The sequence below is a fragment of the Bifidobacterium sp. ESL1130 genome, from assembly GCF_058507935.1.
The window spans coordinates 57,672-115,342 of record NZ_CP196379.1 but is presented as its reverse complement, the minus strand read 5'-3'; the positions used below and the strand labels follow the sequence as shown (position 1 = coordinate 115,342).

The window sequence follows — 57,671 nt, the reverse complement described above, 5'->3', positions numbered from 1 at the left end:
CAACATCAATGGTCTTGGTGCCGTAATTTGAGCACCACCCATTCTGCTGACAGTCCAAACCTCCGTGCAATTGCTTTGAACGAGACATAGTCCCCACCACAAGCGAAGACTCTTTTTGCACTGCAGAGACCGTGACAACACCATCCAGCATGGCCGGGGTAATCCATCCTTTACCAGCGCTACCGGCACGATTCTCCATGCTGCCTTCGGATTTGCCCATGACCTTGCTCAGGGTCGTAGGTACCTCAGACTCATCTGGTTTCACACCGCGGTCACGCGGAGTAAGCAGAGATCGTGTGTTGGGTTTGATATTGTCAAGATCATATCCGCTATTGCCCGCAGATACGACATTCACCACACCCTGATTTTTTGCAAAATCAACAGCACGTTGTTCTGCAATGACTTCGCTATACGCGTCTATCTCAGTATCCGGATACATGGGAGACGTGCTGCCAAGACTCGCATTCGTCACATCAACATGCGCCTGACCAGCCCACATATACCCGCACACTTCCGTGATGAGCGTACCGCGATTCTTATAGAGCACCTTGATGGCAGCCAGCCGCGAGTCCGGCGAAACACCGTCTACACCAGACCCATTATGCGCGCCTGCAATGGTACCGGCGACATGAGTGCCATGAGAACCATTACCGTCTCCTAATTCCTCATTCCGCGGCTCCCACACGTAATGTCCGTCAGATGCCTTGCCTTGCGTAGGTACGCCGTTGGCCACGCACGAAACAGACAGGGAGGGATCAACCTTGCCTTTCAAGTCCGGGTGGTCGGCAGCGATTCCGCTGTCAATCACACCCACCATAGTGGGCCGCTGCGGCACCTGCACACCTTGCGCTTGCCCAGCACCAATGGCATCAATGCCCCAAGCATTGTCTACATTCGTATTGACGTCGACATTTTCCTTAGCTGGGGCAAAGTCCGCACCAGACTGCTGCCACAGCTGCTGAACCGTAGCAGTCTCGGACGGCTGCACATCAGTGTGGCGCAACTCATCGTCACGCAACGAACTAGAGGAAGGCGCCACAGAATTCACCGTCACACCATTCGCGGCAGCCCAACGAGCAAAGTCAGCGCCGAAAGTACCGGTCTGCGCTTGGACGAAGAACACGTTGATCTGCGGGTACTGCATCAAAATGAACGCGCGCTGAGCGCGAGCGCCGGTCACTGCTCTGTCAAACACGTCCTTGCTGCTCGAGGCGTCGAGGTTCACTACATAGTTCTCCGGCGCCTTGTTATCATCTTGCACCTTGGTAGTGGCGGCTACCGTAGGCTTACTAACGCCGATGTAGACCGGGAACCATGCCGTTTTGGAAGTATCTGATTTGAGGGTAACAGTCACCTTCTGCGTGCCTGTTTTGGCAGTGTTGACAGCTGAGAGCGAGTAGCTGGAAGCGGGCAAGGCCTTGACCGCAGCACCCTTGGTGATACCAACGACTTTCAGCCCTTCGGCTTTGAACGCCTGACCAGTGGTGTATTGCTGCTTTGTGGGCGGCGTCTGCACCGCAAGTGACGTGATGTCGGAAACAGCGTACTGCGCGTACAACGTAACCGGTGCGCTCGTGCTCAGCTTGCTGACGTATTGCATGTCGGTATAGCTGGCACCAGTACCGTTTGCCTTGGTGTTCCAGCCAGCAAAATACTTGCCCTGCGGCGCAGCGAACGTGTTAGCTTGCAACGCAGTTCGCTTGTCGTAGGCTATTTGCTGAGACGGCATAGTGCCAGTACCGCCATTGGCATTAAATTGCACCTGATAGCTGTCTGGAACCCACTGAGCATACAGGGATTGATATGCGTAATCTTTGAAACCAGCAGTTGCATAGCCATTGATGACTTGCCCAGGGGAGTAGCTCGTGCCAGTACCATCAGCTTTCGTGTTCCATGAAGCAAAGTGATACCCAGGATTCGTGTACAAATTGGCCTTGACTACAATGCTGTCCCATTTTACCTGTGCATTATTCATTGAGTTTTCAATGGTAGAGTCATTCACATTCCGGTAGTAGGACATCGTACCAGTGACCCACTGTGCATACAGCGTGGTATCCACTGAGAAACTGGTACCGTAAAGAGAATACGAAGTTCCAGAACCATCAGGCTTGGTGTTCCAACTCTCCATGCCCCACACCGGTTTGCGTGTAAACCGTGAAGACCGAAGCCTCTGCCAGCTGTCCTTGGCGAAGTTTTGGTCAGACATAGTGCCCGTACCGCCATTGGCATCGAAATGCACAGTAACTAGTGGCTGATTCGTTACCGTAATAGTGCGCGAAGCCTGCGCTTTGGTACCTCGAGAAGTGGCGACAGTATAAGTTACATAGGTGGAACCAACTTGACTGGTATCCACCTGCTTGTCTGCCTTGATAGACTTAGAAATATCACCGTATACGCCGTCTGTGGCAGTGATGCCTTCGAGCACATTGAACTTGCTGCCAACACTCACTGTGACATCATCCATGCCTGAGAATACAGGCATCGTCCGGTCAATAACGGTAGCAACAAGCTTTGCGCGCAGCAGAGGCGTGGCAGCTACAACGCCAGTAATGCTGACCTTCTCACCATCTTTGAGTCTGTCTGAGCTTTCGTTGTATAACGGCGCGCTAGCCCAAGACACCCTACTTTGCAGTGCGTGACCGTCACTGTAACGAACAGTAACCCGTTCAGGAAGAGGACAATAAAGATAACCATAATCGTTATGGCAATCCAGCGTCACAGTATCGATACTCGAGGGAACGCCAGTGGTCCATTGTGCATACAACGTAACTGAATCAGCGGTATAGGTAAGATCGCCCATCGGCGAGTTAGCTTCTACCGCAGTTCCAGTGCCATCAGCTTTGGTATTCCAGGCTAAGAAGTTCTTGCCTACGCTCGTGAATGCACTCGGACGAGCGTACGTACGGTCGCCAACGCGGTTCTTCTGCGGCAGCATGAACCCAGCACCGCCGTTGGCTTGATAGTTCACAGTGTACGGATGGCCTTCCCATACAGCAGACAAGCTGAGATATCGATTAGTCACCGGCTTGCTAAAGTCGTAATACACAACGGGGCTGCTCCACGGACTTTCGCTCCACCCTTTGAACGTGTATCCTTTGCGAGTCGGGTTGGCTGGCTTGGCGACTGGCTTGCCGATTTCTACATTCACGCATGTGGTATTACCCGAACTTCCATCGTTGGGATAAAAACAGACAGAAGCTGTGTCAGCCTTCGTTGCTGGACCCGCAGGCTTAGCACCATTCTCATCAGACTGACTTTGCTGCTGCTCCTGGAGTGCGGAATCTTGGTTTTCAGTACCTAGCTTCTCGTCATCCTTACCAGTAGGCTGCTGTTCACCCTTCTTGTCTGATTTCTCCTGCGCCGCTTCAGGACTGGCGTCGTTACGCTTATCTGATTCGTCCGCTTCCAGCGGCTCACGCCCAGCCTTCGCATCGCTGACACTCTGCGTCTTGCCTTGGCCCACATCGAAACCAACCTCGAGCACGCAGACAGACTCTCCCGCGCGCGGCCCTTGTGCTATAACCTCGCAAGCCATGCCAGCAACGTCGGCATAACGATTCACCATCGTCAAATACTGGTCGTAGCCCTGCCGCTGCGCACCCTGCGCCGCAGTCAGCTCACGCTCCCATGCGGCAACTGGGCCTTCCTGCGCCGTCACTTCATCAGTACCATCTTGTGCGGCAGAACCATTCTGAGTGGAACCGGCCTGAGCATCATTATTCCCCAGCTCGCCCACATACAGTGCTTCGGGCCCAAACATGTGATTCTTGGTGTAGTCAGGCGACTGCTGCAGGTTCCGCGCGGACTCTTCGGCCCACTGCGGTGCGTCCCGATACATGTCATCGTGGCTGGGGAACTCCTCAGAACCAGTGTTTGAGCTGTTAGCCAATGCGTGCGCCCTCGCCTGCGCCCAGCGCATAAGGTCACTGTTTACTCTCAATTCAACCGCCGGTTTGCCGGAGACATCAGCCTCAGCCACACCTTCTTGGCTCAAGTCAGCGCCAAGATCCTCCTGCTGAGCGCCCACTACCAACTGCGGTGTTAACGTGTCACGCTGCTTTTGGCGCACCTCATTAATCTGCTGTACATACTCGTACGCCGTCTGCTTGTCGGATTGCTCGTCAGGCCGATCTTCCGCAGCTGCAGCAGTCGTACCCACCCCTAGGCACAATGCTGATGCCAGCACCACGCCGAATGCCCCAGTAGAAAATCGCTTCATTGTAGATACAAAATTGCTCATGTCGTTCCCTCTGTCTCTCCACACAGCAGTATTCTGCTGAAGGCATAAGTACAATAATGAGCCTATCGTCACACTCTGACCGCATGACTTGCCATGCACTTAGAATGAATGCGACTACAGTAAGCGGAACGTAGAAATTCAGACTTGTGGGGAGTAAAAGTATGAAGGACAAAGGAACTGTGACGGAAACTAAACAGCCGAGCACCCAAGAGCCGCCAGTTGTACTCTCCGTCGACCACGTCGCCAAATCCTTCAAGCTGCCCACAGAGCAGGCCACCGGCCTCAAGCAGGCGTTCCTCAACTGGACCAAAGGCATCAAGGGATATAAAGAGCAGCAGGTGCTCAAAGACGTCAGCTTTGATGTGCATCAAGGTGATTTCTTCGGCATCGTAGGCCGCAATGGCTCCGGTAAGTCGACGCTGCTGAAAATCATCTCCGGCATCTACGTACCAGAGCAAGGTAACGTCAACGTCGTCGGCAAACTCGTCCCCTTCATCGAGCTGGGCGTCGGCTTCAACCCCGAACTTACCGGGCGCGAGAATGTGTTCCTCAATGGCGCACTGCTGGGCTTCACTCACGAAGAAGTAGAAGCCATGTACGACGACATCGTCGAGTTCGCCGAACTTGAAGAATTCATGGATCAGAAACTGAAGAACTACTCCAGCGGTATGCAGGTTCGCCTCGCCTTCTCCGTAGCCATCAAGGCCCAAGGCGACATTCTTGTGCTCGACGAGGTTCTTGCGGTGGGTGACGAAGCGTTCCAGCGCAAGTGCGACGATTTCTTCACTGAGATTAAAAAGGATTCCACCAAAACGGTCATCCTTGTTACGCACAGCATGGACTCAGTGAAGCGCTACTGCAACAAGGCTATTCTTATCAAAGATGGCGAAATCGAAGTTAACGGCGACACCAACGACGTGGCAAGCCAGTACACTTTGGAAAACCTTAAGGCAGAAGAACCCGACGACGCTGCCGAAGAACAGCAAGATGTGGAGAAGATTTCCGGCCTCAGTGCAGAAGTCCCGATTTTCCGCATTCTTCCCGTCTCGTCGCAGCTACGCACATGCGAAGATAACTTCGAATTTGATGTGGAATACGACTACAGGGGTACACAAAACTTCTGCATACCGATGTCTGTGCTAGACACCAAACGCGGCGGTGTGCCATACGACTGTGGCGTTGCATTCAAATTCAACAAACCGGGGCATCACAAGGTCCACTTCAGCATGCCGCTGAACCTATTCAACGACGGTGACTTCAAAATCATCGCTACAATGCGCATAGTCCCCGACGACAAGGACTTGTCCACATTTACTCAGCTTGCATTTACCAACGACGCGAATTCTTGCAACTTCGTGGTACGAAACAAAGCGACCACCAATTTCGCCGGTCTGCTGAACGATAAGAGCATGAGCATCAATCAAATCGGTTTTGATGACACCACCAGTGCGGCATAGCCTTAATGCCCCTGCCGCCTGTACAGCCGCTCGGTTGGCGCCTTGTCGGCATTCCACCAGCTTTGCTGCTCTGCGTACCATTCTATGGTTTTCTCTAGACCTGCCATGAAGTCCATATACTGCGGCCGCCAGCCAAGCTCTTCCTTGATTTTACGCGCGTCAATCGCATACCGGCGGTCGGCTCCCGGGCGGTCTCGCACATGGTCGAACTCATCCGCGCCGCGGCTCATGCAGCGCAGAATCATAGCCAGTACTTCGCGGTTGCTCAGCTCGCAGTCAGCACCAATCAGATAGGTCTCACCAGCCCGTCCGCGCGTGAGCACGGCCCAGAGCGCCGAACAGTGGTCTTCCACATGAATCCAGTCGCGCACCGCTTCGCCAGTGCCATACAGCTTGGCGCGAGCGCCGGCGAGCAGGTTGGTGACTTGGCGTGGTATGAACTTTTCGACGTGCTGGTAGGGCCCGTAATTGTTGGAACAGTTGGAGATGGTGGCGTTGAGGCCGTAGGTGCGGTACCATGCGCGCACCAGGTGGTCGCTGGCGGCCTTGGAAGCGGAGTACGGGCTGGATGGGCGGTACGGGCTGGTTTCGGTGAATTTTTCTGTGCTGCCTAGGGGAGTGTCACCGTAGACTTCGTCGGTACTCACGTGGTGGAAGCGCAGACCGTACCTGCGCGCAGCTTCAAGCAGCACGTAGGTACCTTGGATGTTGGTGTCCAGGAAGGGCTGGGCGTTGAGGATCGAGTTGTCGTTGTGGGATTCGGCGGCAAAGTTGATGATGGCATCGATGGGGGTGCGGCTTGTGCGGGCGCACAATCGGTCCACTAGCGCTGCGTCGGCGATGCTGCCGTGCACAAAGGTGAGAAAACTGGAAGGTAGGCCGTTCAGGCTTTCGCGCTTGCCTGCGTAGGTCAGGGCATCAAGCACGGTGACGTGCGTTTCGGGGTGGTGGGCGAACACCCAGCGCACAAAGTTCGCTCCAATGAACCCAGCTCCTCCGGTCACCAAGATATGGCGCGGGGCAACGTCCGTTCGGACACCTGTACCTTGCACTGGTTTTGCAACTTCAGCCATGCCTATATCATACGCAGCCTGCCAAAGGAGCCGGCAGCGCTAGTTTTCTGCCTCTATCCAAGCCTGCCTCTCAGCCCAGCCCGCCTTCAGCTGTCTGAACCGCTCAACTCGGCATTAAGCGCCACGCTTGCACATGTCCCGATTTGCTTTTTTAAGCGTCACCTATTTGCTTTTTTAAACGTCACCCATTTGCTTTTTTAAACATCATGCGTTTGCTTTTTTAAACATCGTCATCTATAATCGGCATAATAACGCCATTCCATTTACACTACCAGTTGCCGTAAGGAGTATGTATGTCAGCGCCATCGCAAACGTATCGTTACCGCATTATCGACGACCAACTTACAGAATATCTACAAACGTTCGGCGCAGTGTCCGTAGAAGGACCAAAATGGTGCGGCAAAACAACAACATGTCTCCAACAAGCCAATACCACTGTCGAAGTCACCGACCCTGCCGGCAATTACGCCGTTCGCACACTGGCACGCATCGATCCCAACCAACTGTTTGCAGGAACACCACCCATTCTGCTCGACGAGTGGCAAGCAGCTCCCGGCATCTGGGATGCGGTACGCCATAACGTAGATAGAAACCATGCCCGTGGCAAATTTTTACTCTGCGGCTCAGCTGTCCCCACTCACGGAACAACACACAGTGGTACAGGTAGAATTGCTCGTCTGCGCATGCACACTATGACGCTGTTTGAGTCAGGACTCTCATCCGGTTCGGTCTCATTACAACAGCTCATGAACGGCGCCCCAGCTGTCGGCATGACTCAAGGCGTCCATACACTCGACGATGTCATCGAGGCGATTTGCCGAGGCGGATGGCCTGAAACCATCAACGATCCCCTCAAACGCGCCATGCTCGTACCACGCCAATACGTCGAGTCCGTCTGCAATCGCCCCGCAGATACAACGAATATAGACCTTACTGGCAATGAGAACAACAACTTCGCGACGGAAGCCCACCAAGCAAGCGACAGCCCAACAGAAATCGACGAGAGCAATGTTGACCCCGACCGCATGCGCGCACTGTTTCGGGCGGTGGCACGCAGCACGGCCTCACCAGTCAAGAAAAACACACTGCTCCAGGATACAGACGACAACTATCGTCCCGCCAATAAACGCAATGTGGCAACTTCATACCAAACATTGAACCGTTATTATCAAATCCTGCGCCAGCTCTACCTTATTGACGAACAACCAGCTTGGGCTCCTGCGCTGCGTTCTCCTGTACGCCTGCGTGCAAAACCAAAACTGCATCTGACAGACCCGTCACTGGCAGTGGCATCACTTGGTGCCACACCGCAAACACTGAAGGGCGATTTCAAAACCTTGGGATTGCTCTTCGAATCCATGGTGTACCGCGACCTAAATGTCTACGCATCAAGCTTCGACGCCCGCGTGTACCACTATCTCGACAACTCAGACCTTGAAGCCGATGCCATAGTCGAGCTCGACAACGGAGCCTGGGGAGCCTTCGAAGTCAAACTCAGCCCGGATAAAATCGACACTGCCGCTGAATCACTCAACCGCTTGGAAGCCAAGATGATTGCCAGCGGACAGGAAGGTCCACGGTGCAAATGCGTGATCGTAGGCACTTTCAACACAGCGTATACAAGGCCAGATGGCGTGCGCGTAGTACCAGTAGGCGCACTCCGGCCTTAACTACCGCACCAAGAGCAGAGAAGACAATACTAGCGTCCCACACCTTGCACCAATCCAGCGTTTTCTGCCGTACCAATAACCACACACGCTTTTCGCCGCGCAGGCCTAGACTGAATATCAACGTTTATATACAGGGGATGCCGCGTCAGAGCTGCGTCATCTTGGGACAAGGGGCAACGAGATGAGTTATATCGAAGTGATTGGCGAATCGAAGCGATATAAGACCGGAGACACTGTCATCGCTGCCAACAACGACGTCAATTTTTCGGTGGAGCAGGGCGCACTCGCCATCATTCTGGGTGCTTCTGGTGCCGGCAAGTCCACCATCCTCAACATTTTGGGCGGCATGGACACCTGCGATGAGGGTCAGGTGATCATTGACGGGCACGACATCGCCTCCTACAATGCCAAAGAACTCACCTCGTACCGCCGCACCGACGTGGGGTTCGTCTTCCAGTTCTACAATCTGGTGCCTTCGCTCACCGCGCGCGAGAATGTGGAGCTGGCATCTCAAATCGTGCAGGGTGCGGCAGACCCGGGACAAACGCTGGAAAGCGTGGGGCTGGGTGAACGTATGAACAACTTCCCAGCGCAGCTCTCCGGCGGAGAACAGCAGCGCGTGGCCATTGCCCGTGCCGTGGCTAAACGCCCCAAGATTTTGCTGTGTGACGAGCCTACTGGTGCGCTTGACTATGAGACCGGCAAGCAAGTGCTGCATATTTTACAGGATATGTCGCGTAAGTACGGTGCCACGGTGGTGATCGTGACGCACAATGCCGCCATTGCACCCATCGCGGACCGCGTGATCCACATGCGTGATGCCCGCGTGCAGCGCATCGAAGACAATCCAACCCCCACCGACATCGACGAAATCGAGTGGTGACATGGCCGGAAAGCACACCAAAAAGAGCGTCAACAAACTGCTGCGCACCCAAGCCCAGCAGAACGCCGACAACAACACCGGCAGCAGAGCGAAAACCAACGCAAGCGCCGCTACAACCGCTACAGCCACAGCAGCGGCAGCCGCAACCGCAGCAACCGCAGCAAAAGCCCAGCACCTTTCCAAAGCAATGCTATGGAAGGACATCCGCAAGTCATTCAGCAATTCAAAAGGCCGTTTCATCGCCATTGTCTGCCTGGTGGCACTCGGTTCATTCGCGCTGGTAGGCCTCACCGTTACCGGGCCCGATATGCGCTCTGCCGGCAACGATTACTTCAACGAACATCATCTGGCCGACCTCTCCGTCATCAGCGATTACGGGCTCGACCAGGCCGACCGCAACGCCATCGGTACCACAAAAAGCACCAGTCATGTTGAATACGGCTATCTGAAAGACGTGGTGACCAGCAGCGCCGGCAAGCCCACCGACGAGAGCCTGCGCATCTATTCCACGCCTCAGCAGGTTTCGACCTACGAACTCACACAGGGGCGTATGCCGCACGGGGACAGCGAAATCGCAGTGGACGGCGGCTTGGCAAAGCAGCATCCGGTCGGATCAAACCTGAGTGTGAGCGAACAGGCTGATCAGCTGGGGCGCACCGTGCTGCGCCAGCACACTTTCCGTGTGGTAGGTGTGGTGCAATCGCCAGAAATCATCAGCCGAGTCAACTTGGGTAACTCCACCTCCGGGTCCGGATCGCTCGACTCATTTGGCATCGTCGACCCCAAAGCCTTCAATTCCGACGAATACATGATTGCCAGACTCACCTTCAGCGACCTGGACGCGATGGGTGACCACTATTCCAACGCATACACCAAAGCCTTGCAGCAGCATAAAACCGACTTGAACCGTGCGTTGGCCTCTCGCCCCGATCAGCGGCTGGCCGAGATTCGCGCCAACAAGCAACCCAGCATCGACCAGGCACAGCGGCAGATCGACGACAGTAAAGCCAAGCTCAACGATACGCAAAACCAACTCACCAGCGCCAAACAGCAGCTTGACGATGCGCAGACGAAAATCAACGCCGCACAGGTCCAAATCGACCAGAAGCAGGCGCAGATCGACCAAACCAAAAACACCCCCGTCGCCGCACCCGATCCCAACGCCTCACCGGAAGCCCGAGCCCAACTCGCACAAGCCCAGGCACAAGCACAGGAACAGCTCACCCAAGCACAGACCCAACTGGATCAGGCGAAAACACAGCAGAACCAAGCACGAACCGATCTGCAGAACAAAACCAACGAATACAACACCAACCTCGCGCAATTTAACCAGAGCAAACCGGAAGCCGAGCAAAAAATCAGCGAAGCAGAGGCCAAACTCAGCGAAGCCAAAGCCACCCTAAACGACATGGCCAAGCCCACATATTCGGTCAATTCGCGGCGTGAGGCCCCTGGCGCCGACGGTTACACGGTGTATCACTCGGTCTCGGTAATCGTGGATTCACTGGCGCGCATCTTCCCCTACTTCCTCTACCTCGTGGCAGCTCTGGTCACCTTCTCCACCATGACCCGGTTTGTGGAAGAGGAGCGCATCAACTCCGGCACGCTCAAGGCACTCGGCTATTCCAACCGCGATGTGATGAAGAAATTCGTGGTATACGGCACTGCAGCCTCAGCACTCGGCGCACTCATCGGCATTGCGGCAGGGCATACGCTCATGCCGGCCATCGTGTATGCCGCCTACGGCCACGCGTTCGACATGCCGTTCATCGCCATGAACTTCAACTGGCAGGTCACGCTACTGGCCGTGGTGCTGGCCGCTGTGAGCGCCGTGGTGCCAGCCGCATTGAGCGCACACAACGAATTGCGCGAGCGCCCGGCAAGCCTGTTGCTGCCCAAAGCTCCCTCCAACGGCTCGAAAATCATGCTGGAGCATATTCCGTTCGTCTGGAATCGCCTCAGTTTCACGCACAAAGTCACCGCTCGCAACATCTTCCGATACAAGCAGCGCATGTTTATGACCATCTTTGGCGTGGCTGGCTCGGTGGCGTTGCTTATGGCCGGGTTTGCGGTGCAAGGCTCCATTTCAGGCATCAACGCACACCAGTTCGGGCCGGTGCTCGACTACAGCCTCATTGCCGCACACAACGACCATATCTCGCAGAAACAGCATGATGCCATAGCCAAGCGGCTCAAGCAACACGATGTGGAACGTGCCACCAGCGTGCGCTACGAGAACCTCACCAAAGTGGCCGGCAGCAACGACGACAAGCAAGACATCACGCTGATTGTGCCGGAGCACGCCTCACAATTGGGCGACTATGTAACGCTGCGCACCCGGGACGGCCACAAACCGCTTTCGCTCGGCGGGAGCAACGGGAGCAACGCGACCGGCAACACGGACTCCGCCAGCTCAAGCAACGCAAACGACACCGCCAGCTCGAGCTCAGGCGGCGCTCAAAATTCCGCTGCCAACACCAACGGCGGCGCCATTGTCTCCGAACGATTCGCCAATTTGGTGCACGCCAAAGTCGGCAGTACCATCGACGTGCAGGATGCCGGCGGGCACAGCCACAAAGTGCGTATTTCTGGCATTTGCGAGATGTATATGGGTCACTTCATGTTCATGAGCCCAGAGACCTACGCTTCCGTGTTCGGTACCACGTTTACCTCGAACGCAGACCTGGTCACCCTTCGCGACGGCAGCACCGCCAACGTGAAACACCAGTCCGCCTCGTTCATGCGGCTGGACGGCATCAAGGGCGTGCAGCAGAACACGGCGCTTATGACGCAGATTGACACCGTGGTCTCGTCGCTCAACATCATCATGTGGGTGCTTATCATCGTGGCTACGCTGCTTGGTGTGGTCATTCTCTACAATCTCACCAACCTCAACGTCACCGAACGCATCCGCGAGCTGAGCACCATCAAAGTGCTCGGTTTCTACAATCGCGAGGTGACGATGTACATTTACCGCGAGACCATCCTGCTCTCCGGCATAGGCGTGCTGGCCGGATACCTCTTTGGCGCTTGGCTGCACCGCTACATCATCACCTCGGTACCGCCGGACAACGTCATGTTCGATCCGTCCATCAGTTGGACCGGCTTTGTGGTGCCGCTGGTGCTGGTGGTGGTCATCACCGCTGTGCTGGGCTGGCACGTAAACCGCAAGCTCGCACACATCGACATGCTCGACGCATTGAAGTCCGTGGACTGATCGCAGGTGGTGCTGACGAGAAACCGCCAGCACCACCTCATCTGTAACGCAGCTCAGCTCCGGTGCGTCTGTAAGGCAACAGAAGCAAACAGACTGAGATGCGCCTTAAGTTGGTATGCAAACATCAAATACAGGTAATCGACGCCACCACTAGTCACCTAAACCAGCCAAAAGTTCTACCGATTTAAATAAACTTTTGGCGGAATTTCAACGATTATCGCACCTTCGTCCAGTCATCCGGTCTGGCAATTTAAATAAACGCGGCAGTCATATGTCTCATAACGACACGCCCGAAATGTGGATAACTCCGAGCATTCGACCACATACGCTAACAATCATCTCCCTGCACCATCAAATCCAATACGCTTATCTGCATATATCATAATTGCTTATTTATCCGGAATGGAGGACACATGGAAGATACTTACCCCACACTGGTACAGCTACTTGATTTAGCATCGGAAATCGCTTCCATCGCAGGCGTTATCGGTATTATCGTCGCAGTATTCACCTACCGCAAGGCCGTGCGCGACACTGATAAGGCCGAGCAGATTCAGCTGATGCATAACTCTATAGAAGTCATCAATATCTTCACCGATTCATTTGCTCCGCAAATTCCCAGCTACAGGCAACGCATGAAAATCGAATACACAAAGAAGCGATTACAAATCATCACTACTAACAAGCGAGAGAATCCTTCTTTCACCGTCTCTTCTATTTCTCATACCGTCGATAGAACCCTCAAACAGCAAGCTCAACTGAAGGCAAACGTCGGCAATCTATTCAACAAGCTTGAGCAGATTTGCACATACATCAGGAGTGACCTCATTCTTGACGATATTGTGTACCCTGTTCTGCACTATGAATTCCTTGAATTCATCAATAGCAACGAAGAATCGTTGACACACCTGACCACGCCGTCCAAACCCTATACGGGAATACACTTCACCATAAGCAAGTGGCAAGCTCAGACAAAACACGATACTATGAAACAATACATGTGAATGCGTTTACACAAGATCTATCCGCCCGTGACAATAACACTGCACACGAAGGACCGATGAGATGACTGAACAGAAGCAATACAAATCAATCGAACAAATCAACGCTGAACTGCTAGTGCAGTGTAAAGCAGAACTCGAGGAAATTACCATTGAAGCCGAAAAGCGGGCGCGTAACGCCAACATTTTCTCTGACTACTACAAGGTGACCCATGGGCTACCCACAGATTGGTGACTAGCCCTGACGCAGCCAAAAGTTCTACCAAATTAAATAAACTTTTGGCGGAATTGCAACGGTTATCGCACCTTCGTCCAGTCAACTGGTCTATCGATTTAAATAAACCCGCTGGCCTGAGCAATAACGTTTACTCGCAGGCGATGCCGTCGTGGTCACGGTCGAGGGCGGAGCGGTAGCCGGGCTGTCCGGCGTACAGCGGAGCTTTGCCGGCAGCACGTACAGCCGTGCAGTTTTGGTAGTACACATTGGTGTCCGGTGCAGGCTGGGGTGCCGGGGCAGGAGCAGGAGCGGGCGCTTGCGGCGCGGGAGCCTGTGGCACTGGTGCGGGAGCCGGCTGCGGGGCAGGAGCCGGAGATGATGGGCGCGTATGTTGCGGCGCTTCACCGGCGTTGCTGGGTTCTGTGTTCACATTCGGTTCGACGGGAGCGCCGCCAGCCGAGTTCGCATCGTTGTTCTGCCCAGCAGACGCTGCATCGGAGTCAATCTTGCCGGCTCCATCGCCCTCGGCAAAGGGCCCATTATCCTGTGCCACTTTATGGGCGGGGCAGGCCTTGAGGGTCTTGTTCATCGCTTTTTTCTCAGCAGCGGTGACCCAAAGACCATACTTGTGCTTCACGCCGATCTGCCGCGATACATAATCGCAACGATACTTCTTGTTTTTGGGAAGCCAAGTGGCTGCGTCCCCATCCTTTTTCTTCTGGTTCGACGGGCCGTCAACAGCCAGGAGATTGTACGGATCGTTGGCCAGCTGCTGACGTTGCTCGGCGGAAAGTGCCTGTGCGCCGGTCTGCCATGCATTGGAAAGCGCCACCACATGGTCAATCTGCACTTTGCTGGACGTCTTCTTGCCTTGCTTGAAGTGAATCTTCTTGCCGGTGTACGGATCGGCGAGGTTGCCTGACATCACCTTGCAGTCGTTGGTGCCGGCTTTGAACTTCTTCTTCGTCAAGTCGCGCTTTAACACGTCGTTGCGGGTGTCGCAACCGTTCTTGTCCACATCCGCCCAAGCCTTGCCGAATTCGGAGCGGGAATACCCGGTTTTGGGTGCGCGCCCTTTGACCGGCAGCGTGTTCAGCACGCTTTTCGCACTCTGCGGCTCATCGGCCTGCGCCTGCTCGGGTGCAATGACCACAGCCGCCGGCAACAGCACCGCCACCGCCAGCAACGCCACAAACGCGCGTTTCATGGCATGCATGCCGGAAACTTTGCCGGCCCCCTCAATGTTGTGTTCATGGTTACTTCTACGCCAAAAACCGTTCACCGACTCACACTCTCTCTCGACAGCCGTTGAAAACCCAGCAATATTATAGCGGTTATGGCGTTACCGCACACCGGCAACACGTTCACATTCCACAAAGTTGGCCGAAGTCTGAACATCTCTATACGGGGATACCTCCACGAAAGCCGCTCTACTCGTCACCGTTACCGCTCACATCGGCACCGTCGTCCTCCAACAATTTGAGCGCGCGGCGCAAAGACGAAACAGAACCGAACCCGCACAGCGCACTCACCTCGTTAAGTGTGAGCCCTGGTTGCCGAGCCTCCAGCTTTTGAGCAGCGTGTGCACGAACATTGCGCACCAACGTGGTGAAATTCGTATGATGTTCCTGCAGTTCAAGCTGCAATGTACGAGTGGAAACGCCTTCATACTCCGCCACATCGGACACGCTCAGTTCCGGGTCGGAGAAGTGGGTGGCCACGTATTCCCTGACACGCAGAATCAGCGGTATACGGCTCGTATCCTGCTCAAAGCACAGGACCAGCAACGCTCGCGCCGCCTCATCCACCACATCAGCCAGCACTTCGGCAGTCTCACCGTTCGGCTCATGCAAGTTGCACATAGTTATCACGAACGAGAGCAGCGGGCGCAGTGCCGCTGTGTCAATCTTGTTGTACCGCTGGTCAGCGTTCGGTGCAAGCTGCTCCATCGACACCGCCGACGAAAAAAGACGTTGCGACATGCTCACGCCAACAAGTTCGTTGACTGTACCGGAAGTTCGGTAGGTGACCACACCCTCACCAGGCGGCAGCAAGTACACCCCGGGCTCCCGCGTCACCACGATACCTTCGGATGATTCCACGTGCAGCGAACCTTGCAGCAAAAAGGTGAGTGTGGCCATGCCAGCGGTGGAACGTTCTCGTTTCCAGCACATCGCGGTAGGGCCGAGGGTCATGTGCGAAAGGGTAACCTCGGGAAACACCGCCGCTTTGGATGCCAGCACACCGTTTTTGTGCACCGTGCCGGGGCTGGTGTTGCCGATTGCCACTGGTACATCGTTGCGATCGAACATGACTCGCCTCTTTCCCCTTCAGTGCGCCCTTACGGACGCGTCCCCTCTCGCGCGCCGCCACCGGGGCCTTGGTAGGCACCTGAAGACGCAGCGAAACGCATACCTGACTCATCACGTGCGCCAACCGCACGGTCAGCTTTACTAACATCATCGTCTGTCTTGCCGTTGAGCGCCCGCAGCTCACCGGAGATTCCCTGCAACAGCTCAATCATCTCCGCGTTGGCTTCAGACTGCTTCTTCTCCTCAGCTTCTTCGTCCTCACTGGCGATACCCATTTTTTCGGCCAGCGCCTTAGACATATCGCGAACTTTGTTGATGGGTACGACGATGACGAAGTACACTGCAGCAGCGATGAGTAAGAAGTTGAGCAGAGCGCTGAGAATCCCGCCGAACGAGATGGTGGCATTGTTGAAGGTGAAGTTGAGCAGGTTGTCCATGTTCGGCTTGCCGAAAATCATGGCAATCAGCGGGTTGATCAGGTCTTTGACGATGGCGTTGACCACAGCGGTGACCGCGGAGCCCATGACCACACCAACTGCCATGTCAATCATGTTCCCGCGTGAGATAAACTCCCTGAATCCCTTCAGCATGCCCCCTCCTTGGCCGCTCAGCTTGCTCTTCCCTCCATTCTACCTGAGCAATCTACCAATTCTTGCATAACGAGAACATATACAATTAAATATTGAATATATTGTATTGCCGTTCATGCCGGTGCAACTGCTGCCCGCTGGAGCAACTACACACGCCCACAACACCATCCTGCCTTACGCAGTACGACCGGTCTTCCTTCCGGCCCCAAGCAGGGCACCGCCACCCCTAACCAACTGTTCACATGCCCTCTTCCAAAGCCCCGTCCTTCAGCAGCAGACGCTCAATCTGCCCAGCGGCAAGCGCGGAAAACTCGTTTACCACGTTCCCTTGTTTCATCAACAGAATGCGGTCAGCTGTAGCGGCGACCTGCGGGTCATGAGTCACCAGAAGGCACGTCTTCAAACCACCTTGCATGGCGTTGGCAAGTGCGGCGAGGATATCTTCTCGAGCCTGGGGATCAAGATTGCCGGTCGGTTCATCGGCGAACAGCACATCAGCTCTCATCATGAGCGCGCGAGCGATGGCCACGCGCTGCTGCTGACCTCCAGAAAGCTCTGTGACCGACGCACCGGCAAGGTCTGGGCTGAGGTTGACGGAGGCGAGCGCACGGCGTACTTCAGCATCACGATATTGCTGTTTCGCCAGCCTGAGCGGAAGCGCGACATTTTCGGCAACGCTCAGACTGTCGATGAGCATGTAGTCTTGAAAAATGAATGCAAATTCCGACCGCCGTAGAGCGGCAAGTTGCGTCTCCCGAAGCTTGTCGAGATGCTTGCCGCGGTAAGAGACATGCCCGTTACTGGGTTTTAAAATTCCTGCCAGCAGGCGCAGTGTAGTGGATTTTCCACACCCAGAGGGGCCAATCAGCGCAGTCGTTTCTCCCTCGCGCAGTGTGATGTTCAGCGGTCCTATTTGGTTGATACCGGAGCCGTTGGCTTGCTTGGATCGGTAGGAGAATTCGAGATCTGAGGCAGACAGCACTGGTTCACACTGACGCTTGGTTTCACCGTCGTCAGCGCAGCGATTGCGGGTATTGAGCGTGGCGTGTGCCGTTGTTTGGGGAAGCATGTTCAAACCTTTCGTAGTATTGCAGATTGCGTTTGGGGACGGGGATACTTAAGCGTTCGGCAGACTCTTGCGGTAAGACAAGCCATGCACCACCAGCGCGAGCAGGCCTACGGCGCAGACCATGAGCAGCAAACCGATGATTTGCGGGGTGGGAACGAAGCTTGAGATGCCACCATAGAACACCTGCGATTCGGAACGTAGGCATAGGTTCATGACGAGTACCGATCCGCACGTTCCCAGCAGGGATGCCGAAAGCATGTGCACCAAAACGTACAGAGCACCCGCTGCGGCGTACCGCCATGCACCAAAGACGATGAGCCGTGCCGCTAATGCTTCTTTTTTGCGTTCGGCTATCAGGTCGAACACCACCGATACCGCGCCAATCAAGCAGATAGCCAACACTGGGTACACGATGGGTGCAGCCTCACTCAACCCGTTGCCCCCGTTCACCGACGCAGCCTTCCCGGGAGCCAGATGACGGATCCATTCGGAAGCGGACTCAACGTTAAAATCGGCTGCAGGGAGGGCACGAGCCGACTTGTTGGAAATCAACGCGAGCGCGTTGGAATTCGGTGATGCCACCGCTGCCCGGTCGAGCACGAAATACTCCCCAAGAGCAGCCGGCAGTTTCGCGATGGCAACAACTGGCAGCTCGCGAGTGCCGTCACCGACAGCCACACATATCATGTCGCCGAGCGCGATGGCATCACCGTCATCGTTGACATCTTGCGCAAGCGCCACCACTCCGCCGGTCGCTTCCAGGGAGCCTTGCACAACGGTATCACGCGGAATGAGCGTGGAGATATGACCGCTGGACACGGTGCGAGCATTGTTGGCAACTCCATACTGCTGTATTTGCTGCGCACAACCGGTCTGTGCTGCCCACTTGGAAACGGCGGTGGTTTCGGACAGTATCAGCGCGTTAGAGTCGCTGCGCTGTACCGCTTGCGTAAAGTCGGCACCGCGCAACGTAGCGCCACTGACTACAGATGTGTCACTGCCCATCACCGTGGAGAGCGAAGCTCGGGCATCTGCGTCGGTATACCCGTACACGCTGTACACCGTGCCGAGCAGCACAGAGGCTATGGCTGCCAAGGTGAATAGAGCCGTAGATGTGGCTGTTTCGAGATTGCGGAAGGCCAGGAGCAGCACATTGTTGTTGGTCAATGAGGCCACTCGCGCCGAAGCCTGTTTCAGCACGAATCCAGCACCGCGCACCAGCAACCATCCCCACACAAAGCACAGCAGAAAACCTAACGCTATATTCGAGGAACTGTAGTCGCTTACTGCCGCAAAGCCAGTGCCCACCACCAAAGCAACGGCCAACAGCCCGGTGAACCATGGGCGACGATGCCGTACAGCGGTCACTTTCCCTACTGTCAGGTCGGGTACAGCGCTGACGATGCGCCATGACGACAGGGCAGCGCCCACACTTGTACAGAACGCGGATGCCAGCACAGTGATGCCTGCGGCAGGCAACGCAACACTCAAGCGGAACGCAGGAATATGCATATCTATACCGCGATATATCAGATTGATCGGGGAGACGAGCAGTACACCGCACACGCTGCCAACCACCGCGGAATACACGGAAAGCTTGAGCTGCACCGCAACGACACCGACCATGAGCTTGAGAGGCGAGGCGCCAGTCAAACGCAAACGCATCAGCGGCTTCCACTGTGCGGTAAAAGTGTGGTCAGCAACGATTTTGGTAACTGCCATCGCGCACACCAGGCAGATGATCATGATCCCTGCCGGACTGGAGGAATCACCCTCGGCACTCTGCGCCAGCATCACCTCAGCGATGGTGAACACCAAGACCATCGCCACCGCATTGGCCATAACATTGACGGCTTGGAGCGCACGTTTGTCACGCCATAGCGAATTGACCAAACTAACATATTGCATAAGCCCACCAATCGTGCGTGGGCATCACGCCCAGTACCAGCGTTCGCAAGGCCATTACTCAGCAACGTTCGAACGTCACCCGGTGTAATCGCCTTACACTGCGAGCCTACAAAGTATGGAACGGGAGCGCAGCAGGCAAATGTCACTGCCGGCAGACGATTGTCACTCACTCAGCGCACTCAGTAAAGTCCTCGTCATGTTCGATGGGGTAGATGATGTCGACTTGGGCACCACTAAGGCTGCCATGTGGCGCAATATGCATGCTGCCACCTATTGCGGTGATACGCGAGCGCAGAGAACTCAGGCCGAACCCGGTATGGTTTGCCGGCATGCCGCTTCCATCATCGCTCACGCGCAACGACACGGTGTAGGCATTCACTCGAATCTCAACGACCGCTCGAGTTGCTTTGGCGTGGCGCACCACATTGGTCAGCAACTCTTGCAGCGAGCGGTACAGCACCGTTTTCTCTACTCCCGGCAGCTGAGCCACGTCACCAACCACTACCGCTTGTACGTCAAGTTCTGTGGAATGAAATGAGTCCGCTAGCGCTTGGATTGACCCGTTGGTCAGCTCTTCTCCGAACGCCGCAGGGTTGAGCGCGCGGGCCTGCTGCCGCACTTGTGTGAGTCCGTCGTGGGAAATCTGGAGGATACTGTCAATGGACACACGCAGCGCCTCGTCCTCGGCTGGCACACGGCGTTGCACAGCCTCCGCTTGCAAGTGAACGGCAGAAAATGACTGCCCTATGGAATCGTGCATCTCACTGGCCATCCGGGCGCGTTCGCGGGCTAACGCCAAACTTTCGATCACAACGGTTTGCCGTTCCAAACGCGCATTTTGGCGCAGCAGCTGCCGAATCGAATGCGAATACAGCAGCAGCAACGCGGCCACTAAAGCCGGAATCAGCAGAGTATACAGCGCAGCTCCATAATCGAGCCGCGGGTACGACAGTAATCGGAATGCGGCAAACCCTACGAGTTCACAGCCGACAACCGCTAGCTCGCACTTCTCGGAGCTGGCAAACAGCACGTCAACGCTGACCACAAGCAGCGTGTATATCTGTCCGTCTCGGTTAAAGACAATTTGTGCCGCAGCAACAATGATGAGCACTATGCCAAACAGCAGGCCTGCACGGCGGTCGGGCACCAGCCGGTACAAGCCCCACAACAGCAGAGTTACAAACAACCACCCGAACATGAGTACGGGGGATCCATACGCCGACATGAGCACGGTGATGCCCAGCGCAATGACAAACATGGCGGCTGAGTAGGGGAGGAATGTGCGTGAAGCCCGCATTGCTTGTCTGTCACCCATGGAGCAGCACCGCTAATTCCGTGCGATTACGCACACCAACTTTGGCAAAGACGGCACTCAAATGGTTGCGTACCGTGCCGACCGACATGAACAGTCGCTGCGCTATCTCACGATTGGTGACCCCCTGCGCCGCCATGTCGGCAATGCGCCGATCCTCTTCGCTGAGCTGTGCGAGCACACGCTGCCGCTCACTGCGGGATGGCGCCGCTGTTCTTTCTGCCGACTCTGCGGCCTCTATTGCGGCAGGATGCACTGCTGCAATTTGAGTTTCCGCGGGTTCCCCGTGAGAGGAGTTCAGTACGCCCGACTGCTCACGCCGCTGCCTCTGTGCCAGCAAGCCGGCCATGCGCTCCATCTCGCTGGCGCCGAACGCCATGCCACCGCCAGCCACGGTGCGAATAGCCGCAACGATGTCGTCGCCAGACGCGTCCTTGAGCAGATGCCCGCGCCCACCGGCCTGAATACAGTCAAGCAGGCTGGCGTCCTCGTCGAACGCCGTGAGCATGATGCAACTGATATCCGGATGCGTCTGCGCAAGCCGTGCGATAAATTCAGCGCCACTCATCTCGGGCATGCGCGCATCAACCAGTGCCACGTCAACGTCGTCAAGTCTGTCGTCCTGCAGGGCATCGTTAGGATGAGCCGAGCTGATGACCACACTGCAATCGTCTTCAGCCGCCACGATGGCAGACAACCCCAACCGCACCAACTCTTGATCGTCCACCAAAGCCAGACCAATCGCCCCGTTGTCCGCCATCGCTGCCGCCTTACGCTTCCATTCTTACCGCTAAACCCTCTCCCTCAATTCCAACCGAAGGGCACGACTCCACGATACACACGATCATTATGAGAGTCATAACTGCGGTATGACTCTCACAGCTTTGAAGGAAGCCAAGCGCGACACGGTTATCCACATTCTGACAATAACGGCAAGCATTCGTCCACAATGATCGATTCTGTTTTCCCACCTCACAAATCCATGTCATAGTAGGCCGTACACAACCCACTACAACACAACAAAGAAACAAGGAAGTAGAGACGACACGCCGAGCATGATACAATTTCTCGTACATACAACCAAGGAGATCATCATGCCTATGACTGTTTCGTATAGCAACTTCAGGAAGGATTTGAAATCCTATATGCGCAAAGTTAACGACGAATGCGACACACTGCTCGTCACCAATAAAGACCCGAACGACAACGTCATTGTGATGAGCACCGACGAGTACGACTCCATTATGGAAACCATTTATGTTATGCAGAACCCCAAGCTCTACAACAAAGTCCTTAACGGACTACAAGATGCTCGCGACGGCAAAGTTTATCAGCACGCCCTCATCGACCCAGAGGAGGACTCGTGATTCTATCTTGGACAGAACGAGCTTGGGAAGACTATCAGTACTGGCAGCAGCATGATAGCAAAGTCCTCAAGAGGCTCAATACCATCATCCGTGATACCTTGAGACATCCCTACAGCGGTATCGCCAAACCGGAATCCCTGAAGTGGGAGTTGGAAGGGGCTTGGTCGCGACGCATTGACGTACGGAACCGGCTGATTTACCTCGTTGTGGACGATGAATTAAGAATCATTCAAGCACACGACCACTATTAACGCGTACTGCCCATCACTCGCTGATTTTGGCCTGCTTGGTGGGGTCGGCAAAAGCAATGGACTGGCCTTCGCGCTGGGCACCGTCTGCGGCGGAACCGGTGAATGCGGGGCGACCGCCAGCAGCCTCGTAGGCAGCACGAGCTTCCTCGTCATTCCACTGTTCTCCAACCAAAACGCCATGATTGAGCATGATCTCACGTTGGGCGCAAGAGGCCACCAGCGCATCGTGCGTGACCACGATGATGGTGGTGCCTTGAGCATGCAGCTCCCGGAACAGATCAAGCACAATGTTCTCGTTCTTCTCATCCAAGTTGCCGGTGGGCTCGTCGGCCAGCACCAGCTTTGGATGGTTGATCAGCGCGCGGGCAATGCACACTCTCTGCTGCTCGCCGCCGGAAAGCTCGCTCGGCAAATGCTTGGCACGGTCCTTAAGCCCCACATGGTCAAGCGCTTCCAACGCCTCAGCCTCATCCACCACCGAATGGTAGTACTGCGAAACCATCACGTTCTCCACTGCCGTCAGGTGCGGCACCAAATAGAACTTCTGGAACACCAGGCCGATTACATTCTTACGCACTCCGGCCAGCTGCCGGGCGTTCAGGTCCTCAAGCCGTCGCCCTTCAAGCTCCACAGATCCCTTGGACGGTGTATCCATGCAGCCGATGATGTTCATCAACGTGGTCTTGCCCGAGCCGGACGACCCCACTATGGAGAGCCACTGACCTTGCGGCACAGTGAGACTCAAGTCGTCCACAGCGTGCAGGTCGCCGTATATCTTCGAAATATGGTCCAGTTCCAGCAGCATGAGTTACTCCTTGGCATCGCAGGATAGAAGGGACAAATACGATAGTTGGGACGAATTAAATCGTTGGAACGATTGACCCGACGGCAATCGTGATGTTGAGACAAACGCGGCACATACCGCAGGCATGGTCCTCATGATCATTCCTCCCTGAGCACGACGGCCGGGTCGATGGTTGTAGCTCGACGCACGGGCGGAATCGATGCCAACACGGCCACCACCATGGTGAACACTACCGAACCGACGCCCAACACCCAGCTGAACGCGAGCGCATAATTAAAGATGGAAACGCTGAGCACCCGGGCGAACACATATCCCACAGCGGTACCGATCGCACCGCCGAACAAGCCGTAGAGCGCCGATTCGGCGTAGAATTCAGCACCGATGCCCAACGTTGAGGCACCAAGCGCTTTGCGCAGGCCGATTTCGTTGCGTCGTTGGGAGACGATGGAGGAGATGGTGGTGCCCACTCCCACGAGCGTGAGCACCAATACCACCAGCGAGACAATCCAGAACAGGGTGCGCAGCATGGTGACGATGCGTGCGTTTGACGAGGTGATTTTGGTGGTCTGCTTGGCTTGGGCGCCCAATGAGGAGTCTTTGTTGAGCGACGTGACCAGGCTGGCCAGCTGCGCATCCGAGGCGCTCGACGAGTACTCGACGACGTCTGCACCGCGTGCTGTGCCGGTAAGCTTCGCCACGTCAGCCGCCACTGCGTAGACAATGTCATCCTCGTTGCCGCCGGTGCTTACGATGCCGCCGACGCGGAACTCGATTTTGTTCTCCTGCGGTTTGCTCCATGTGCCGGCACCGGTTTTCGGCGCTTCTCCGGTTTTGAACGTCATGGTGACGAACGATCCGACTTGCAGGCCGAGAGTCGATGCCAGATCTTGCCCTACCATGACGCTGCCGGCGGAGGGCCAATGCCCTTCAACATCCCAGTGGTGATTGAGTGTGCGCACAGCAGCCGGGTCGATGCCGGCGATGGTGTATGGCGTTGAGTTGATGCGCATGGTTTCGTAGCGGTATGCGGCGTGCGGAGCTGGAGCCACCGCGGTGATGCGCTTGGTAAGCGCTGTAATCTGCGTATCGCTCAGGCCTGGCGATTGCTGAGATTGCTGGGGCTCGCTGCTGCCACCTTTGGCCGTACCAGAAGCACCCACATCGCCCGCAGCCGTACTTGACGATGGTGTGACGATGAGGTTGGCTCCGTACGCGCGCATTTCTTCGGTCATGCGCTGCGGCACCACCAAGCACACTGCCGTTAGGCAGAACAACGTGGCTGCACCGATGGCCGCAGCAATCACGGCCATAACGGCGCGCGAGCGCCGGCGAAACACCGCACCAAAAAGCATGGTGGCAAACATACGCCGATTAGAGGTGCCGTAAGGGCGAGATGCCGCGTTTGCATCCCCAGAACCTGCAGGTTCGCGGTGTGTGCGTGTCAGTTTCGGATCAGCGGCCATGAAGCACCTCCGCGGGGCGTACGTGCAGAATCGAGCGAATTGCCGAGAATGAGGCAATCAGTATGGTGACGGCCAGCAACACAAACACCAGCACGAACACCATAGGCCGCATCGTGATGCCTGAGCCAAAGACCACGTGCCCCACCACTTGTGCCAGTGCGGAGCCAAGACCTGCGCCCACAATGGCTCCGGCGAGCGCGATCACCGCCGTTTCGGTGAGCATGAGTCTGGAAACCGCGCCGTCGGTGGCGCCCACGGCTTTCAGCAGGGCCAGCTCGGCGCTACGTTCGTTGATGGAAGAGGCCATAAGGTTCGCCACGGCCACGGCGGCCGCGAACAGGCTCAACACGGTCATCAGTATCATCACGGCTTGGGTTTTGCGCAGCACGTCGCTTTGCAGCGCCGCTACTTGGCGTACTTGCTTGGCTACCACACCGGGGATGGCTTCTTCGATCTGGTAGGCGATGGAGGAGGGGTAGGCGGTGCAATACCAGGTTTCCCACTCTTCCGGAGTCAGACCGGCTGGATTCTTTGCAGCTTTGCGCGCCAAATCGTTCTCGGGGGTGGTGAGCGCTTTTACTTCGATTTTATCGGCTGCATCAGGCAGGTCGGCCAGGCGTTGCACCAGATTTGAGGGTAGGTAGAGGCTGCCGTCGTCGCTGTCTCCCGAGTCATAAATGCCGGTGATGGTCACGTTCTGGCTGGTGTGTTTGCCACTGGCCGTGGTCTTGGTCAGCGTCACCGTACTGCCCACATTCAGGTGATGTTCCTTGGCGAGCGTTTTTCCTGCCATGGCCTGCGCTTTGCCGTCCTTGGCCCATTCGCCGTCTATCTTCCACCATGAGCGCATGCTTTGCACCCCTGCCGTGGTGGATTCGCCGCTAGGTAGGTGGAGTTTTTTGTTGAACCATGTACCTACCAACGGCACGCTGGAACCGGACTGACCCAACTCATCGGCGTTACCGCCCGTACTGTCGCTCAGTGACGCATGCACGTTGAGCTGCGGGGCAAAACCAGTGATGTTGAATGCCCAGAATGTCGTTTTGATTTTCGGAACATCGGATTCCTTAAGGAATGACGTGGGATCGCTCTGCGAGGTGTCATTGCCTCCTGAAGAGCCACCGTCACCATCTTGCCCTCCGTACAAGTCGGAGACCACAGCGGCATCCTTGGGCTGCACCACGATATTCGACCCGTAGGTGGAAAGTTCGGCGTTCACTTTGTCGCCCACATCAAACACGATGCCCAGCATGGAGACCGCCACCGTCGCAGACAGGCATACGGTCACCGCGATCAGCAGCCGTCGTTTGAACTGGCGGCTGAATGATCGGAAAATCATGCGCAGCATGAACATAATGACCGTTCCTTTCTGTTACTTATCTACCGTGTACCCGTCACGCAGGCTTGTCAATGTTGGAAATGCGACGAGAGCGCGTCCAAGTCCCCGGTGTGGATGGTGATGGAACCATGACCGGCGGTGTAGGGGAACGGAATGGGGTTGCACCCGCCCTTGAAACCGATGGTGGCCACATTCATGGTCACGTCGCATCGTTTGCAGATAATCCTGCCGTTCTTCTCGTAATATCCAGCGTCACCGCACGTCTCGCAGGCATCGAGTCCCACACCGTACGCACCGCCATTTTTCTTGATGATAATGAACCGCATCTTGGTGCCGTCTTTGGCAGTGTAGGCAAAGCGGTGAAGGTGCCCGTCTTCCACATGCGAGAACGGTATAGTGGCCACGTCACCCTGCAGCGAGTATGGCTCCGGAGGGGAGAGCGTAGGCTCTTTGTGTACTTGGGCCACTCCTACCGTAAGCGCTACGCTCACACCGATGATGGCAGCCAAACTCCAAGCTCCAGCAGCCAACGCCCGGCGTTTGAAGGCGATATGCTCGCGTCGCACAGCGGGGTTTGGCCCTTCAGGCTTCTGCCGGAACCCGGCCACCAGTGAGGCGAGCGCAGGGATGATAAACACCGCACACTGTGCGATGACCATAATCATATCGTTGTTTGCAGCCACGATAAGTAACCGGAAAGCCGTACCGTGCAGCATGAAAATCATCATCGACATGAGCAACGAGAACAGCTGGGTGAGATGGCGCACCAACAGTATCAGCAGTAACGCCACACAGGCGACCATGAAAGAGCCTTGCACCGCCGTGGTACGCATGGTTCTGAAGATGGCAGCGGCCACCACAGCCACGCCGATACCCAGCACAAAGCCCAGTACGCGCAGCAACATGTCGGATGTAAAGGGGGATTTGCCTTCCTCCACGAAACTGGTGAGCTGCATGATCACGTCCTGCAGCGCAAAGAACGTGGTGAACGCGATGCCGACAGCCGAAACGGCATTGGCAATATGGAGCCGAACCGGGTGTTCATGCCATTGATCGGTGATGCTGCGCGCGCGCAGAGCAATGACGACCATCAGCACGTCAGTAACCACGCATACCACCAATACCGGCAGGTTGACACCAGAACGGCGGGTGACGATGACCAACGTACGCAGCACGGTGAACACGATGGCGCTGCCAAGTCCCATCATCAGGCCAGCAAGTCGCCAATGCCTGCTCATAGGCCTATCACGCCCCTCGCCTACGGTGAGCAGCACACTCATGGTCATTACCAGTAGCGCCGGCGCAAGCATGCCCGGCAGAGCCTGCACAAATTGACCCAGCATCAACCCTCCCGTCATAGTTCATCGTCCAAGCAGCCCGTACGGCTGCAGCACCCCTATATTACGACTTTGGCTTTTGCTGTTGTTTCACGTGAAACAACAGCAAAAGCCTCATCTCCAGCAACCAAACGATATGCAATCTACATACGTTCCGGTCACCGTTCAGCGCAGTCAGCGGCAAGACCGTCAGCAACGCCGTGCAGCATATCGGACATTCCCGCAGAACGGAGAGAACATCCAACACCCGCTGGTGCGCGGCCCCAAAGACCGCACACCTCAATCATTTACCACTGATGCATTTACCACTGGTGAACAGTGTAGTCCCAATCGAAGTTCGCCTCGATGGGCTCCGTCCAGAAGCGGCCCTTCACACCAGTGTCGGGATCCACGTGCAGCGTCCAACCGTTGGTCTGCGGGCTGAGAATAGTGAAGGTGAGCTTGTACTGGCCGGCCTTGTCGAGCTTGATGTTCGCGCCGTAGTGCGGGCCGTCGTCCGCGTTCATTTCCATGAACGTGCCCTCTTGCACGTTGCTCGCGTCGTTCTTGTCCTGAATCTTGTACTTCACCGTGAGCTTGGGAATGAACTCGCCCGCACCGTAGCCCAGCTTGTTGTCCTTGAGCGCATGGATGTCGGCCTCGAGGTGGAGGTTCGACTCGGCTGCGGAAAGACCCATGCCTTCGGGGTACATATCAACCGGCTGGAAATAAACGGCTCCGATGTTGAGCGGGAAGATTTCCTGATCGTCACCGATCGGAATCTCCTCGAACTTGGCACCGCCATCATCCTTCTTCTTATCGTCCTTCTTGCCGTCATCTTTTTTGTCGGCCTGGGACTGCGAGGAGGCTGCCTTGTCTTCACTCTTGCTGTCGGTTCCACCGCAAGCCGAGAGGGACAGTGCGAGCAGGCCCGTCGTCAGCGCGGCAAGCGCGCCGGTGAGTTTGCTGTTGGTCATGATGTGTATTGCTCCTTTACCGATGTGGTTGGGGGGTTTGTTTTCCGGAAATCTTATGGGCGCGATGCTCCTTGATACCGAACACCACGTAGAGCGCCACGACGACCACCAACGCCACGCCTTGAGCCACAAGGGTTTCGGCGTAGGGGTAGAAGCCGAGCCAATCGCTGGTGGGCACACCGTCAAGATACGTGCCGGCGATGAGGTTGCCTTCGATGAGCGCATGCACACCGCCACCGGCGAATACCACCACCAGCAGCGCCATAAGCACTGACGTGATGATGAAGAAGGGACGGATGGGGATGCGCACGGAAGTGAGTCGGAAGATGACAAAGACGATGACAAGTACCACGGCCGCAGCTATGCCACCAATCCACATGCCCTGGGAATCCTGAGTCATAGAGTAGATGCTCTCATAGAACATCACCGTTTCGGCACCCTCACGGAACACCGCCAGGAAGCTGAGCATGGCCAAGGAGAACATACCGCCTGCAGTCAGCTTCTCGGAAGCGTTGACGCTGCGCACCGTACGCTCGGTTTTGGTCTTGATATAAGCGTTCCACTTATCGACACTCGATTTGGAGAGCATCCAATTGCTGGTGTAGAGCAGCATCACCATGGCGATGAGCGCCACCACGCCTTCCATGATCTCCTGCTGGGGCCCGTTGCCTCTGAACAGCACGCCGAACAGCGCCGCCATGATGCCCGAACCGGCCAAACCAGCCACTACGCCAACATAAATCCACCTGACCAACTGCTTATTGCCAGACTTGACCAAATAAGCCACAATCGCGGCCACCACGAGTAGCGCTTCCAAGCCCTCACGTATGAGGATAATGAACGCTTGACCCACCGAACTGGTGATGAACTTGGTGAAACCGTTCACTTGGTCTTCGGCACCGCCGTCAAGCTTCTGAGCGTCTTCGACCAGCATGGACTTCAAACCGTTCACCTCTTTGGTGACGCTCTGTATGCTGTCTCCGCCGACCATGGCCTTGCGGCATTCCTTGAATCGGCTTTCCACCAAGGAAACGCGGCTGCCGCTGATGGCATTCATGACGTTCTTTTCAAAGCCCAGCTTTTCGTAATACTGGTAGTAAGCCTCGTTTACCTTGTCGGAACCGGCGCGACCGTCACCGTTCTTGGTGGCTTTCACTGCGTCGTCGAGGATGCCGCCCATCTCTTCGGCCACCTGCGACCAGGTCCGCTCGCCTTTGCCGGTGAACTTGGTTTTCTTCTCGCTTTGCAAACGCTTACGCTCGGTTGTGGTCTGCTTCTTGCGTGCTTTGGCATACTCGCGCGGGCTCCCTATGGCAGCGTTACCATCCAGAGTCTGAGCGGCAGCGTTGAGGTCTTGCTCGAGCGCGCTCACCTGCGTTTGCAGGTCATTCTCGTGCCCGGAAGAGTACGTGAGCTGCTGGATGGATTGGAATGCCGCAGATTGTTGCTGCTGGCGGTCGGCTCCGAGCTCCGAGCTGACCCCGGAAATCATGTTGCTGGAGATATAGGCCACGTTGAAGGCGGAACTCACCGCCGAGCTGGCAGAACTCATGTCTCCGGACTGATAGGAAGTCACGGCCTGATTCAGCTGTTGTGCGACCGCTGACGAAACAGCCTCCCACGAGTCGTAATCAGTGGGGAAGGATTGATTCGCAGACTTGGAGCCGGTGGAAGGAGAGGAACTATCGGCTTGGATAGCCGCAGAAGCGGCGGACACTGCAAGGGGCTGCGCAGAAGCGGGGGCAGCAATGGCACCGGCCGGGGCAACAATCGCACCAGCGGCAAGAGAACCCGCCACCACCAGCAGCGAGCACAGCAGCACTGCAACACGGGACCACACGTGAGCCGTGCAATCTCGTCCATTACCCTTCCGCCCTAGCATATGTCTCCCTCACCTCTCTCATCGTGAGCTCCGCCATCACTGGCCATGCGAAGCGAGCTCACCATATACTCAGACAGCGTAAAGGAGAAAGTAATCAAAAGATAGACTTGACTTTCTTTCACAGATGAGGTAACCGCTAGGAAAACCGCGGTATTCAGCCATTCCTCAACCACAACTTTTCACACCACTGTCTCAGTATATGAGATTTGCTTCTTCATGCTGCAGATGTCGGTTCGCAGACACACCGCATCCCAGTCACGATAAATCAGCATCCTCCCAGTGCGCGGCACTCGGTATCTGGCGAATCGAAGGTGCCGCAAGAATCAAAACCGCACCCAGGAAGAACGCTGCGGAAAATGTCGTCATGGTTCCGCGGAAGCCAACGACAGGAAGCAAGGTTCCCGCTATGGCACTGCAAAACGCCGACAATATCTGCGACGGGGCACTAAGCGCGACGGTGACCCTTCCTTGCATACGTTTCGGAGCTTTGGCAAAAATGAAGCCCAGCAGCAGCGAATTGATAATGGGAACCGGAACGCCGATAAGCGCATTGCAGACAATGAGAATCGTGCGATTATCTGACATAATCATTGGAATCAGCACAAGGCAGATGAACACAAACGAAAGGCAAACAGCATGCCCGACATGCGCATTGCCACTGATTCTGTTCGCAATCAGCGAGCCTACAAACATCCCAATCGAAATCCCTGCATTAACCATCCCGATATACGTGGAATTTACCTTCATTCCTGTGAGATTGAGCTGTATAGCATATTGAATACCGTTAATACCGAAATTGGACAGACTAGCAGCACCAACAGATAGGAGCACTGTTTTGCGGTGCGCAAACCATTTCCACCCGTCCCAGAAGTCACTCATGAAGGATTTCCCGATCGCCGCTCCTTCCTCACCTCCCCTTGCCTGACTCAGCGGATGCAATTTCGCCGCAGCAACACCGGAAACCGCGTACATCAGCGAGGACATAAGGAAGGGGAGCAGTGGAAGCAGCGCATAGAAAAACCCACTGAGCGGACCGCTTACCATGTTGATAGTTGAGTCCCTTCCCTCGTTCACGCTTCTAGCTTTCGGGTAATCCCGAATGTTGATGATAGAACGGAGCATGGCGTCGGTGGCGCTTCCCAGGAAGCCGTTGATCGCGGATGCGACCACCGATATGACAACCAGGGTAATGAAGGAAAGCCGACCTAAGAAACTCAACAATGCGACCGCTCCCCACAACATGAAACCCACTGTCGCATTGATGATGATCAGATTTTTCTTGCTGTGACGATCTACGTATGTTCCGCCAAATATATTCATGCCTTGCTGGGCAATAAGCGAAAGCGTGCCCAGCCATCCGGCCGCTGTCAGCGACCCGGATACCGCATAACCAAGCAACGATAGGGCCAAGGTCTTCATTGCCGCCCCAACGGCAGAGGCAGTGTCGGCAGTGAACCAGGACGCATATTCCCGATTCCGCCAAAGCGACTCGTCTCTCGCACTAGATTCAGTCTGCAGGCCAGACTCAGCCTGCGTACGCTTTGTGTTGTGACTTACCATCAGCTCATTCTTTCAGCAAATAACGAAAACATGGCTTCTCTTACCCTCGCATCATTGCAGTGCCGTTCAAAATAGTTCCAGTCACCATCGAGGTTTATTTCGAGAAAGGTATAAGAATCACCATTTTTGAGTAAATCTATGGCACCATAGTCAAATTTCATAATTCGCTGCAGTTGTTTAATCTTCTCGATGATATCCTTAGGAAGTGAGCAAGGCTGAATCTTTACACTACTAGGCTTTTCCCAAATTTGCGCAGCTGAATCTTTCCCACGTACACTATAGGAAATAATCTTACGCTCAACCACATAAACACGTATTTCACTGTCATGCGGGACAAATTTTTGAAACATTGTGGGCACTTCTTCAATCTGTGCGCGTTTCAACGAATCAGCATCCAATACTCTCGGAAAATCGCCAATAAAACTGTCTGATGATTCTCTAACCCAATGCAACCCCAAAGCTTTTACAACAACTTTCTCCGTCCCATCTCCAAACATTGAAAGAGCCCGTCTTGGATTATTAGTGATAATAGTATCAGGAATATCAAAACCAGATCTTCTGGCACTTGTCAATTGCATAGGTAGACTTTCTACAGTAAGTTTGCCATTTAATAAATACTCACTTGTCTCACTGAGAATAGTTTTCAATGACTCCATCTGTGCAGAGCAGTATTCCATTAATACTTGGTTTTCTAGCGACGTAGCTTTTTTAATAAAAGAGTGTCTATCCCAAAAAACTCTGGGTCTTAAAATCTCATGCCCTTTAATAATTCGTCCTTGCTCATCTATGCCGTCAATACCCATCTTTTCAGGGAAGTCAGAGTCAATGCGAACAAGTCTCAAACCTGCTTTAGCCATATCAAAGGAAAGCTTGGAAATTTCAATGTCTCCAGAATAGGTAAATACCACAGCACAGTTCGAATAAACATCAGTCATTGGACGAGCAAGACCGTTATCATACATATTCGACTGAAAATCTTCATTCCTATGAACGAAAACTTGCCGATAAGCATCATCGATAAGTAAAGCCATCCTATCCCTCCACATCTAATGCATGTGCTGCCAATTCATAACATAGAATCGGCAGCACATAAACAGACTCACAGAAAATCAAACGATTTTGAAGTCACCATCAGGTTCCGAGCCAGTAATGACAGACTTCTCATCAATATCGTTTGCAAACTTCTTCATTTCGTTTTCCATTGTGTCCTTCTTTCGTTGTAACAATAAGCCCTTTCTTTTGTGGGCTAAGTAGAGCGTATCACGAAAAAATATTTTGCGCAAATTTATTTCACAAATTTATTTCACAAAATTTGTTGTACTATTACACTTTGAAAGGAACTACACCATGCCCACAGAACCATCCACGACACAGAGCGTTGAAATTCAGCGAATTTCAAACGGCCAGACCCTTAAAGTCATGGCCAATCCACTGAGAATGCGGATTCTCGGAGTGCTGCGCATCAACGGCGCACAAACCGTCGGCACCATCAGCGACTACCTTGGCGAGGCACCTGGTGCAATCAGCTATCATCTTGCCCAGCTTGCCCAGGTTGGTCTCGTCGAAAAAATGCGCGACCCCAACAACGACAAGAGGAAAAGCTGGTGGAAAGCAAGCCAGCCAGCGGTACTTGTGGAGTCAGCGAGCGACGACAATGCGAACGACGAAGCGACGGACCTCTTTAGACGTTCGGCGGCACTATCATACGAGCAAACCTACGAACGCTATCTGGACGCATTGCCGCAACTGCCGCAGGAGTGGGTGGATGCGGGCGCCAGCAACGATTTCATCTTGCAGTTGACCGCAGAAGAGCTATCTCAAATGCTGTCCGAACTTACCGGAGTGGTGAAGAAATGGACTATGCAACACTCCGTGCCCTCACCGCAAGCCGAACAGGTTGCCCTCATCATGCAAGGATTCCGCTGGATACCGTAATCCAATACCGCAAACAAGCGAGCCTGCCGCCGATATCAGCCGACGCATCACTGGCTTGAACAGCATCTCACGTTCATATCAAGTCGTAGGGCATGCGGCGCGCTACCACGTAGAACACGGCCAGCACAATCGCCACAAGCAGCCCGAATTTGTTCCAGCCGGTGGGGTAGAGCTGGGTCGCCAAGAACAGCAGCACAGTACGTGCCAGATAGAATGCAGCCCTTCGGCCACTGCTGCGCGGCACCGTCTCAACGGTCATGTGCGTGAACATGCCGCCGAGCGTCTGCCCATGCTTCGCCGCCGGCACGCATAGTTCGAACACCGCAAACGCAATCACCGAAGTCATTCTCGCCGCTACCTCGGAAACATTCGACCCCAGATTGAAGCCCAGGAACAGAAACTCCCCGTTCGGAAGCGGTGTAGCGGTTTTCTGGAATACGAAAATGAACCCCAACGCGAGCGCCACGTTGAACACCCACACAAATACCAAATCGATGACGAGAGTGACGCAGCGGTGCAGCAGCGCAGGATTGGTGTTGATTTCGTCTGGATTGTCAAGGGTTTTCACCGGATCCAGCAAGCCGTACATCCATGCAATGAAGCAGCCCAAGGCCGCACCAATCGTATTGGTAAGCAGATCGTCCACATCGAACTGGCGGTAGGCGCACGGGTAGATACCCCACACCCCGGTAAGCTGCGATGTCTCGATCAGTGCGGACACTGCAAGACCGACGGGAACCACCAGCACCGCACGCCACCTGGCCCACCGTTTGAGCGCAAAGCCAAGGGGCACGAACAACGCCACGTTGAACACAAGTTGCAGCATGGCACTGGTGCCGCCGAAACGCAGGTCGTCTGCGAACTGCATAACGTTGAGCTGTGGGCTGTGCGAGTGTGTCTGGCAGTATTGCGCAGGGTTGTCGGGCATGGGGTAGAGCGTGAACGTGACCAGCCCGAGCGCGTACAGCACGCACACATAGGCAGTAATAACCGATGCGGCCCGCAACCGGTGGTAGCGGTTGTACATCACAGCCAGAATCGGCAGCGTGAGTAAGGCCGACAGCAGCGGCCAAATAGCCACCGCGAGCGTGAAAGAAGAACTGAATGCGCCCAGATATGCGAACATAACGGGTTACGCTACCGTCTGCGGCAACTCAGTCGTCGCCCAGCGTGACGTGCATGCCGCCCACCAGCTGAGAAACCACGTTGTACAGCGCAGCGATGATTACTGCCAGCAACGTAGCCAAAATAACCTCAACGATGGAAAGTATAGTGACCGTGCTCAGCACCGTACCCAGAGAGAAGATGCTGCTCAGATTGAACCCGCCGGCATCCAGACCTGCGGAAGAGACCAGCTGTGTGACCTGGTCAAACACACCCACCACGTTCAACAGCGCCCAGATCAGGCCGACCGCGACGATTTGGATGATGCCGGCTGCCACAGAAAGCAGGAATGCCACCTTGGCCACCGACCACGGGTCGACGTGCGTCAACGAAAGACTCATACGGCGGGCACGGGGAACACGACGCTTGGCCTTCGCTGTGCCGCCGAAGCCCTGCCGCTCGCCATGACCACCCGCCTGATTAGACATATTGGAAGCCGTACGCGGCGCACGAGGAGAAGATCCCGCATTCCCCTGTGCGTTCGCAGGGAAGGACTCTTGCTCGCCATTGGACGAATCAAACAGTTCAGGCACGGAAAGTTCAGGCTCTCCACCTCGCTGCGATTTCGTCTTTACCGACGGCTGTTCAGAAGACTTCACGGCGGCGCGAGGCGTTGTCGCGCTGGAAGCTTGCGGACTCTTCGAGTCCTTCGCGTCCTGCTTCGACTTGCTTTCGCTACGCTTAATGCTCATTGTCGCTCCTTGAACGCCCACAGTTCGCCGTGAGTCCTACCAATATCTAAGCCCCAAGGGTACCAGTCTTTCGAGACGATACCCTTGGGGCCATAAGCGGTGCGGGAGCAGGTCATAAACCTCACTCACGCACCGTTCCAGACGATGACAATCGCCGGCTTAACAGCTACCGGCGAGTCGTCACTCTACTCGTTTCCACCCTTGCTGGCATTACCAGCGGCTTCCTGAGCATTGCTCGCGCCATCGCCTGCATCAGTGCCGGCCTTCTGCTCAGCGGTACCCGAGGTCTGGGATTCTCCCTCCGCCTGCGCGGACTCTTCCTCATCCTCGGATTCGGCGTTGCGGGCAATGGAGAGAATCTCATCGTTCTTGTCGGGCTTCGCCAGCGTCACCCCCTGCGTATTGCGGCCGGTGAGCTTGACTTCTGCCACATTGGAACGAATCACCTTGCCGGACTTCATGATGGCCATCACCTGATCGGTGTCCGTCACCATGAGCGCGCCCACCAGGGAGCCACGGCCCTCGGCAAGCTGCAACGCCTTGATACCGAAGCCGTTGCGCCCCTGCAAACGGTACTCGCTGATGCGCGTGCGCTTGGCATAGCCCTCGTTGGTCACCACCAGCAGGTCGAGTTCCTCTTCCATGTCGGTACGAACCACGTCCATGGCCAGCAGTTCGTCGCCTTCACGGAACTTCATGCCCTGCACGCCGGCGGTCTGACGGCCCATCGGTCGCAGCTGCTCGTCGTTGGCTTGGAACTTCAAGCTCATGCCGTTGCGGGAAACGAGAATGATGTCATCCTCGGCGTTGCACAGCTGCGCGCCCACCAGCTCATCGGCCGGCTCACCCGTTTCCGGATCTTCCATCAGTCGCACGGCGATAAGGCCACCCTGACGTGAGGAATCATACTGTTCGAGCGGAGTCTTCTTGACCTTGCCGGACTTGGTGGCCAGCACCAAATACTTGGCCACCTCGTAGTTCGGAATGGTCAGCACGGTCTGAATCGCCTCGTCGGGTGCCAGCTGCAGCAGGTTCGCCACATGCTGCCCCTTGGAATCGCGCGAGCCTTCCGGCAACTCGTAGGCCTTGAGCCGGAACACGCGGCCGCGGTTGGTAAAGAAGAGAATCCAGTTATGCGTAGACGTGGAAAAGAAGTGATCCACCACATCGTCCTCGCGCAGCTTGGCGCCCTTGATGCCTTTGCCACCGCGATGCTGGGCGCGGTACTCGTCGGCCTTGGTGCGCTTGGCAAAGCCGGAGTGTGTCACTGTGACCACCACATTCTCGTCAGCAATCAGGTCCTCATCGCTCATCTCGCCGGAGAACGGCAGGATGCGCGTGCGGCGTTCGTCACCATACTTGGAGACAATTTCGTCGAGCTCGCTGCCCACAATCTGGCGTTCGCGCTCCGGGCTGCCGAGGATGTCGTTGTAATCGGCAATCTTGCACATCAGCTCGTCGTGCTCGTCCACAATCTTCTGACGTTCCAGAGCGGCCAGACGACGCAGCTGCATGGCCAGAATGGCGTCGGCCTGCACATCGTCAACGTCCAGCAAATCCTTCAGGCCGGTACGTGCCGTTTCCACGTCCTTGGAAGAACGAATCAGGGCGATGACCTCGTCGATCATGTCCAACGCCTTCAGGTAACCCTGCAGGATGTGGTCGCGCTCTTCCGCTTCTCGCTTCAGGTAGCGGGTGCGCCGGTCGACGACCTCGAGCTGATGATCAACCCAGTGGCTGACGAACGCGTCCAGAGACAGCGTGCGCGGCACATTGTCGACCAACGCGAGCATGTTGGCGCCGAAGGTCTGCTGCAGCTGCGTGTGCTTGTACAGGTTGTTGAGCACGACCTTGGGCACGGCGTCGCGCTTGAGAACAAGCACAAGACGCTGACCGGTACGGCCGGAGGTTTCGTCGCGCATGTCGGCGATGCCTTGGATCTTGCCGTCGCGCACCGACTCGCGGATAGATGCGGCGAGGCGGTCGGGGTTGACCTGGTACGGCAGCTCGGTGACCACCAGGCACATGCGGCCCTTGATCTCCTCGGTGTTGACCACGGCGCGCATGGTGATCAGGCCGCGACCGGTGCGGTAAGCCTGCTCGATGCCCTTATGGCCGAGAATCGTGGCGCCAGTGGGGAAGTCCGGCCCCTTGATGCGCTCGATCAGCGCCTCCAGCAGCTCTTCTTTGGTTGCTTCGGGGTGGTCCAGCGCCCAGTGAACGCCGTCGGACACCTCGCGCATGTTGTGCGGGGGAATGTTCGTGGCCATACCAACGGCGATGCCGGAGGAACCGTTGACCAGCAGGTTCGGGAAGCGGGCAGGGAGCACGGTGGGCTCCTGCGTCTTGCCATCGTAGTTCGGCACGAAATCGACGGTATCCTTGTCGATGTCTCGCACCATCTCCATGGCCAGCGGATCCATACGGCACTCGGTGTAACGCATGGCCGCAGCCGGGTCATCGCCGGGGGAGCCGAAGTTACCTTGGCCGTCCACCAGCAGGTAACGCATCGACCACGACTGGGCCATACGCACCAGCGTGTCATAAATGGCGGAGTCGCCGTGCGGGTGGTACTTACCCATCACGTCGCCCACCACGCGCGAGCACTTGTTGTAGCCGCGGTCGGGGCGATATCCACCGTCGTACATCGCGTAGATCACGCGGCGGTGCACCGGCTTCATGCCGTCGCGCACGTCCGGCAGGGCGCGTTCCACGATGACGGAGAGCGAGTAGGCCAGGTAGGAGTCTTTCATCTCCTGTCCCAGTTCCACCGGCTGGATGCGTTCACCGGTCATCAGGCCGTAATCGGTATTGTCGGCCTCCTGCGGGCTCAACGGTTCCAGCGAACCGTCCGGAGTGAACTGTTCGTCGAAACCGTCGCCGGCTGTGCCGTTTGTTGTTGTGTTGTCGTCTGCCACTATCTGTCCTTAAACCTTAAAACCCTTACATTCCGCTTGCCGGTCATGTAGTGCGCCAACTGTTGCGCCTTACCCGCATGACCAGCATCGGTGTATGTTCCGTTCATCTCTTATGCGTCGATGAACCTGGCATCGTGTGCGTTGCGCTGAATGAAGAGGCGTCGTGGTTCTACTTCGTCACCCATGAGCATGGAGAACGTTTCATCGGCGCGGGCTGCGTCCTCAATCTGCACCTGCTTCAAAATGCGGTGGTCAGGGTCCATGGTGGTGCCCCACAGCTCCTGGTAGCTCATCTCACCCAAGCCCTTGTAACGCTGGATGCCTTCACCCTTGGGCAGCTGGCGGCCAGAGTCCTTGCCTTCTTTGAGCACGCGGTCGCGCTCGGCGTCGGTGTAGACGAAGCTGTGATTGCCCTTGGTCCACTTGATGCGGTAGAGCGGTGGCATGGCCACGTAGACGTAGCCGGCGTAGATCATCGGACGCATGTAACGGAAGAAGAGCGTCAGATTCAGCGTGGCGATGTGAGCACCGTCCACATCAGCGTCGGCCATGATGATGACTTTGTGGTAACGCACCTTGTTCAGGTCGAAATCCTCGCCGTAGCCGCCGCCGACCGCAGTGATGAGCGATTCGATGGTGTCGGACTTCATGATGCGATCGATCGAGGCGCGCTCGGTGTTGAGGATCTTGCCTCTCAGCGGCAAAATGGCCTGCGTGATCGGGTTGCGCCCCTGAATGGCGGAGCCACCTGCGGAATCACCCTCCACGATGAACAGTTCGCACTCTTCAGGATTGTTGGACTGGCAATCCTTGAGCTTGTCCGGCATGCCGGCCGTCTCGAAGACAGACTTGCGGCGAGTGTTCTCACGCGCCTTCTTCGCGGCGATGCGCGCACGGGAGGCCTCGATGCCCTTCTGGATGATGTTCTTGGCCTCGCTGGGGTGAGAGTCGAACCAGTCACCGAGTTTATCGGTCATCACTCGCTGCACGAAGGTCTTGGCCTCGGAATTACCCAGCTTGGTCTTAGTCTGGCCTTCGAACTGCGGGTTGGTGAGCTTGACGGAGATGACTGCCGTCAGACCTTCGCGCACATCGTCGCCGGAAAGGTTGTCGTCCTTCTCCTTGAGCAGGTTCTTATCTCGCGCATAGCGGTTGATGAGAGTGGTGAGCGCCGCGCGGAAGCCTTCCTCGTGGGTGCCGCCCTCAGTGGTGGAGATGGTGTTGGCGAAGGTGTGCACGGCCTCGGAGTAGGCGGCCGTCCACTGCATCGCAATCTCGGCGGAGATGCCGATGGAAAGATCCTCGGCTTCGAGATCGATCACCTCTTCCTCGATAGGCGAGGATTTGCGCGTCTTGACCATGTAGTCAACATAGTCCTTGATGCCGTTGGCGTACATGTACGTCACGGTCTGCTCGCCGCTTTTTTCCTCGTCGGAATCATCTTTACCGGCTACTTCGTCGCCGGCCAGATCAGGCTGACGTTGATCGGTCAGGCTGATACGCAGACCCTTGTTGAGGAAGGCCATCTGCTGGAAGCGCGAGCGCAGGGTCTCGAAATCGTAGACGGTGGTTTCGAAGATTTCCGGATCGGCCCAGAAAGTCACCGAGGTTCCGGTGCTCTCACCCTCGGCGAGCGGTTCGCCCTGCTTGAGGGGAGCCACGGACTTCTGGTCCACGAAGTTCTGCGTCCAGTGGTAGCCCTGACGGCGCACTTCAACGTTGATGCGGGTGGAGAGCGCGTTTACCACGGAGATGCCCACACCGTGCAGACCACCGGAGACGGCATAGCCACCGCCACCGAACTTGCCGCCGGCGTGCAGCTTGGTCATCACGGTTTCCACACCGGAGACACCTTCACCGGGAACCTCGTCCACCGGGATACCACGGCCGTCGTCAACCACGCGGATGCCGTTGTCGGGCAGAATGGTGACTTCGATGTGCGAAGCGTAGCCTGCGAGCGCCTCATCCACGGAATTGTCGACAATCTCGTACACCAGGTGGTGCAGACCGCGAGGACCCGTTGAACCGATGTACATGCCAGGCCGGATGCGCACTGCTTCAAGGCCTTCGAGCACCCTCAAATCGCTCGCGTCGTAGTGTTCCGGGGACAGTGCATCGTCAAGCTGCTCGGCGTTCAGCTCATCGTTCACCGTGTGCTCCACTGCAGCGGCACTGCTCTGTGCAGCGTCATCCTGAACCGTCTTATCTACTGAATCTGATTCGTGGTCTGCCACAAAGATTCCTTCCTGATTGCCCGCACGAAAGGTTACCCAAACGGGCGACACGCTCTAGAAAGCATGTAATGGGGCCTTCTAGCCGTTTTCTATTCTACCGGCAGTCTACTAGCAAATAGGGACGTTGGGCGTATATCGAGCGTATGGGCATGACGCTTGGCATTTACTGCCATCTGACGCATTTACCGGCATCCGGTAACGTCCGCCGCAGGCAAATGCCGCTGTCAACTGTTACCTAACAGACGATTACGATTGTCGATCTGCCTGCGCCGCCGCTCTCAGTGGTTATATCCACGATGGCGATACCGCTTGGCAAAATTGGCCATTTGCGGCCCCGTTACCCGCACTTCGCGCACATCAAGTCCGTCAAGCCGTTCGCGAATGGTCGAGGTCAATTCCGGAATCATATAAGTCAGCTGCGTGGCCCAAGCGCCGGATTCGGTATGGATGGTGAGAACACCATCGCGAAACTCATCCACTTGCGAGTGTGCGGCAATGCTGGCACCCACCACTTGGTCCCAATGATTGCGCAACTGCGCCACTTTGAGGTGAGGCACCCAACGCCCCCTGCTGGCGATGACGTCCAATGTTCCACCCAACAGTCCCGGGTCTCGCCCAGGTTTGCCAAAGTTCTCCCAGGCTGCCTCTTGACGCAGCGCCCGGTTCTTTTTCGCGCCCGAGCGTGCAGCAATCCTGGTGAACACCTGCTCGGGCAGTTTGCGAGGGTCGAGGTGCAGCTGTTGGTCAACCGGTGGCGTCATAGCTGCTCACCGGGGCCATCAGCCGGTCGCATATCATCTTCCGCTGCATCAAGCGACGACAGGTCAGACCGCTTCCCCCGACCGGCCTCGCCGACCAATGCTGCCACCAGAGCCTCATTGCCGTCCTCTTGCCCGTCTTTGAGCAATGCCACGTCAATCATGGTGCAGTCTTCGCGGTTCAGCGCCGCCTGCGGGATATCGCTCATGGCCGCCACCGTCACGATCACTTGGTCTTGCCGGACTGCAAAGTCAAGGATTTGGGCGCGCCTGGTCTCGTCAAGTTGGGCGAACACATCGTCGAGGATGACAATGGGTTTAACGCCCTGATCTTCTGCAATCGCACCAAATAACGCCATTTTCAAGGCCAATGCCATCGTCCAGGTTTCACCGTTGGAAGCGAATTCACGGGCGGGGGCCCCCTCCAGAGTCAACTCCAGATCGTCTCGATGAGGACCGATGAGATTGCGCCCGCGCGCCACTTCCCCCGGATAGAGACGTTGAAAATGCTTGGATATCTCTGCTCCCGGCACGTCGTAGTACAGCACTTCGTCAAACGACGGCTGGTAGGAGAGTCCCGCGTGTGCACTGGTACCGGCCAGCTCATCGTAAATACGCGAGAACGGACCTGCAAGACGATCCACAAGTTGTTGCCGCAGCTTGGTGAGAGCCATGCCCTCCTCAATGAACTGTCCGGTCCAAACCTCCAGCCCGCTCAGCGCAGCTTGCTGCGCATCGGCAGCCTCAACCCCGTCATGCGTACCCAACTGCTTTAACAAGGCCACTCGCTGTTTGGCGATTTTCGCGACGCGCTGCGCACGCACCGCATATTCCGTAGAGAACATGGCTCCGGCCTGGTCAAGGAACGAGCGCCTGGAGGCGGGATCCCCTAAGACCAATCGCTGGTCGTCAGGGGTGAACGAGATGCTAGGCACCTGTCCCACAATGTCGCGCATGTATAGTGAACTACCGCCGTTGATGCGGCCTCGATTGGCGCCTCTGGTCGACACCGTCACCTCGTAGGTGGTAGTGGTCGCCCCATCATCGCGATCCACATTGGCTCGAACGGTGGCTTTGGTTGCTCCGCGTTCCACCAACGGCAGAGAGCTGGAGACACGGTGACTTGAGCCTGTAGAAAGCACCTCGATGGCTTCAACCAAGTTGGTCTTACCCATGCCGTTGGCGCCTTGCACAATGTTGACGCCCGGCTTGAGGTCTACAACGCAGTGACGCCATGACCGAAAATGGTCAAGTGCCAAGCGCGAAATAGTCGTCGTTCCCGTGAGCGTTATACCTTTCTATGCACTTGTATATTCTGCATATTTGCAGGATAAATATCTTACAGTGTTCAACGTTTTAGGTGGGGATTAATCGCTTATCGCTAATCTTCCCCACCCGATGCCGGTAACCGTTATTTCCGTCTATTTTGCGTCAGGTCACCGCTTGCATATCAGTTATTGAAACGCATTGGCACCAGCAAATATCGGTAATCCATCGACTCGTCACCATCGGACTCTTGTTGACCGTTGAATTCCACTGGCTTAACGGCAGTGTTCATCTTCATGCGCACGAACGGTTCGGTGATGGCGCTCAGCCCTTCGATGAGGTACGAGGGGTTAAATGCCACGGTGATATCGTCGCCATCCATGTCGATATCGAGTGTTTCTTTGGCTTGAGATTCGTCGGCGGCACCGGCTGAAAGGGTCAAGGACTGCCCTTCGAACACCATACGCACTGGAGCGTTTCGCTCAGCAACCAGACTCACGCGCTTAATCGCGCTGAGTAACAGTTGACGGTCGATGACCGCGTGAATCGGGTATTCATCAGCAAACAGACGGTCAACCGCAGGGAATTCTCCATCAATCAGCTGCGACGTGGAAACGCGTCCCGCATTTTCAAACCCGAGCAAAGACGGGTTTTCGGTGTCCAGAGACAGCACCACATGCTGGTGTTCGTCGGTGGAACGAGCCACATCGCGAAGCAACGAGCCGCGTACCAAGGCTTGTGTTTCCACAGTTTCTTCTTGCGGAGACCACGAGAAGGTGGAACGTGCCAAGCGGAAGCGATCGGTAGAAGTCATGACCACTTTGGTGCCTTCAAACTGAACGCGCACACCAGTGAGCACCGGGCGGTTTTCTTCTCGCGATACTGCCACGCATGCCTGGTTGACGGCCTGTACAAACGTGGGCGCATCAACCTGGCCAAGCACAGAGGGAACTTCGGGCAAATCCGGGTATTCGCCTTCAGGCATGAGCTGCATCGTGAAGGTCGATTTGCCTGAAGTGATGGTGAGAGTGGTGTCTGACGACGAAAGATAGGCGTTTTCTGCAGGGAGGGCTTTGGAGATGTCGGCAAGCAGTTTGCCTTGAACCAGAACGTTTCCGGGTTCATCTACACCTGCCTCGATGTGGTGGCGAGCGGAAATCTCGTAATTAAACGCAGAAAGTTGAAGTGTGCCGTCAATGGCTTGGAGGCGGACACCTGCCAGTATGGGGTTTGCCGGACGAGCATCAATGACGCGAGTGGTCCAAGCCACAGCGTCGGCAAGTGCAGCTGCATTAATTTCGACTTTCATAGTTCCTCCACGGTGTTCGACGACTGGTTCAAGTCTAAAACAGAATCGGTACGGTAAAAATGTAGCGCGCAACATTTCTTATGGTGACGATGACCTTTTCTAATTTCAGAAAGTAATCTTCTTAATAAGTACGGTGGATAAGTGGACGAACCGCGTTGTGCATTACTGGCAATTGAAGAATCCACAACCGGAGAGTGTGGATAACCTTCGAACAGCGTGTGCACAAGTGGGCGACTTATCCACAGATCGAGGGGGCTTGAAAAGTTGTCCACATCGAGGTAAGACTTCTCCACACTGTGGGTGCCAGTTTTCCCGAGGGTATCCACCGAAAAGGATACGAGATGTGCACAGTCTGTGTACAAAGTTGTGGATAACTTATTTGCGAAATATCCACCTCTCGGAGTGTCGTTTGCTGTTCCTCCCACTAAAGAGGAGCTTATTTTCTCCGTCTGTACCCCGTATAGCAGAGTTTTGAAGAGGCTATGATGCTGCATGCAAGTCGCGCGAACTGAAACATACGTCACTGTATGGCTGTTCCTGATGGACAAGACTTACTCGCTTGGCTGTTGCTTGAGGCGTACGGTAAGTTCCATGACGTAGTTGTAAATCTCCTGCTTTTCCTGCATTTCACCGGAAATACGCGTATACGCATGCATAACAGTAGTGTGATCACGTCCGCCGAAGACCTCACCAATGTCAACCAAACTCATACTGGTCATCTCGCGGGTCAGGTACATGGCTATTTGTCGTGCTAAAGCAACGTTTTTGGTACGTCCGCGGCCCACCAGATCGTCAAAAGTAAGATGGAAGTATTTCGCCACTTGTCCAATGATGTCGGTCGGCTTAATCTCCACATCAGACGTGTACAAATCGTGCAATGCCCTCTCTGCAAGAGCAGTGCTCACTGGCTGATTGCTCAGCGATGCCACGGCAGTTACACGAGTCAGAGCACCTTCAAGCTCGCGGATGCTTTCGGTAAATCTCTCGGCAATAAGGTCGAGTACGTCGTTGGGAACGCTGGCATGATTGTTGGCCGCCATCATACGCAAAATAGCGGTTCGCGTCTCCAAATCCGGTGGTTTAATATCCACGGTGAGTCCCGATTCGAAGCGGGAGATGAGCCTGGCTTGGAAGCCTTTCAAGTTTTTGGGTGCCACATCGGAGGCGATGACGATACGCTTATTGGCTTGGTATAGCGAATTAAACGTATGGAAGAACTGCTCCATAGTCGAGTTCTTACCGGCCAAGAACTGAATATCGTCAATCAGCAGTACATCCACTTCGCGATAGCGGCGATTGAATGCAGCAATCTGGCCTTCGCTCTGGTTTGGATTTTGCAGAGCCTCAATGAACTCGTTCGTGAACTCCTCGCTGGTCACATATCGTACTTTGAGTGAGCTGTCCTTGACCAGAGCATAGTTGCCGATGGCGTTGAGCAAGTGGGTTTTGCCCAGCCCTGGTCCGCCATAGATACATAACGGGTTAAAATCCTTGCCGCTGCCCTCTGCCACAGCCAGCGCCACGGTTCGCGCAAATCTGTTGGAGTCCCCTGGAACGAAGGTATCGAACGTTGAATTCTTGTTCAGATGTGTTTGCGGGTCTCGTGCTATTTTCTGCTGGTCATACTGCTGCGTCGGCTGCGCCGCTGGTGCCGGCATGGTTTGCTGGTTCTGCTGCGGCTGTTGGATAGGTTGCATCGGTGCAGGCACAAAAGATGGCGCCTGCTGCTGCATTCCTATCGGTGCTGTTGCTGGAGCGCCGGAATCGGGATGAATTGTAGCAAACTGACCGGTGAGCGCATTGCTGTAGGACTCGTGATCAATTCGTGTGGCATCAAATTGGTTGGTGTCAAACGGTGGCTGAGATGCGGACTGCCCTGGCGCTGCTTGCTGACGGGTGTTACCGGATCCCGAAGTGGGGGAGAGTCGTTGCGCAGATGAAAAATCATCGGCGGAGTAGGGCTGGTACGCGTTATCGCCTGCATTAGCGAGCTGCTCAGCCGCCATTGGCTGGCCTGCGGTTGTGCGCTGGGTTGCGTCGGAGAGAGGCAGTGAGGGCTGCGCCAATGCAGATTGCGCTAGTGAAGACTGCGTTGCAGTATCGGGCGTTGAATGCTGATGAATTGGCGCAGATTCTTGCAGTTGCGATGTTTCAGGTCTCACCGCTGAAGTTTGATCGGTGATTGAAGATTGTTGCGGCACGATTTTGAACGCGGGGAACATATCTTGCCCTGTGCTCAATTTGAGCGCATGCATCAGTTGCTCGTTCATCTCGCCCTGCAGCGCCTGCTGTGCTGCCGAACTGGACACACACAACACAATTGTGGTGCCGAATACGGCCTCGGGCGTTACTCCTTCGAGCCAGCCCCAGTTGCGAGCGGTAATGGATGTGTCTTGCTTGAGAATGGAAAGTACGTTCGCCCAAGTTTGCGCAGCTTGTACAGTGGGGTCACTCGACTCGTCTACCATGAAACGACCCTTTCCGACTCCCTACGTATTCCTAACCGGCTGCATCGTACGGCGGCACATATATTTATGCGCATCATTGACCGGTGGCAATGCAACATCATCATGTTTACTCCATGCCAGCGAAGTTATCCACAGTCTCGCGTGTTGGAAATACTGAAATGTGAATAACAAGTGTGTAATTTGTGGATAAGATGAAATGCCGGTTTTCCTTGGAAAATCAGCGTTCTGAAAGATTTTCGCATGCGGAAAATATGTGCTGGTAACGGGATTGGCTGTGAGCAAAGCGGGGAATCTGATTTGCTCGCTCGGCATGTTGTTCGAATGATGCACGGCGCATCTATGGGCAGACAAGTTGGCGAATTTCGCTCAAATTTGACTTGAGACTAGGGGTAAGAGTACGTTGGTAGAGCTTGACTCATGAGGAGCCGTGCTGTTGCGCGGCTAAAAAACAGGAGCATATTATGAAGAGAACATACCAGCCGAACAACCGCCGCCGTCACATGAAGCACGGTTTCCGCGCCCGCATGCGCACCCGCGCAGGTCGTGCAGTGCTGAATCGTCGTCGCAGCAAGGGCCGCAACGCACTCGCTGTCTGATCGCGTATAGCGTTAAGCGAGGCACATAGGCTTGGAGCGGCTGAGAAATCATCGTGATTTTGTAAGCGTACTGAAACGCCGCAAGAAAACGGCAAGTAAGGACATCGTCGTGCATTATGCGTGCGGCGATGTTTGTCATGCTGCTAAAAGCGGTGTTGATAGTGGTGCTGTGCCGAATTTCAGAAGCGGCAACGTTGCGTTAATCGAGAAGCAGCCATCTGTCTCTAGTGCTGCCAGCACTGAATCAGATGCGCTGGATACGGTCGAGATGGATTATGCCGTGGTGGCCAGTGCTGACGTTGTTGATTCTAATAGCGGCGGAAGTGCTGATGTTCAGATGTCTCGCCGACGATTGGGGCTCGCTGTTTCGAAGGCCGTAGGCAATGCCGTTGTGCGCAATAGCGTTAAACGGCGTTTTCGCGTACTTGCAAGAGAGTATGAGTCGCTGCTGCCACCGTCCTGTGATGTGGTGATGCGTGCCAAGCCGAGTGCCGCTCAAGCGTCGTTTAGTTCGTTGCGGGAACAGGTCGAGAAGCTTTTTGCCAATGTTTCACGTGAAACAAGTGGTGAATCACGATGAGTGTCGCCATGTGTAGCAAGGCAGTTTCGTCCGATGACGGCGTGACAGGCACTGATACACGCGTAGGTAACAAGCGACGTGGCCAAGCTGCCGGTGAGCGGTGGCAGGGTCGAGGCACTGATACATGCGTACGCAGCAACCGACAAGCAGAGGGTTCGCTGGCTGCACGGGGTATGATGCGTGCCATTCGTTGGTATCAGCGCAACATTTCCGCTTACAATCCGCCAAGTTGCAAGTATTATCCTTCATGCTCGCATTATGCGCACCAGGCTATTGCCCAATACGGAGCTTTCCGTGGGGGAATTCTTACAGTGCTGCGTTTATTGCGTTGCCGACCTTGGAGCCGCGGTGGCATCGATGATGTGCCGCAGCGTTTTTCTATTTTTTATCGTTGCACATGGTCGCGGGCTCATGAAGAGCCACGTTTGACTCCGCTTTCGACGTTACCGTCTTCATCTGAGGAGGAGACAGCCTGATGACACCGGATTATAACAATTTCTTGCTTGACAGCGGCTTCTTTGGGTGGATTTACAAGATCCTTACCCCAATCGAGTGGATTATGACCCAGGTTATGGTACTGTTCCACAAGTTCCTTACCTTCTTGGGCATGGCGCCTGTTGGACTGTCTTGGGTATTTTCCATTATCTTCCTCGTGCTGGTGGTGCATGCGCTGATTCTGCCGATTTACATTAAGCAGATGCGCTCCATGTCTAAAATGCAGGCGCTGCAGCCCAAAATGCAGCATATCCAGAATAAGTACAAGGGTAAGAATGATCCGGCCAGCCGCGAGGCGATGAGCCGCGAAACCATGAAACTGTACGAGGACAACAAGGTGAACCCTGCAGGCTCGTGCTTGCCTATGGTCATTCAGGGCCCGGTGTTTATGTGCATGTTCTACATGCTTTCGGCAATCCCGTACATTGCTCATGGTTCACGTGGCCCGCTGGGTGCGTTCGACAAAGCAACCGCCAAGCAGTTTGCGCAGACCGAAGTATTTGGCGTGAATGTGACCAACACGTTTACTACGGCTGACGCCGTAGGCAAGGTAACTATCGCCATCTTCACCGTGCTGATGTGCGCGGCCATGTGGTACATGCAGTTCAATAACATGCGCAAGAATCTTCCCGCAGCCGCTATGGAAGGTCCTTCCTACAAGACTCAGCAGATGATGACTTGGATTTATCCCATCATGTACATCTTCTCTGCTGTCAGCATGCCGTTCGCTGTGCTGGTCTACTGGCTGACCAACAACATCTGCAACATGCTTCGCTCTCTTTGGCAGGTTTATGCATTCCCGACCGCAGGCTCCCCTGCGGATGAGGCAAAGAAAGTGCGTGACCACGACAAAGAGAATAACCGTCGTGCTCGTGCTGGTGAGGTTTCTTTGGAAGAGGAACAGCTACAACGTGCTGAGGAAGATGCCAAGCGCCGTGAGAATGAGGGCTATCAGCGCAAGCAGCCCAAGCGTAACCAGCCTCGTAGTCAGCGCAAGAAGAATCGTCAGTAATGAGCCACAACAGTGGTCAGTGTGGGATAGACTTAAGGATGAGTCTGACCTTGATTTGAAAAGGAGCAGTTATGGCGAATGATGTGGAGCAGACAGTCGATCAGCTCAATGAAGAGGCTGATATCGCTGCCGATTACCTTGAGGGCCTGCTTGACATCGCCGATTATGACGGTGATATTGAGATGGGTGTGCGCAATCATCGTGCCAATGTGCAGATTGTTGCTGACGATGATGTTGACATCAGCAATCTGGTAGGGGAGAACGGTGAAGTCGTTGAGGCCTTGCAGTTGTTGACGAGATTGGCTGTACAACAGAAGACAGGCGACCGGTCACGGCTGATCCTTGATGTGGATGGATTCCTGAAGAAGCGCAGGAAGAGGCTGCGGGAGATTGCCCTCGATGCCATTGATGAGGCGCAGGAGACTGGTGAGCCGGTTGATCTTGACCCGATGAATTCGTTTGAGCGCAAGGTCATTCATGATTTGGTGCGCGAGGAAGGAATGAAATCTCGCTCGCATGGTGAGGATCCAAACCGTCACATCACGATTTACGCGCGTCCGGTAAAGAGTGTAGAGAGTGATAGCGGAGATATCAATGATGCAGAAGATTCTGGTGAGGATTTTCCCCTCGAACAAGAATTGACTGGCCGCGATACTGCGCCGCGGTCTCGTCGATATGAGGACGAGGCATTCGTCGAAGATGAGTTTGTCAGTGCTGCTGCCGACGATATTGATGCTGTTGCGAATGATGATTCAGCTGATATTGACTAGGTGAGTGGCGTTGACAATGTTGCGTTGACAAAGGTGTACTGACAATGAGACCTTGACACAGGGATCTTGACAAACGGACATTGGCAACGTGGCGTTGACAGTGGGATGTTGACAGTATGACGTTGGCAATGACGCCGATTTCATCAAACGGACAGACACTGACCGTTAATTGCTGAAGTGCAGACGTTGCTCTGAGCGATGGTCGTGCTTTGAATGACGGCAATGATTCTGACAATAGTGGCGATAAGACTGTCTGAGTGAGACTACATTTCAATCCCGTCTGTATTGTAGGGTGCGTTCAGGCGCATATCCGATAACGCATCCGTCGCACGTGTGGAGGGTAATGTGTTCAAAGCTCTCAGATGGGTAAAAGTACTGATATTGTGCGATGTGTGCTAGTGACATGTTTATGTCGTTTGCTAGGTGTGGGCACTATGACGTGCTTCTTGTATGCTTGGTTATTGTCTGGTTAAGGTGCATGCGCGAGGAATATGGTGTGCACTAAGTCTAAATACGCAAATTATGAATTAAAGCATTTGTGATTTGCTATTGTTTCACGTGAAACAATAGCAAAAATGTTATCGAAGCAAGCTGTGATGGGCAGTAGTGGTGTAATAAAAGTAGGCCAGTAAACTCGAAATATAACTTGCGATAAGAGAAGTCTTACGTTGATGAAGCCGATAGGAACTTGGTAAGCTTTGCTCTCTGACAGTTCTCTCTGCAAGCACTTTTCTTGATGTACAAGATTATTTGTGTGCCATACAGATAAGTGCAGATAGGCAAAATGTCAGGTCTGTGTTCTTGTATATGGTGTGGCTTGGATGTGTTGGATATGTTTGGTTCCGTTCGCTTGTTTTCTGGTGGCTGTGAGAAGGAATTCCAGCGCATAAGGTGAAAGGAATCAATCTTATGTTTTAATCAGTAAGTTGTAGCAGGAATGATTACTGCTGTAAATAAAAGATTACTACTATAAAATATGAACTTCCCTATAAACGTGAACTCCATTTGGATTAGTAATAGGGAAATATACTTAGACCGCAGGGATGGCTGACGTATACCGCGATATCTGCTGCTCTAACATATTAAGGTTCAACTTGTAAAACAAGATTTCTATATATCGTTTCACGCTTTGGAGAGTTCTTATTTTGGAGAGTTCACAGTTAAAGAGCTCTTGTTGTGGCATCCTGTATTGGTGTATTGGTGTATTGGTGTATTGGTGTATTGGTGTATTGGTGTATTGGTGTATTGCCCGGTTTTACTTGTTAAAGTAAGTTGATCTTGTGAATAATAGTGTCGGTCATCGTGATCTCTACCGTGCTATACCTGACGATAGTTCTCGGTTCTCATGCTGATTTCTCTTTGTGTGGCACTGCGTCATACCCGATGGCGACTCCTGATGTTTTGTGGAATACGCGTAGACTGAGCGTAGTGTTGCCATTGTTTCACGTGAAACAATGGCAAAGTTTGATGTTGGCATACCTTGACTGGTTGGTTGTCTGGCTGACTACCTACCTGACTTTCTGAAATCGCAGCTATCTAGATTGTCGGCAGACGGAATGGTTGACTGGTTGATTCATAAGAGAGTTGTTGAGCAGCTGGCGGGTCGTCTGGCTGATTGGCCAGGTTGGCTGACCAGTTGACTGAACTAACTAACTAACTAACTAACTAACTAACTAACTAACTAACTAACTAACTAACTAACTAACTAACTAACTAACTAACTAACTAACTAACTAACTAACTAACTAACTAACTAACTAACTAACTAACTAACTAACTAACTAACTAACTAACTAACTAACTAACTAACTAACTAACTAACTAACTAACTAACTAACTAACTAACTAACTAACTAACTAACTAACTAACTAACTAACTAACTAACTAACTAACTAACTAACCTTCTATGGTCTTCCTTCTTTGTTTGTGTAAAACTTCCCGTCGATGCTTGCCGATTTAGTGAATCCGTTCTCAAGGTGTAGAAGTTTCTGTTCGAAGATCTTCGCTGTTGTCGTGCACCTTTGGCAAACAGTGAGCGAAAGTAAAATCTCGTATGGGCGTGAGAGTTAATTATGGATGTGCGCCCACTAAGCATGTAGCCGTTCGCGAGATAGGCAGATATGCTTTTATAGAATAATCCGGCACAAGCGTATTCAAAGGGTTGTTTTCAGATTTGCCAGGTATAAAAGTGCGAATGTTTCACGTGAAACAATGACAATCTGACTAAGAGAATCTGTGATGGAAACCGTTCGCTATCATTCGATGATAGGTTAATCATCGGTGCGGAAGTCAATACTCGTGAGGGAAGTTTCTTCTTGTCTACTTGCATTGAAGATTCTGCTGCCTGGGACGACTTCGGGATTCGTTCCTTCATGTGGATGTGCAATCTAGATGAATGCCGAATACCACATGTTTCACGTGAAACATGTGCAAAATGATGATTGCAGGGCAGTCATGATGATTGCTGTAAACTGCATTCATTGATTCAAGCGCCGCTGGATGAGTGAATATGCTGGCTCTATGTCTAATGACATTGAGATAGCATGTTTGGGAAAGCCAACCTGAGGAACTGTGTTTGCTGCGCGGTGTATTGAATAGTTCGCAACATCCAGACCGCATGCTCATGCTACGGCACTATGTTTGCCGTTCGGTGTATTGAATAGGTGGTCTTGCAATAACGCGTTACAAAGCTCGGTGAACCCATAAAGAGTAAATGTGTAATGCCGCACGACTTTGGCTATCAGCTCTGTTGGTTTCAGCTGTCGTATAAACTAGAAACGATTGATACAGTGCGGATAAGAATTGGTGAAGCATGAACGAACATACTGACAGCGAACTTGAAGATTCGCCATTGCTGCAGCACGCCTTTGGTGAGGCTCTTCCTAAAATGCGAATGTTTCACGTGAAACTTTCTGAAGAAGGGGAAAAGCGAGGTCTTATTGGACCGAGAGATGTAGATATATTGTGGGAACGGCACCTCCTTAATTCGGCAGCAGTGGTGCCTTATATTGCTGAGGCAGTGAAATCGAGCTCAGAGAAAACAGTTGCTGATTTAGGCAGTGGTGGAGGATTTCCTGGGATTGTTGCTGCAGCATGTTTGCCTGAATGCAGCTTTGCTCTCATTGAGCCAATGGAACGCAGAGTGGCGTGGCTTGAGGAGTGTGTAGAAGAATTGGATTTGCAGAATGTGGAAGTGGTACGTGCCCGTGCTGAGGAAGTAATAGAGGGTGGTAGGCGAAACAATGCGAGGCAAGGTTTTGATGTAGTGACGTGCCGTGCAGTTGCACCTATGACCAAGCTTGCTGGCTGGACATTGCCATTGGTGAAAAAGGGCGGTCAGTTGATTGCACTTAAAGGGCGTTCGGCACCGCAGGAAATTGAGAAGGCATCTCGTATCATCAAAAAGTTCGGTGGGGTGAAGCCTCGTGTTGTGGAGGCTCAAGTTGGTGAAGGATTGGAACCAACTCACCTTGTTGTTGTGCAGAAAAAATGAACGTGTGTACAAGGGTAGTGCCTTGATTAGGCGTCGACTTATCCACAAAATAAGATGCAGTGAAAAGTTATCCACATTTTTCCGGTTGTCTCATTTTAGGAACGTGAAGCTTGATATACTGCCAATATAGAAATCGGTAAAGAAAAGTCGTAAACATCTTGCCCACAGGTTGTGCACACTTGTGCACAGTAGATGTGGATAACTTGGTGGAGAGCGATTACTGTCCATGCACATGGCGAAACTTGATGTAGTGAGAAAATTTTGCTGTGTGCAATGACGTAACAACAAGCGGCCTGGCCGCGGGAGGAGTCGGCGTTGTATGGAGTCTGCCTCGGAAACCATTAAACGAATCTTCGGCGAAAGTAATCGAACTCTTGGAAACGAGATTGCGGAGACTTCTGCACGGTATGAAGCGATAAGCGATGTAGAATTCCCGCACCCAAGTCAGACGCGCTTCATGGCCGTTGCGAATCAAAAAGGTGGCGTTGGAAAAACGACCACAACAGTGAACATTGCTTCGGCGCTGGCTCTTGGGGGAGCGAAGGTCCTTGTCATTGATTTGGATCCGCAAGGGAATGCATCTACAGCTCTTGGTGTGAACCATGACATGGGTATGCCATCCACATACGATGTCATTGAAGGTCGTATGACTATTGATGAGGTCAAGCAGCCGTGTGAGGATTGCCCTGGTCTGGATGTGGTTCCTGCGTCCATGGATTTAAGTGGTGCTGAGCTTGAAGTTGCGGATATGGAAAATCGTAACAACTTGCTGAGTAAAGCAGTCGACCAGTTCGTGGAAAATTCTGAAACACATTATGACTATGTGATTATTGATTGCCCGCCGAGCTTGGGGCTGTTGGTCATTAATGCTATGTGCGCAGTGACTGAAGTACTTATCCCCATTCAGGCTGAGTATTATGCCTTGGAAGGGTTGGGGCAGCTGCTCCATACGATTGAGCTTGTGCAGGAGCATTACAATCCGGTACTTACGGTTTCTACTATGTTGGTGACTATGTTCGACAAGCGCACACTGCTGAGTCGAGAAGTGTTTGCTGAGATCAAGGAACATTATCCGAATATTGTGCTCACGACTACCATTCCACGATCAGTCAAAATTTCAGAAGCTCCAAGTTTCGGGAAAACGGCAGTGGTGTATGATCCTCGTGGTCTCGGTGCGGTTTCATATCGAGAGGCTGCTTTGGAGATAGCGAGTAGATCGAAACAAGTGTTGGCGGCAATTGCAGTGAAGAAGCAGGAGAGGAACTGAGATGGCATCTAAGTCGCGTTTAGGAAAAGGTCTTGGAGCACTGTTCCCTGCATTGCCTGGCGAAAATAGTGAAGTCGCAAAAGACGATAAGCCGAAAAGTGATAGTGACAGCAATAAATCGGTAAAAGCCCCTGCTAAAAAAGCGGCTGGAACTACCGGTGCCAAGACGCGTAGTGCTGCAGGTAAGAAGAGCAATGCAGCGGTTTCTCAAAAATCTGCATCCAAGAGCGTGGAAGGTGTTGAAGAAAATGTCATTGTTTCACGTGAAACAATGACAAAATCTGAAGCGAAGACACCTGCAGCAGAGAAGAATTCGGTTCCTGACAAGGTGGGTAAAATCGTACCTGATGATGCTGGCAACAGTGTATCTGCTAATGAGACGGAAGCTCGTGTATCTGCACCATCCGTTATACCGGCGTCATCCACAGGTATCTCGAATGCGAATGTTTCACGTGAAACAGACCGAACAGATAAGAGCGAGGCTGCTACGCCAGAAAAGGAAAGCGGTGCTTCTGCTCCTGTTATCGGCAGCGTAAAGCAGGTTACTGGTGATTCCAGTAAGGCAGAGTCCGAAAAGACCGTGTCGTCCACGACCTCTTCAACAAGCAAGTCACTGAAGAATAAAAATGTAGGAACTTTATCTACGACAAGTGCGAATGTTTCACGTGAAACATCGGCAAATTCTCGTCGCAAGAGAATGTCGATTCCTGCAATGGATGGACTAGGTCATCCTAGCGATCTGTTCTTTGGTGGGGATGTGGCCGGTAATGTTCCTTCGTCTTCGCGAGGGGCTGGTATTGGTGAGCAATCATCGCAAAATGGTGCTTCCGCAGGTAAGGGTGTATCTGCAACAAGCAGTACTGCTGATGAAGTAAATGTCAATACAACTGATGGGGCAGTAGCTGATTTGGCCACGGGGCTTAAGCCTGTGCAAGGTGGGTATCTCGTTGAGTTGGAGCTTGACCAGATTGGGCCCAACGCCAACCAGCCGCGAACCATTTTTGACGAGGATGAACTACAAGAGCTTGCTTCGTCACTGCGAGAAGTAGGTGTGCTGCAGCCAGTAGTGGTACGTAAGCGTCCAGAGGATCAGCGAAAAGCAGCCGCAGAGGACGCAAAACATGCTGATAGTAGTGCTCAGCATGAAGAAAAGCAAAACTCTCTTGGCGCATCTTCCAATACTTCCGTATTCAACATGATGCGGAAGCCTGCTCTCAGCGATCCTGGCATGAGCAGTGAATATGAGCTCATTATGGGCGAACGGCGTTGGAGAGCGGCGCATTTGGCTGGGCTGAAGACAATTCCTGCCATTGTGAAGACGACAACTGATAATCATATGCTTCGCGATGCATTGCTGGAGAACTTGCATCGAGTAGCTTTGAATCCGCTCGAAGAAGCAGCCGCCTATCAGCAAATGATGAGTGACTTTGGGCTGACACAGGAACAGTTGTCGAAGTCAGTATCTCGTTCGCGTCCACAGATTGCGAATACCTTACGCTTGCTGAACCTGCCTTTGTCGGTACAAAAGAAGGTTGGCTCTGGGGTACTTTCAGCGGGTCATGCACGTGCGCTGCTGGGTTTGCAGACAGAGGAGGAGATGAGCAAGCTTGCCAATCGTGTGCTTGCTGAGGGACTTTCTGTGCGTAGTACTGAGGAGATTGTGGCTCTGCAATCAGCCAATGCTGAACCTGTGAAGAAAGAGCCTCCAAAGCGGAAGAATCCATGGAGTGAATCTCCTATTCAGCACAATCTCGAGAACCGCTTTGATACGAAGGTTTCCATTAAGGGCAGTAAGAAGCGTGGGCGTATTGAGATTGTGTTTTCATCGCCAGAAGATATGGATAGAATCCTGAACATTCTTATGCCTGATGATAAGTCTGGTTCTTCATCGTGGGTCTGATGGGTTGAACAAGTAGTAGCAATTCGACCAAAAATGTCATTGTTTCACGTGAAACAATGACATTTTTGTATTATCGGGTCATGCTGGAAAGGCAAGGTGCTATAGGGATATAGGCAGAACGACAATCCAGAACGACAATCCAGAACGACAATCCAGAACGACAATCCAGAACGACAATCCAGAACGACAATCCAGAACGACAATCCAGAACGACAATCCAGAACGACAATCCAGAACGACAATCCAGAACGACAATCCAGAACGACAATCCAGAACGACAATCCAGAACGACAATCCAGAACGACAATCCAGAACGACAATCCAGAACGACAATCCAGAACGACAGACCAGAACGACAATTAGTTCTTTTACTCCTGCAGGCGGCTGAGATATTTGCTCCAGTTTGAGCAGCAAAAGCATCTCTGCATTGACAATGCGCACGTCATGAGCAGGAGGCAACACAACTTAATAGCTTAAGCCATATTATTGATGCCTCATAAAAGAAGCCCTCGTCGGGCAGGTGACAGGCGAGGGCTTGAAAAATGGTGTAGCTGGGTTAAAACCAGCTGCTGGACTAATCACTAATTATTGATTACTGATTACTGATCACTAACTACTAATTACTGATCGATGTTGTTGAGGTATTCCTGCGCATCAAGTGCTGCGCGGCACCCCATGCCAGCGGCAGATATTGCCTGCCGGTAGACGCTGTCAACTACATCTCCTGCAGCGAAGACTCCGGGGATTGACGTGCGAGTAGAAGCGCCATCAACAGTAATATATCCGGAGTCGTCAAGCTGCAGCGATCCTCCTAAGAACTTGGTGGTGGGGGTGTGTCCGATGGCCACAAAGACGCCGTTGGCAGGTACCTCAGAAGTCTCGCCAGTCTGCACATTCTTCACGA

General features: G+C 54.2%; 42 protein-coding genes and 2 pseudogenes (2 of these 44 cut by a window edge). 17 read left to right on the top strand and 27 right to left on the bottom strand.

Annotated features, from left to right (window positions below; genetic code table 11):
• Positions 1 to 4,240: the 5' portion of a cell wall-binding repeat-containing protein gene (locus tag ACSYSO_RS00430; protein ID WP_489760273.1), read on the bottom strand. The gene continues 1,787 nt to the left of window position 1, outside the view; 4,240 of the gene's 6,027 nt are visible here — the first part of the coding sequence; its start codon is at positions 4,238 to 4,240; its stop codon lies off the left edge, out of view.
• A gap of 161 nt (positions 4,241 to 4,401) precedes the next feature.
• Here ACSYSO_RS00430 and ACSYSO_RS00425 point away from each other — a divergent pair, with 161 nt between their 5' ends.
• Positions 4,402 to 5,697: an ABC transporter ATP-binding protein gene (locus tag ACSYSO_RS00425; protein ID WP_489760274.1), complete on the top strand. Its 1,296-nt coding sequence runs from the start codon at positions 4,402 to 4,404 to the stop codon at positions 5,695 to 5,697.
• A 2-nt stretch (positions 5,698 to 5,699) separates the two neighbouring features.
• Here ACSYSO_RS00425 and rfbB read toward each other — a convergent pair whose 3' ends face one another.
• Positions 5,700 to 6,770, bottom strand: a complete 1,071-nt coding sequence (rfbB, locus tag ACSYSO_RS00420) for a dTDP-glucose 4,6-dehydratase (protein WP_489760275.1) — start codon at positions 6,768 to 6,770, stop codon at positions 5,700 to 5,702.
• A 293-nt stretch (positions 6,771 to 7,063) separates the two neighbouring features.
• Here rfbB and ACSYSO_RS00415 point away from each other — a divergent pair, with 293 nt between their 5' ends.
• The 5 genes from ACSYSO_RS00415 (at position 7,064) to ACSYSO_RS00395 (ending at position 13,776) form a co-directional block, all read left to right on the top strand.
• Complete coding sequence (locus ACSYSO_RS00415; RefSeq protein ID WP_489760276.1) at positions 7,064 to 8,440, top strand: ATP-binding protein; 1,377 nt, start codon at positions 7,064 to 7,066, stop codon at positions 8,438 to 8,440.
• Between the two features lie 181 nt (positions 8,441 to 8,621).
• Positions 8,622 to 9,323, top strand: coding sequence for an ABC transporter ATP-binding protein (locus ACSYSO_RS00410; protein ID WP_489760277.1), 702 nt, complete (start codon positions 8,622 to 8,624; stop codon positions 9,321 to 9,323).
• Position 9,324: 1 nt separating this feature from the next.
• Positions 9,325 to 12,540, top strand: a complete 3,216-nt coding sequence (locus ACSYSO_RS00405) for an FtsX-like permease family protein (protein ID WP_489760278.1) — start codon at positions 9,325 to 9,327, stop codon at positions 12,538 to 12,540.
• Positions 12,541 to 12,953: 413 nt separating this feature from the next.
• Positions 12,954 to 13,544: a hypothetical protein gene (locus ACSYSO_RS00400; RefSeq protein WP_489760279.1), complete on the top strand. Its 591-nt coding sequence runs from the start codon at positions 12,954 to 12,956 to the stop codon at positions 13,542 to 13,544.
• Between the two features lie 61 nt (positions 13,545 to 13,605).
• Complete coding sequence (locus ACSYSO_RS00395) at positions 13,606 to 13,776, top strand: hypothetical protein (protein WP_489799740.1); 171 nt, start codon at positions 13,606 to 13,608, stop codon at positions 13,774 to 13,776.
• 130 nt (positions 13,777 to 13,906) lie between these two features.
• Here the strand turns inward: ACSYSO_RS00395 and ACSYSO_RS00390 are convergent, their stop codons facing one another.
• The 7 genes and pseudogenes from ACSYSO_RS00390 to ACSYSO_RS00360 form a co-directional block, all read right to left on the bottom strand.
• Positions 13,907 to 14,965, bottom strand: coding sequence for a GmrSD restriction endonuclease domain-containing protein (locus tag ACSYSO_RS00390; RefSeq protein ID WP_489799863.1), 1,059 nt, complete (start codon positions 14,963 to 14,965; stop codon positions 13,907 to 13,909).
• 223 nt (positions 14,966 to 15,188) lie between these two features.
• Positions 15,189 to 16,070: a helix-turn-helix domain-containing protein gene (locus ACSYSO_RS00385; protein WP_489799742.1), complete on the bottom strand. Its 882-nt coding sequence runs from the start codon at positions 16,068 to 16,070 to the stop codon at positions 15,189 to 15,191.
• Between the two features lie 176 nt (positions 16,071 to 16,246).
• Positions 16,247 to 16,660 (bottom strand): annotated as a pseudogene (gene mscL / locus ACSYSO_RS00380) (large conductance mechanosensitive channel protein MscL); the annotation flags it as partial.
• A 238-nt stretch (positions 16,661 to 16,898) separates the two neighbouring features.
• Positions 16,899 to 17,729 (bottom strand): ABC transporter ATP-binding protein, encoded by an 831-nt coding sequence (locus tag ACSYSO_RS00375; RefSeq protein ID WP_489799744.1) that lies wholly within the window; start codon positions 17,727 to 17,729, stop codon positions 16,899 to 16,901.
• 48 nt (positions 17,730 to 17,777) lie between these two features.
• Positions 17,778 to 19,637, bottom strand: coding sequence for a hypothetical protein (locus ACSYSO_RS00370; protein WP_491701781.1), 1,860 nt, complete (start codon positions 19,635 to 19,637; stop codon positions 17,778 to 17,780).
• A gap of 166 nt (positions 19,638 to 19,803) precedes the next feature.
• Positions 19,804 to 20,952 carry a sensor histidine kinase gene (locus ACSYSO_RS00365; RefSeq protein ID WP_489799748.1) on the bottom strand — a complete coding sequence of 383 codons (1,149 nt, stop codon included), beginning with the start codon at positions 20,950 to 20,952 and terminating at the stop codon, positions 19,804 to 19,806.
• Positions 20,945 to 21,709 (bottom strand): response regulator, encoded by a 765-nt coding sequence (locus tag ACSYSO_RS00360; protein ID WP_489799750.1) that lies wholly within the window; start codon positions 21,707 to 21,709, stop codon positions 20,945 to 20,947. The genes ACSYSO_RS00365 and ACSYSO_RS00360 overlap by 8 nt, the downstream gene beginning before the upstream one ends.
• A 340-nt stretch (positions 21,710 to 22,049) precedes the next feature.
• On the opposite strand from ACSYSO_RS00360, the gene ACSYSO_RS00355 reads away from it, so the two are divergent.
• Together ACSYSO_RS00355 and ACSYSO_RS00350 are read left to right on the top strand one after the other, a co-directional pair.
• Positions 22,050 to 22,316: a type II toxin-antitoxin system Phd/YefM family antitoxin gene (locus tag ACSYSO_RS00355; RefSeq protein WP_489799752.1), complete on the top strand. Its 267-nt coding sequence runs from the start codon at positions 22,050 to 22,052 to the stop codon at positions 22,314 to 22,316.
• Positions 22,313 to 22,567 carry a Txe/YoeB family addiction module toxin gene (locus ACSYSO_RS00350; RefSeq protein WP_489799754.1) on the top strand — a complete coding sequence of 85 codons (255 nt, stop codon included), beginning with the start codon at positions 22,313 to 22,315 and terminating at the stop codon, positions 22,565 to 22,567. Before ACSYSO_RS00355 ends, ACSYSO_RS00350 begins: the two co-directional genes overlap by 4 nt.
• Positions 22,568 to 22,580: 13 nt before the next feature.
• On the opposite strand, the gene ACSYSO_RS00345 is transcribed toward ACSYSO_RS00350, so the two are convergent.
• The 8 genes from ACSYSO_RS00345 to ACSYSO_RS00310 all read right to left on the bottom strand — a co-directional run bounded on the left by ACSYSO_RS00345 (position 22,581) and on the right by ACSYSO_RS00310 (position 32,940).
• Complete coding sequence (locus ACSYSO_RS00345) at positions 22,581 to 23,372, bottom strand: ABC transporter ATP-binding protein (protein WP_489799756.1); 792 nt, start codon at positions 23,370 to 23,372, stop codon at positions 22,581 to 22,583.
• 137 nt (positions 23,373 to 23,509) lie between these two features.
• The gene (locus tag ACSYSO_RS00340) at positions 23,510 to 24,736 is read right to left on the bottom strand and encodes an ABC transporter permease (protein ID WP_491702036.1); all 1,227 of its coding nucleotides are present in this window, start codon (positions 24,734 to 24,736) and stop codon (positions 23,510 to 23,512) included.
• Positions 24,737 to 24,824: 88 nt separating this feature from the next.
• Positions 24,825 to 26,189, bottom strand: a complete 1,365-nt coding sequence (locus ACSYSO_RS00335) for an ABC transporter permease (RefSeq protein WP_489760652.1) — start codon at positions 26,187 to 26,189, stop codon at positions 24,825 to 24,827.
• A 53-nt stretch (positions 26,190 to 26,242) separates the two neighbouring features.
• The gene (locus ACSYSO_RS00330; protein WP_489760665.1) at positions 26,243 to 27,517 is read right to left on the bottom strand and encodes a Fe-S-containing protein; all 1,275 of its coding nucleotides are present in this window, start codon (positions 27,515 to 27,517) and stop codon (positions 26,243 to 26,245) included.
• 296 nt (positions 27,518 to 27,813) lie between these two features.
• Entirely contained in the window at positions 27,814 to 28,467 is a 654-nt protein-coding gene (locus ACSYSO_RS00325; protein WP_489760653.1) for an iron transporter, read from the bottom strand.
• A gap of 16 nt (positions 28,468 to 28,483) precedes the next feature.
• Entirely contained in the window at positions 28,484 to 30,349 is a 1,866-nt protein-coding gene (locus ACSYSO_RS00320) for an FTR1 family iron permease (RefSeq protein ID WP_489799758.1), read from the bottom strand.
• 255 nt (positions 30,350 to 30,604) lie between these two features.
• Positions 30,605 to 31,768, bottom strand: coding sequence for an MFS transporter (locus ACSYSO_RS00315; protein ID WP_489760654.1), 1,164 nt, complete (start codon positions 31,766 to 31,768; stop codon positions 30,605 to 30,607).
• Between the two features lie 140 nt (positions 31,769 to 31,908).
• On the bottom strand, positions 31,909 to 32,940 hold the full coding sequence (locus tag ACSYSO_RS00310) for an ATP-grasp domain-containing protein (RefSeq protein WP_489760655.1): 1,032 nt from the start codon (positions 32,938 to 32,940) through the stop codon (positions 31,909 to 31,911).
• A 244-nt stretch (positions 32,941 to 33,184) separates the two neighbouring features.
• Here ACSYSO_RS00310 and ACSYSO_RS00305 point away from each other — a divergent pair, with 244 nt between their 5' ends.
• Positions 33,185 to 33,844: an ArsR/SmtB family transcription factor gene (locus ACSYSO_RS00305; RefSeq protein ID WP_489760656.1), complete on the top strand. Its 660-nt coding sequence runs from the start codon at positions 33,185 to 33,187 to the stop codon at positions 33,842 to 33,844.
• A 73-nt stretch (positions 33,845 to 33,917) separates the two neighbouring features.
• Here ACSYSO_RS00305 and ACSYSO_RS00300 read toward each other — a convergent pair whose 3' ends face one another.
• From ACSYSO_RS00300 to dnaA, 8 genes are all read right to left on the bottom strand, one after another.
• Positions 33,918 to 34,970, bottom strand: a complete 1,053-nt coding sequence (locus tag ACSYSO_RS00300; RefSeq protein ID WP_489760657.1) for a VanZ family protein — start codon at positions 34,968 to 34,970, stop codon at positions 33,918 to 33,920.
• 28 nt (positions 34,971 to 34,998) lie between these two features.
• The gene (locus tag ACSYSO_RS00295; RefSeq protein ID WP_489760667.1) at positions 34,999 to 35,541 is read right to left on the bottom strand and encodes a DUF3566 domain-containing protein; all 543 of its coding nucleotides are present in this window, start codon (positions 35,539 to 35,541) and stop codon (positions 34,999 to 35,001) included.
• Between the two features lie 344 nt (positions 35,542 to 35,885).
• Positions 35,886 to 38,495 (bottom strand): DNA gyrase subunit A, encoded by a 2,610-nt coding sequence (gene gyrA, locus ACSYSO_RS00290; RefSeq protein ID WP_489760668.1) that lies wholly within the window; start codon positions 38,493 to 38,495, stop codon positions 35,886 to 35,888.
• 233 nt (positions 38,496 to 38,728) lie between these two features.
• Positions 38,729 to 40,780: a DNA topoisomerase (ATP-hydrolyzing) subunit B gene (gene gyrB, locus ACSYSO_RS00285; protein ID WP_489760669.1), complete on the bottom strand. Its 2,052-nt coding sequence runs from the start codon at positions 40,778 to 40,780 to the stop codon at positions 38,729 to 38,731.
• A 350-nt stretch (positions 40,781 to 41,130) separates the two neighbouring features.
• Complete coding sequence (locus tag ACSYSO_RS00280) at positions 41,131 to 41,613, bottom strand: DciA family protein (RefSeq protein ID WP_489760658.1); 483 nt, start codon at positions 41,611 to 41,613, stop codon at positions 41,131 to 41,133.
• Positions 41,610 to 42,902 carry a DNA replication/repair protein RecF gene (gene recF / locus ACSYSO_RS00275; protein ID WP_489760670.1) on the bottom strand — a complete coding sequence of 431 codons (1,293 nt, stop codon included), beginning with the start codon at positions 42,900 to 42,902 and terminating at the stop codon, positions 41,610 to 41,612. Before recF ends, ACSYSO_RS00280 begins: the two co-directional genes overlap by 4 nt.
• Positions 42,903 to 43,060: 158 nt before the next feature.
• Positions 43,061 to 44,185, bottom strand: coding sequence for a DNA polymerase III subunit beta (gene dnaN / locus ACSYSO_RS00270; RefSeq protein WP_489760659.1), 1,125 nt, complete (start codon positions 44,183 to 44,185; stop codon positions 43,061 to 43,063).
• A gap of 551 nt (positions 44,186 to 44,736) precedes the next feature.
• A complete protein-coding gene (dnaA, locus tag ACSYSO_RS00265) occupies positions 44,737 to 46,407 on the bottom strand; it encodes a chromosomal replication initiator protein DnaA (RefSeq protein ID WP_491702035.1) in 1,671 nt (556 codons plus the stop codon).
• Positions 46,408 to 47,114: 707 nt separating this feature from the next.
• Here dnaA and rpmH point away from each other — a divergent pair.
• The 8 genes and pseudogenes from rpmH to ACSYSO_RS00225 all read left to right on the top strand — a co-directional run bounded on the left by rpmH (position 47,115) and on the right by ACSYSO_RS00225 (position 56,767).
• Positions 47,115 to 47,249, top strand: a complete 135-nt coding sequence (rpmH, locus tag ACSYSO_RS00260; RefSeq protein WP_489760660.1) for a 50S ribosomal protein L34 — start codon at positions 47,115 to 47,117, stop codon at positions 47,247 to 47,249.
• 31 nt (positions 47,250 to 47,280) lie between these two features.
• Positions 47,281 to 47,829 (top strand): ribonuclease P protein component, encoded by a 549-nt coding sequence (gene rnpA / locus ACSYSO_RS00255; protein ID WP_489760661.1) that lies wholly within the window; start codon positions 47,281 to 47,283, stop codon positions 47,827 to 47,829.
• Between the two features lie 173 nt (positions 47,830 to 48,002).
• Positions 48,003 to 48,305, top strand: a complete 303-nt coding sequence (gene yidD, locus ACSYSO_RS00250; RefSeq protein ID WP_489760662.1) for a membrane protein insertion efficiency factor YidD — start codon at positions 48,003 to 48,005, stop codon at positions 48,303 to 48,305.
• Positions 48,305 to 49,336 carry a membrane protein insertase YidC gene (yidC, locus tag ACSYSO_RS00245; protein ID WP_489760663.1) on the top strand — a complete coding sequence of 344 codons (1,032 nt, stop codon included), beginning with the start codon at positions 48,305 to 48,307 and terminating at the stop codon, positions 49,334 to 49,336. The genes yidD and yidC overlap by 1 nt, the downstream gene beginning before the upstream one ends.
• A 71-nt stretch (positions 49,337 to 49,407) precedes the next feature.
• Positions 49,408 to 49,938: pseudogene (locus tag ACSYSO_RS00240) on the top strand (Jag family protein); the annotation flags it as partial.
• A gap of 2,981 nt (positions 49,939 to 52,919) precedes the next feature.
• Positions 52,920 to 53,600: a 16S rRNA (guanine(527)-N(7))-methyltransferase RsmG gene (gene rsmG / locus ACSYSO_RS00235; RefSeq protein WP_489799768.1), complete on the top strand. Its 681-nt coding sequence runs from the start codon at positions 52,920 to 52,922 to the stop codon at positions 53,598 to 53,600.
• Positions 53,601 to 53,919: 319 nt separating this feature from the next.
• A complete protein-coding gene (locus ACSYSO_RS00230; RefSeq protein WP_489799770.1) occupies positions 53,920 to 54,867 on the top strand; it encodes a ParA family protein in 948 nt (315 codons plus the stop codon).
• Positions 54,868 to 55,390: 523 nt separating this feature from the next.
• Entirely contained in the window at positions 55,391 to 56,767 is a 1,377-nt protein-coding gene (locus tag ACSYSO_RS00225) for a ParB/RepB/Spo0J family partition protein (protein ID WP_489799871.1), read from the top strand.
• A gap of 99 nt (positions 56,768 to 56,866) precedes the next feature.
• On the opposite strand, the gene ACSYSO_RS00220 is transcribed toward ACSYSO_RS00225, so the two are convergent.
• Positions 56,867 to 57,208, bottom strand: a complete 342-nt coding sequence (locus ACSYSO_RS00220; protein WP_491701780.1) for a hypothetical protein — start codon at positions 57,206 to 57,208, stop codon at positions 56,867 to 56,869.
• Between the two features lie 179 nt (positions 57,209 to 57,387).
• Positions 57,388 to 57,671, bottom strand: the end of a protein-coding gene (gene trxB, locus ACSYSO_RS00215) for a thioredoxin-disulfide reductase (RefSeq protein WP_489799873.1). Its footprint extends 715 nt past the window's final position; the window shows 284 of its 999 coding nt (coding positions 716-999); its start codon lies beyond the right edge, outside the window; the stop codon is at positions 57,388 to 57,390.

Bases quoted from the DNA above. Each gene is read 5' to 3' on its own strand.
- ACSYSO_RS00385 (WP_489799742.1), bottom strand. From the start codon at position 16,070: ATGTTCGATCGCAACGATGTACCAGTGGCAATCGGCAACACCAGCCCC.
- ACSYSO_RS00410 (WP_489760277.1), top strand. From the start codon at position 8,622: ATGAGTTATATCGAAGTGATTGGCGAATCGAAGCGATATAAGACCGGA.
- dnaN (WP_489760659.1), bottom strand. From the start codon at position 44,185: ATGAAAGTCGAAATTAATGCAGCTGCACTTGCCGACGCTGTGGCTTGG.
- rfbB (WP_489760275.1), bottom strand. From the start codon at position 6,770: ATGGCTGAAGTTGCAAAACCAGTGCAAGGTACAGGTGTCCGAACGGAC.
- rsmG (WP_489799768.1), top strand. From the start codon at position 52,920: ATGAACGAACATACTGACAGCGAACTTGAAGATTCGCCATTGCTGCAG.
- ACSYSO_RS00335 (WP_489760652.1), bottom strand. From the start codon at position 26,189: ATGTTCATGCTGCGCATGATTTTCCGATCATTCAGCCGCCAGTTCAAA.
- ACSYSO_RS00340 (WP_491702036.1), bottom strand. From the start codon at position 24,736: ATGTTTGCCACCATGCTTTTTGGTGCGGTGTTTCGCCGGCGCTCGCGC.
- ACSYSO_RS00390 (WP_489799863.1), bottom strand. From the start codon at position 14,965: ATGAAACGCGCGTTTGTGGCGTTGCTGGCGGTGGCGGTGCTGTTGCCG.
- yidC (WP_489760663.1), top strand. From the start codon at position 48,305: ATGACACCGGATTATAACAATTTCTTGCTTGACAGCGGCTTCTTTGGG.
- gyrA (WP_489760668.1), bottom strand. From the start codon at position 38,495: ATGACCGGTGAACGCATCCAGCCGGTGGAACTGGGACAGGAGATGAAA.
- ACSYSO_RS00400 (WP_489760279.1), top strand. From the start codon at position 12,954: ATGGAAGATACTTACCCCACACTGGTACAGCTACTTGATTTAGCATCG.
- ACSYSO_RS00280 (WP_489760658.1), bottom strand. From the start codon at position 41,613: ATGACGCCACCGGTTGACCAACAGCTGCACCTCGACCCTCGCAAACTG.
- ACSYSO_RS00310 (WP_489760655.1), bottom strand. From the start codon at position 32,940: ATGGCTTTACTTATCGATGATGCTTATCGGCAAGTTTTCGTTCATAGG.
- ACSYSO_RS00415 (WP_489760276.1), top strand. From the start codon at position 7,064: ATGTCAGCGCCATCGCAAACGTATCGTTACCGCATTATCGACGACCAA.
- ACSYSO_RS00300 (WP_489760657.1), bottom strand. From the start codon at position 34,970: ATGTTCGCATATCTGGGCGCATTCAGTTCTTCTTTCACGCTCGCGGTG.
- yidD (WP_489760662.1), top strand. From the start codon at position 48,003: ATGATGCGTGCCATTCGTTGGTATCAGCGCAACATTTCCGCTTACAAT.
- dnaA (WP_491702035.1), bottom strand. From the start codon at position 46,407: ATGTTCCCCGCGTTCAAAATCGTGCCGCAACAATCTTCAATCACCGAT.
- ACSYSO_RS00370 (WP_491701781.1), bottom strand. From the start codon at position 19,637: ATGCAATATGTTAGTTTGGTCAATTCGCTATGGCGTGACAAACGTGCG.
- ACSYSO_RS00395 (WP_489799740.1), top strand. From the start codon at position 13,606: ATGACTGAACAGAAGCAATACAAATCAATCGAACAAATCAACGCTGAA.
- ACSYSO_RS00315 (WP_489760654.1), bottom strand. From the start codon at position 31,768: ATGAAGACCTTGGCCCTATCGTTGCTTGGTTATGCGGTATCCGGGTCG.
- ACSYSO_RS00325 (WP_489760653.1), bottom strand. From the start codon at position 28,467: ATGACCAACAGCAAACTCACCGGCGCGCTTGCCGCGCTGACGACGGGC.
- ACSYSO_RS00405 (WP_489760278.1), top strand. From the start codon at position 9,325: ATGGCCGGAAAGCACACCAAAAAGAGCGTCAACAAACTGCTGCGCACC.
- ACSYSO_RS00345 (WP_489799756.1), bottom strand. From the start codon at position 23,372: ATGCTGCTGGAACTGGACCATATTTCGAAGATATACGGCGACCTGCAC.
- ACSYSO_RS00360 (WP_489799750.1), bottom strand. From the start codon at position 21,709: ATGGCGGACAACGGGGCGATTGGTCTGGCTTTGGTGGACGATCAAGAG.
- ACSYSO_RS00355 (WP_489799752.1), top strand. From the start codon at position 22,050: ATGACTGTTTCGTATAGCAACTTCAGGAAGGATTTGAAATCCTATATG.
- ACSYSO_RS00230 (WP_489799770.1), top strand. From the start codon at position 53,920: ATGGAGTCTGCCTCGGAAACCATTAAACGAATCTTCGGCGAAAGTAAT.
- ACSYSO_RS00330 (WP_489760665.1), bottom strand. From the start codon at position 27,517: ATGCTGGGTCAATTTGTGCAGGCTCTGCCGGGCATGCTTGCGCCGGCG.
- ACSYSO_RS00365 (WP_489799748.1), bottom strand. From the start codon at position 20,952: ATGGGTGACAGACAAGCAATGCGGGCTTCACGCACATTCCTCCCCTAC.
- ACSYSO_RS00425 (WP_489760274.1), top strand. From the start codon at position 4,402: ATGAAGGACAAAGGAACTGTGACGGAAACTAAACAGCCGAGCACCCAA.
- rpmH (WP_489760660.1), top strand. From the start codon at position 47,115: ATGAAGAGAACATACCAGCCGAACAACCGCCGCCGTCACATGAAGCAC.
- ACSYSO_RS00320 (WP_489799758.1), bottom strand. From the start codon at position 30,349: ATGCTAGGGCGGAAGGGTAATGGACGAGATTGCACGGCTCACGTGTGG.
- ACSYSO_RS00375 (WP_489799744.1), bottom strand. From the start codon at position 17,729: ATGCTTCCCCAAACAACGGCACACGCCACGCTCAATACCCGCAATCGC.